The sequence below is a fragment of the Massilia sp. ST3 genome (assembly GCF_018119405.1).
GTDB lineage: Bacteria > Pseudomonadota > Gammaproteobacteria > Burkholderiales > Burkholderiaceae_D > Telluria.
This window is the reverse complement of the sequence record NZ_JAGPWC010000012.1, coordinates 1-56,535: the sequence shown is the minus strand read 5'-3', so window position 1 is coordinate 56,535 and position 56,535 is coordinate 1. Positions and strand designations below refer to the sequence as shown.

At 67.6% G+C, this 56,535-nt stretch carries 47 protein-coding genes and 5 tRNA genes (1 of these 52 only partly in view); 26 read left to right on the top strand and 26 right to left on the bottom strand.

The genetic code is table 11. The features are described from left to right. Together KBW98_RS06100 and KBW98_RS06095 are read left to right on the top strand one after the other, a co-directional pair. Positions 1 to 265 carry the 3' portion of a hypothetical protein gene (locus KBW98_RS06100; RefSeq protein WP_211519232.1) on the top strand. Its footprint begins 89 nt before the window's first position, so 265 of the gene's 354 nt are visible here — the last part of the coding sequence; the start codon falls outside the window, past its left edge; the stop codon is at positions 263 to 265. A gap of 168 nt (positions 266 to 433) precedes the next feature. Next, on the top strand, positions 434 to 1,378 hold the full coding sequence (locus KBW98_RS06095; protein WP_211519231.1) for a D-2-hydroxyacid dehydrogenase: 945 nt from the start codon (positions 434 to 436) through the stop codon (positions 1,376 to 1,378). A gap of 14 nt (positions 1,379 to 1,392) precedes the next feature. Here the strand turns inward: KBW98_RS06095 and KBW98_RS06090 are convergent, their stop codons facing one another. Continuing rightward, positions 1,393 to 1,809, bottom strand: a complete 417-nt coding sequence (locus KBW98_RS06090; protein ID WP_211519230.1) for a DUF4019 domain-containing protein — start codon at positions 1,807 to 1,809, stop codon at positions 1,393 to 1,395. A 122-nt stretch (positions 1,810 to 1,931) separates the two neighbouring features. After that, positions 1,932 to 5,858 (bottom strand): two-component regulator propeller domain-containing protein, encoded by a 3,927-nt coding sequence (locus tag KBW98_RS06085; protein WP_211519229.1) that lies wholly within the window; start codon positions 5,856 to 5,858, stop codon positions 1,932 to 1,934. Positions 5,859 to 5,968: 110 nt separating this feature from the next. On the opposite strand from KBW98_RS06085, the gene KBW98_RS06080 reads away from it, so the two are divergent. The 5 genes from KBW98_RS06080 (at position 5,969) to KBW98_RS06060 (ending at position 7,707) form a co-directional block, all read left to right on the top strand. After that, positions 5,969 to 6,045: transfer RNA gene (locus KBW98_RS06080), tRNA-Arg, on the top strand. 153 nt (positions 6,046 to 6,198) lie between these two features. Beyond that, positions 6,199 to 6,275, top strand: a tRNA-Arg gene (locus tag KBW98_RS06075). Between the two features lie 122 nt (positions 6,276 to 6,397). Next, a tRNA-Arg gene (locus KBW98_RS06070) sits at positions 6,398 to 6,474 on the top strand. Between the two features lie 153 nt (positions 6,475 to 6,627). Next, positions 6,628 to 6,704: transfer RNA gene (locus KBW98_RS06065), tRNA-Arg, on the top strand. Positions 6,705 to 7,161: 457 nt separating this feature from the next. Further along, positions 7,162 to 7,707 (top strand): FxDxF family PEP-CTERM protein, encoded by a 546-nt coding sequence (locus KBW98_RS06060; RefSeq protein ID WP_211519228.1) that lies wholly within the window; start codon positions 7,162 to 7,164, stop codon positions 7,705 to 7,707. A 268-nt stretch (positions 7,708 to 7,975) separates the two neighbouring features. Here the strand turns inward: KBW98_RS06060 and KBW98_RS06055 are convergent, their stop codons facing one another. Beyond that, positions 7,976 to 9,868, bottom strand: coding sequence for an ATP-binding protein (locus KBW98_RS06055; RefSeq protein ID WP_211519227.1), 1,893 nt, complete (start codon positions 9,866 to 9,868; stop codon positions 7,976 to 7,978). Next, the gene (locus KBW98_RS06050; RefSeq protein WP_211519226.1) at positions 9,868 to 10,491 is read right to left on the bottom strand and encodes a YfiR family protein; all 624 of its coding nucleotides are present in this window, start codon (positions 10,489 to 10,491) and stop codon (positions 9,868 to 9,870) included. Before KBW98_RS06050 ends, KBW98_RS06055 begins: the two co-directional genes overlap by 1 nt. Before the next feature lie 555 nt (positions 10,492 to 11,046). Here KBW98_RS06050 and KBW98_RS06045 point away from each other — a divergent pair. From KBW98_RS06045 to KBW98_RS06030, 4 genes are all read left to right on the top strand, one after another. After that, complete coding sequence (locus tag KBW98_RS06045; protein WP_229429013.1) at positions 11,047 to 11,883, top strand: response regulator; 837 nt, start codon at positions 11,047 to 11,049, stop codon at positions 11,881 to 11,883. A 114-nt stretch (positions 11,884 to 11,997) separates the two neighbouring features. Then, complete coding sequence (locus KBW98_RS06040) at positions 11,998 to 13,122, top strand: 5-methyltetrahydropteroyltriglutamate--homocysteine methyltransferase (protein WP_211519225.1); 1,125 nt, start codon at positions 11,998 to 12,000, stop codon at positions 13,120 to 13,122. Then, positions 13,119 to 16,232: an ATP-binding protein gene (locus KBW98_RS06035; protein WP_229429012.1), complete on the top strand. Its 3,114-nt coding sequence runs from the start codon at positions 13,119 to 13,121 to the stop codon at positions 16,230 to 16,232. Before KBW98_RS06040 ends, KBW98_RS06035 begins: the two co-directional genes overlap by 4 nt. A 132-nt stretch (positions 16,233 to 16,364) precedes the next feature. Next, a complete protein-coding gene (locus tag KBW98_RS06030; protein WP_211519224.1) occupies positions 16,365 to 17,363 on the top strand; it encodes a diguanylate cyclase domain-containing protein in 999 nt (332 codons plus the stop codon). Positions 17,364 to 17,580: 217 nt separating this feature from the next. On the opposite strand, the gene KBW98_RS06025 is transcribed toward KBW98_RS06030, so the two are convergent. Further along, positions 17,581 to 18,033, bottom strand: coding sequence for a hypothetical protein (locus KBW98_RS06025; protein WP_229429011.1), 453 nt, complete (start codon positions 18,031 to 18,033; stop codon positions 17,581 to 17,583). A 263-nt stretch (positions 18,034 to 18,296) separates the two neighbouring features. Between KBW98_RS06025 and KBW98_RS06020 the strand changes: the two genes are divergently transcribed. Further along, positions 18,297 to 19,919, top strand: coding sequence for a response regulator (locus KBW98_RS06020; RefSeq protein WP_211519223.1), 1,623 nt, complete (start codon positions 18,297 to 18,299; stop codon positions 19,917 to 19,919). A 42-nt stretch (positions 19,920 to 19,961) separates the two neighbouring features. Here the strand turns inward: KBW98_RS06020 and KBW98_RS06015 are convergent, their stop codons facing one another. After that, positions 19,962 to 20,423 (bottom strand): hemerythrin domain-containing protein, encoded by a 462-nt coding sequence (locus KBW98_RS06015; protein ID WP_211519222.1) that lies wholly within the window; start codon positions 20,421 to 20,423, stop codon positions 19,962 to 19,964. Between the two features lie 195 nt (positions 20,424 to 20,618). Between KBW98_RS06015 and KBW98_RS06010 the strand changes: the two genes are divergently transcribed. Then, positions 20,619 to 21,365 (top strand): sensor histidine kinase, encoded by a 747-nt coding sequence (locus KBW98_RS06010; RefSeq protein ID WP_211519221.1) that lies wholly within the window; start codon positions 20,619 to 20,621, stop codon positions 21,363 to 21,365. 9 nt (positions 21,366 to 21,374) lie between these two features. Here the strand turns inward: KBW98_RS06010 and KBW98_RS06005 are convergent, their stop codons facing one another. Next, positions 21,375 to 21,752, bottom strand: a complete 378-nt coding sequence (locus KBW98_RS06005) for a hypothetical protein (RefSeq protein WP_211519220.1) — start codon at positions 21,750 to 21,752, stop codon at positions 21,375 to 21,377. A 10-nt stretch (positions 21,753 to 21,762) separates the two neighbouring features. After that, the gene (locus KBW98_RS06000) at positions 21,763 to 23,079 is read right to left on the bottom strand and encodes an NAD(P)/FAD-dependent oxidoreductase (protein ID WP_211519219.1); all 1,317 of its coding nucleotides are present in this window, start codon (positions 23,077 to 23,079) and stop codon (positions 21,763 to 21,765) included. A 51-nt stretch (positions 23,080 to 23,130) separates the two neighbouring features. Between KBW98_RS06000 and KBW98_RS05995 the strand changes: the two genes are divergently transcribed. After that, a complete protein-coding gene (locus KBW98_RS05995; protein ID WP_211519218.1) occupies positions 23,131 to 23,319 on the top strand; it encodes a hypothetical protein in 189 nt (62 codons plus the stop codon). A 113-nt stretch (positions 23,320 to 23,432) separates the two neighbouring features. Here KBW98_RS05995 and KBW98_RS05990 read toward each other — a convergent pair whose 3' ends face one another. The 3 genes from KBW98_RS05990 to KBW98_RS05980 all read right to left on the bottom strand — a co-directional run bounded on the left by KBW98_RS05990 (position 23,433) and on the right by KBW98_RS05980 (position 26,054). Continuing rightward, positions 23,433 to 23,891: a hypothetical protein gene (locus tag KBW98_RS05990; RefSeq protein ID WP_211519217.1), complete on the bottom strand. Its 459-nt coding sequence runs from the start codon at positions 23,889 to 23,891 to the stop codon at positions 23,433 to 23,435. 122 nt (positions 23,892 to 24,013) lie between these two features. Next, the gene (locus tag KBW98_RS05985) at positions 24,014 to 24,796 is read right to left on the bottom strand and encodes a LytTR family DNA-binding domain-containing protein (protein ID WP_211519216.1); all 783 of its coding nucleotides are present in this window, start codon (positions 24,794 to 24,796) and stop codon (positions 24,014 to 24,016) included. Further along, positions 24,789 to 26,054 carry a sensor histidine kinase gene (locus KBW98_RS05980; protein WP_211519215.1) on the bottom strand — a complete coding sequence of 422 codons (1,266 nt, stop codon included), beginning with the start codon at positions 26,052 to 26,054 and terminating at the stop codon, positions 24,789 to 24,791. The genes KBW98_RS05985 and KBW98_RS05980 overlap by 8 nt, the downstream gene beginning before the upstream one ends. A 167-nt stretch (positions 26,055 to 26,221) precedes the next feature. Between KBW98_RS05980 and KBW98_RS05975 the strand changes: the two genes are divergently transcribed. The 3 genes from KBW98_RS05975 (at position 26,222) to KBW98_RS05970 (ending at position 28,425) form a co-directional block, all read left to right on the top strand. Beyond that, entirely contained in the window at positions 26,222 to 26,902 is a 681-nt protein-coding gene (locus KBW98_RS05975) for a hypothetical protein (RefSeq protein ID WP_211519214.1), read from the top strand. A 66-nt stretch (positions 26,903 to 26,968) separates the two neighbouring features. After that, on the top strand, positions 26,969 to 27,094 hold the full coding sequence (locus KBW98_RS24050) for a hypothetical protein (protein WP_267876128.1): 126 nt from the start codon (positions 26,969 to 26,971) through the stop codon (positions 27,092 to 27,094). 83 nt (positions 27,095 to 27,177) lie between these two features. Next, complete coding sequence (locus tag KBW98_RS05970; protein ID WP_211519213.1) at positions 27,178 to 28,425, top strand: DEAD/DEAH box helicase; 1,248 nt, start codon at positions 27,178 to 27,180, stop codon at positions 28,423 to 28,425. 3 nt (positions 28,426 to 28,428) lie between these two features. Here KBW98_RS05970 and KBW98_RS05965 read toward each other — a convergent pair whose 3' ends face one another. The 6 genes from KBW98_RS05965 to KBW98_RS05940 form a co-directional block, all read right to left on the bottom strand. Then, positions 28,429 to 29,244, bottom strand: a complete 816-nt coding sequence (locus KBW98_RS05965; RefSeq protein ID WP_373888912.1) for a DUF817 domain-containing protein — start codon at positions 29,242 to 29,244, stop codon at positions 28,429 to 28,431. A gap of 228 nt (positions 29,245 to 29,472) precedes the next feature. Then, a complete protein-coding gene (locus KBW98_RS05960; RefSeq protein ID WP_211519211.1) occupies positions 29,473 to 32,172 on the bottom strand; it encodes a bifunctional acetate--CoA ligase family protein/GNAT family N-acetyltransferase in 2,700 nt (899 codons plus the stop codon). Between the two features lie 145 nt (positions 32,173 to 32,317). Continuing rightward, positions 32,318 to 32,719, bottom strand: a complete 402-nt coding sequence (locus KBW98_RS05955; protein ID WP_211519210.1) for a hypothetical protein — start codon at positions 32,717 to 32,719, stop codon at positions 32,318 to 32,320. A gap of 113 nt (positions 32,720 to 32,832) precedes the next feature. Then, on the bottom strand, positions 32,833 to 35,592 hold the full coding sequence (locus KBW98_RS05950) for an ATP-binding protein (RefSeq protein WP_211519209.1): 2,760 nt from the start codon (positions 35,590 to 35,592) through the stop codon (positions 32,833 to 32,835). Positions 35,593 to 35,762: 170 nt separating this feature from the next. Beyond that, positions 35,763 to 38,210: a heavy metal translocating P-type ATPase gene (locus KBW98_RS05945; protein WP_211519208.1), complete on the bottom strand. Its 2,448-nt coding sequence runs from the start codon at positions 38,208 to 38,210 to the stop codon at positions 35,763 to 35,765. 54 nt (positions 38,211 to 38,264) lie between these two features. Then, positions 38,265 to 40,187: a PAS domain S-box protein gene (locus KBW98_RS05940; RefSeq protein WP_211519207.1), complete on the bottom strand. Its 1,923-nt coding sequence runs from the start codon at positions 40,185 to 40,187 to the stop codon at positions 38,265 to 38,267. A gap of 196 nt (positions 40,188 to 40,383) precedes the next feature. Here KBW98_RS05940 and KBW98_RS05935 point away from each other — a divergent pair, with 196 nt between their 5' ends. Beyond that, on the top strand, positions 40,384 to 40,899 hold the full coding sequence (locus KBW98_RS05935) for a nuclear transport factor 2 family protein (protein WP_211519206.1): 516 nt from the start codon (positions 40,384 to 40,386) through the stop codon (positions 40,897 to 40,899). A gap of 5 nt (positions 40,900 to 40,904) precedes the next feature. On the opposite strand, the gene KBW98_RS05930 is transcribed toward KBW98_RS05935, so the two are convergent. After that, positions 40,905 to 41,351 (bottom strand): DoxX family protein, encoded by a 447-nt coding sequence (locus KBW98_RS05930; RefSeq protein WP_211519205.1) that lies wholly within the window; start codon positions 41,349 to 41,351, stop codon positions 40,905 to 40,907. 176 nt (positions 41,352 to 41,527) lie between these two features. Here KBW98_RS05930 and KBW98_RS05925 point away from each other — a divergent pair, with 176 nt between their 5' ends. Next, positions 41,528 to 42,817, top strand: a complete 1,290-nt coding sequence (locus tag KBW98_RS05925; protein ID WP_211519204.1) for an aspartyl/asparaginyl beta-hydroxylase domain-containing protein — start codon at positions 41,528 to 41,530, stop codon at positions 42,815 to 42,817. Positions 42,818 to 42,888: 71 nt separating this feature from the next. Here KBW98_RS05925 and KBW98_RS05920 read toward each other — a convergent pair whose 3' ends face one another. After that, positions 42,889 to 43,455, bottom strand: coding sequence for a PEP-CTERM sorting domain-containing protein (locus KBW98_RS05920; RefSeq protein ID WP_211519203.1), 567 nt, complete (start codon positions 43,453 to 43,455; stop codon positions 42,889 to 42,891). A 378-nt stretch (positions 43,456 to 43,833) separates the two neighbouring features. Between KBW98_RS05920 and KBW98_RS05915 the strand changes: the two genes are divergently transcribed. The 4 genes from KBW98_RS05915 to KBW98_RS05900 are packed head-to-tail and all read left to right on the top strand — an operon-like array spanning position 43,834 to position 47,489. After that, a complete protein-coding gene (locus KBW98_RS05915) occupies positions 43,834 to 45,240 on the top strand; it encodes a pilus assembly protein TadE (RefSeq protein WP_211519202.1) in 1,407 nt (468 codons plus the stop codon). Then, positions 45,237 to 45,701 carry a TadE/TadG family type IV pilus assembly protein gene (locus tag KBW98_RS05910; protein WP_211519201.1) on the top strand — a complete coding sequence of 155 codons (465 nt, stop codon included), beginning with the start codon at positions 45,237 to 45,239 and terminating at the stop codon, positions 45,699 to 45,701. Before KBW98_RS05915 ends, KBW98_RS05910 begins: the two co-directional genes overlap by 4 nt. Further along, complete coding sequence (locus KBW98_RS05905; protein ID WP_211519200.1) at positions 45,688 to 46,299, top strand: TadE/TadG family type IV pilus assembly protein; 612 nt, start codon at positions 45,688 to 45,690, stop codon at positions 46,297 to 46,299. The genes KBW98_RS05910 and KBW98_RS05905 overlap by 14 nt, the downstream gene beginning before the upstream one ends. 59 nt (positions 46,300 to 46,358) lie before the next feature. Continuing rightward, on the top strand, positions 46,359 to 47,489 hold the full coding sequence (locus tag KBW98_RS05900) for a CapA family protein (protein ID WP_211519199.1): 1,131 nt from the start codon (positions 46,359 to 46,361) through the stop codon (positions 47,487 to 47,489). A 99-nt stretch (positions 47,490 to 47,588) separates the two neighbouring features. Here KBW98_RS05900 and KBW98_RS05895 read toward each other — a convergent pair. From KBW98_RS05895 to cysS, 6 genes are all read right to left on the bottom strand, one after another. Further along, positions 47,589 to 47,682: transfer RNA gene (locus tag KBW98_RS05895), tRNA-Ser, on the bottom strand. 96 nt (positions 47,683 to 47,778) lie between these two features. Next, entirely contained in the window at positions 47,779 to 49,026 is a 1,248-nt protein-coding gene (locus tag KBW98_RS05890) for an aspartate kinase (protein WP_211519198.1), read from the bottom strand. A gap of 148 nt (positions 49,027 to 49,174) precedes the next feature. Further along, the gene (gene tilS / locus KBW98_RS05885) at positions 49,175 to 50,590 is read right to left on the bottom strand and encodes a tRNA lysidine(34) synthetase TilS (protein ID WP_211519197.1); all 1,416 of its coding nucleotides are present in this window, start codon (positions 50,588 to 50,590) and stop codon (positions 49,175 to 49,177) included. Then, positions 50,587 to 51,564 carry an acetyl-CoA carboxylase carboxyltransferase subunit alpha gene (locus KBW98_RS05880; protein WP_211519196.1) on the bottom strand — a complete coding sequence of 326 codons (978 nt, stop codon included), beginning with the start codon at positions 51,562 to 51,564 and terminating at the stop codon, positions 50,587 to 50,589. The genes tilS and KBW98_RS05880 overlap by 4 nt, the downstream gene beginning before the upstream one ends. A gap of 58 nt (positions 51,565 to 51,622) precedes the next feature. After that, positions 51,623 to 52,333, bottom strand: a complete 711-nt coding sequence (locus tag KBW98_RS05875) for a DNA-3-methyladenine glycosylase (protein WP_211519195.1) — start codon at positions 52,331 to 52,333, stop codon at positions 51,623 to 51,625. Beyond that, positions 52,333 to 53,727, bottom strand: coding sequence for a cysteine--tRNA ligase (gene cysS, locus KBW98_RS05870; RefSeq protein WP_211519194.1), 1,395 nt, complete (start codon positions 53,725 to 53,727; stop codon positions 52,333 to 52,335). Before cysS ends, KBW98_RS05875 begins: the two co-directional genes overlap by 1 nt. 251 nt (positions 53,728 to 53,978) lie before the next feature. Here cysS and KBW98_RS05865 point away from each other — a divergent pair, with 251 nt between their 5' ends. Genes KBW98_RS05865 through KBW98_RS05855 form a run of 3 tightly spaced genes read left to right on the top strand, consistent with a single transcriptional unit; the run spans position 53,979 to position 55,929 of the window. Next, positions 53,979 to 54,587, top strand: a complete 609-nt coding sequence (locus tag KBW98_RS05865; protein ID WP_211519193.1) for a peptidylprolyl isomerase — start codon at positions 53,979 to 53,981, stop codon at positions 54,585 to 54,587. A 45-nt stretch (positions 54,588 to 54,632) separates the two neighbouring features. Beyond that, a complete protein-coding gene (locus KBW98_RS05860) occupies positions 54,633 to 55,124 on the top strand; it encodes a peptidylprolyl isomerase (RefSeq protein ID WP_211519192.1) in 492 nt (163 codons plus the stop codon). A 40-nt stretch (positions 55,125 to 55,164) separates the two neighbouring features. Next, a complete protein-coding gene (locus tag KBW98_RS05855) occupies positions 55,165 to 55,929 on the top strand; it encodes a UDP-2,3-diacylglucosamine diphosphatase (protein WP_211519191.1) in 765 nt (254 codons plus the stop codon). 9 nt (positions 55,930 to 55,938) lie between these two features. On the opposite strand, the gene KBW98_RS05850 is transcribed toward KBW98_RS05855, so the two are convergent. Next, positions 55,939 to 56,331, bottom strand: a complete 393-nt coding sequence (locus KBW98_RS05850; RefSeq protein WP_229429010.1) for a type II TA system antitoxin MqsA family protein — start codon at positions 56,329 to 56,331, stop codon at positions 55,939 to 55,941. Between the last annotated feature and the right edge of the window lie 204 nt (positions 56,332 to 56,535).

Genomic DNA, 56,535 nt, shown 5'->3' with positions numbered 1-56,535 from the left:
CACTCCCGAAGCCAAGGCGGAGAAGAAAGAGGCGAAGGCCGAAGCCAAGCATGACAAGAAGGTCGCGAAGGCTGATGCCAAGGCCGACAAGGCCGCGGTCAAGGCTGACAAGGCTGCCGACAAGGCCGACGCAAAGCTAGAGAAGGCCGATGCGAAGGCAGAGAAAGCCGCCGAGAAGGCGGACGCCAAGGTGGAAAAAACCACCGAGAAAGCCGAAGCGAAGGCGGACAAAGTCGCCGCCAAGGCCGAGGCCCAACACAAATAACAATCCCCGAGAGCTCAAGTCCCCCTCGCTCGGGCTCCACCATATCCTGGCGAAGGCAGGGTCCGCCCTGTCTTCGCCCCCTTTTCTGCTTCCTCTCTTCCCTCCGCGCCTGTCTGCGCACTGTGCGCCTGTTCTACAATGGGGTTTTGCCCGCCGCGAAAGGACCCCATGCACCGAATCGTCTTCCTCGACCGCGACAGCCTGATCGCCGACGTGCGCAAGCCCGCCTTCGCCCATGCCTGGGAGGACCACGCCGCCACCGCCGAACAGGACGTGGTGGAGCGCCTGCGCGGTGCGTCCGTGGCCGTCACCAACAAGGTGCCGCTGCGCGCCGCCGCCATCGCGCAGTTGCCGGAGCTGAAGATGGTCGCGATCGCCGCCACCGGCAGCGACAACGTCGACCTGGCCGCCTGCCGCGAACGCGGGATCGTGGTGTCGAATATCCGCAATTATTCGACGGTCTCGGTGCCGGAACACTGCTTCGCGCTGCTGCTGGCCCTGCGCCGCAACCTGCGCGCCTATATCGCCGACGTCGAGGCCGGCCAATGGGAGCGCTCCACGCGCTTCTGCCTGCTCGACCATCCGATCGGCGACCTGGCCGGTAGCCGGCTCGGCATCGTCGGCTACGGCGCGCTCGGCAAGCAGGTGGCGCACCTGGCGCGCGCCTTCGGCATGGAGGTGTGCGCCACTTCACGCTCGCCGATCGCCGACCCCGGCGTGCTGCAACTGGAACTCGACGAACTGCTGCGCACCGCGAGCGTGATCAGCCTGCACCTGCCGCTGACGGAACAGACGCGCCACCTGATCGGGGCGCGCGAGCTGGGACTGATGCGGCGCGACGCCCTGCTCATCAACACCGCGCGCGGCGGCCTGGTCGACGAGGCGGCGCTGGCCGAAGCCTTGCGCGAAGGACGGATCGGCGGCGCCGGGTTCGACGTATTGAGCAAGGAGCCGCCCGCGCCGGACAACCCGCTGCTGCGCCTGCGCTTGCCGAACTTCATCCTCACGCCCCATGTGGCCTGGGCCAGCGGCGGCGCCATGCAGCGGCTCGCCGACATGCTCATCGACAATATCGAAGCCTGGGAAGCGGGCCAGCCGCGCAACCTGCTCTAGCCGAGCGCCGGCATTCAGCGGTCGGTCGTGGCGTCGATGCTGTAGCCGGTGACGCGCCAGGCGCCGTCCTTGTCGCGGGCCGCGGTGACCGTTTCGCGGGCCTGCTTGTCCTTCTCGAACCGGGAGGCGTATTCCAGCGCCACCCGGCTGCCCTCGGCCTTGGGGACGGCCGACTTCAAGCTGCGCGACCTGGCCTCGCCCAGGGGCAGGCGCACGCCCCCGATCAGCGTGGTCCAGAAGAATTTCGAATGATTGGCGCGCACGTCGGCGGAACTGGTGTTCCAGGCGCCGGCATAGTCGCCCGCATCGACCAGCTTCAGCCATTTTTCGGCCGCGGCTGGGGCGGCGGCGCCGCCCCTGGCGTCTTGCGCGGCGGCGGCGCCGCAGCCCAGGAAGGACAGCGCGAGGATGGCGGACAGGATGGGTTTCACGGCGTTCTCCATTGAATGATGCTGCGAGTGTAGCCAGGCAAGTCCGCCCCCGGGCCCGCCCGGCGACAGGCCGTGCGATTCGCGGGCCGAAGTGTCGAAACCGGGGGGCGGCTGCGCCGCGTTCAGGCCTGCGCCGCATCCTCCGCCACCCGCGCATCGGGTGCGCGCAGCGGCAGGTCGAGCACGAAGGCCGTACCCTGGCCCAGCTCGCTTTCTACGCGGATCGTTCCGCCGAGCAGAGAGGTCACGATGTTGTAGACGATGTTCAGGCCCAGGCCGGTGCCGCCCTGCCCCATGCGGGTGGTGAAGAAGGGGTCGAAGATGCGCGCCAGGTGTTCCTGGGCCACCCCGCGCCCGTCGTCGCGGAAGACGATGCGCACCGTTCCCTCGCCCGCCTCCGCCGACAGGCGCATGCGGCCGCCGGGAGCGTCGAAGGCGTGCAGCATCGCGTTGTTCACGAAATTGATGATGGCCTGCCCCAGCGGCCCGGGGAAACCGTCCATCATGATGCCGGAAGGAACCTCCACGACCAGGCTGTGGCCGGCCAGGCGCACCGTGTTCATCATGGTGGCCGCGATTTCGTGGCAGGCCTGGGCCAGGTCGAAGCGGCGGCGCTGGGCGCTGGCCTGGTCCACCGAGACCTGGCGGAAGCTGCTCACCAGCTCGGCCGCGTTGTGCAGGCTGCGCACGATCAGGTCCGAGGCTTCGGTCGATGCCGCCATGTAGTCGGCCAGGTCGGAGCGTTTCAGCTGGGCCTGGTCGAAGCGGGTGGCCACCGCCAGGGTCTTTTCCTGCAGGGTGCTGGCCATCAGCAGGCTGTTGCCGATCGGGGTGTTCAGCTCGTGCGCGACGCCCGCCACCAGCGATCCGAGCGAGGCCAGCTTCTCGTGCGACGCCAGCTGGGCCTGGGTCTGCTTGAGCTGGTGGTAAGCCTGGGCATTGTCGATCGCCACCCCGACGTAGGCGGCGAGGGTCTCGAGCATGTCCAGGTGCACCTGTCCATAGGCGTGCAAGGTGGGGCTCTGCACCGTGACGGCGCCGACCACGCGTTCGCCGACCGATACCGGCACGCACAGCAGCGAACCAGGCTTTTCCCGGTTGGTCTCCATCAGCGCCTGGGTGAGGCTTTCCAGCAGCGGCTGGTCCGCGCCGCCGTCCTGGCCCAGCACGGCCGGCAGTTCGGCGGCCAGGTCGCCGACCAGGATCTCGCGCCCGCCCGCCATGCTCCAGGCCACCAGGTGGCGCCGCGGATCGTCCGCGATCTCGAAGGCCGGCACGCGCCGGCCGTCGACCACCGCGAACGGGAAGCCGATCGTCCCGCGCTCCGGCTGGCGCAGCGCCACGGCGAAGCTGCGGGTGTCCATCAGGGCCTGGACGTGCTCGTAGAGGGTGCGCATGATGGCTTCGCTGTCCAGGTTGGCCGTCAGCAGGCGGCCGATGTCGGACAGCAGCGCGATGTCGCGGTGGGCGCGCTCCACCACTTCCTTCTGGCGCTCGACCTCGCGCTTGCGCCGCTCGGCCGCTTCCTTCTGCAGCAGCAGCTCGGCGGTACGCACCCCCACCTCGCGTTCCAGCAAGCCCTTCTGCCGCACCAGCACACGCACGCGCAGCCGGTACAGCAGGTAGGACAGCGCCAGGACGATGGCCACGGCCAGGGTGCGGAACCACCAGGTCTTCCAGAACGGCGGCGTGATGGTGATGGCGAGCGTGGCCGCTTCCTGGCTCCACAGACCGTCCTTGTTGCTGGCGCGCACCCGGAACACGTAGCTGCCCGGGTCGAGATTGGTGTAGGTGGCGAAGCGCCGGCGCGCATCGGTGTCGACCCAGTTCTGGTCGAAGCCTTCCAGCTGGTAGGCGTAGCGGTTGCCCTGCGGGTCGGCGAAATGCAGCGCCGCGAACTCGAGCGCGAACACCGAATCGCGGTGGGACAGCGTGATCTCGCGCTTGCCTTCGCGCATGTCCCCGAGACTGGCGGCGCGCGAGCGGTTCAGCACCAGGAGGTCGGTGATCACCGGCACCGGCGGGAAGGGATTGTCGCGTACCGCTTCCGGCCGGAACGAGGTCATGCCGTTGATGCCGCCGAAATGCAGCTGGCCGTCCGCGCTGCGCCAGCCCGCGCCGACGAAGAAGGAGCCGTCGATCAGCCCGTCCTTGGAGGTGTAGTTCTTGATCTGGCCGCTGACCGGATCGAGGCGGGTGATGCCGGCGGTGGTGCTGACCCACAGCACCCCGCCCGCGTCCTCCAGCACGGCGCCGACCGGCAGCGCTTCCTGGCCCTGGGCGAAGGGGAAGAAACGGAAGCGCGGCCGCGCGCCGCCCGTTTCCATGCGGTGCAGGCCGCCGGCAGTGCCGATCCACAGCTCGCCGCGCGAGGATTCTTTCAGGTAGTACACGCGGCTGTGGCGCAGGCTGTGCGGGTCCTGCGGATCGTGGCGGAAGCGGGTGAAGGTGCCGGCCTGGCGGTCGAAGCGTTCGAGCCCGGTCTCGGTGCCGATCCAGACGATGCCCTGGCGGTCTTCCAGCACCGCGAAGCCGTAGTTGTCGCCCAGGCTGGTGGGGTCGTCCGGATCGTGGCGCCAGCTGCGCGACACGTCCGACCCGGGCGGCAGCGCCGACAGGCCGCCGCGCGTAATCACCCACAAGGTGCCGTCGCGCCCTTCGCGGATGGCGTTCACATAGTTGGCCGCCGGTCCCGGGCCCAGCGCCACCCGGCCGATGCGCCCTTGGTCGTTGCGCCAGACCAGCCCCATCGGGGTGCCGATCCACAGGCGGCCGCGGGCGCGCGCCAGCGAGGTCACGACTTCGCTGGGGAGGCGCGGACCGGCATACTGCCGCAGGCGGCCGCTGGCGCGGTCCAGGCGCAGCAGGCCGTTGCCGGTGGTTCCCAGCCACAGCCCGCCGGCGCCGTCGTCCATGATGGCGCGCACCCGGCTGCGGCCCAGGCCCTGGCCGTCGCCATAGCGGGTGAAACCGCCGCTGGCCAGGTCGGTGCGGTTGACGCCGCCATAGTAGGTGCCGACCCAGAGCGTGCCGGTGCGGTCGACCAGCACCGCCGGCACCTGGTTGTCCGAGAGGCTGTGCTGGTCGTTCTCGGCATGGGTCCAGGAATCGAAGCGGCCACTGGCCGGATCGCGCCACTTCAGGCCCTCGGTGTCGGTGCCGACCCACAGCTGGGCGCCGCTGTCGTGGTACAGGCTGATGATGCGCACGTCCGGCATGCCCTCGGCCAAGCCCAGGTGGCGGCGCTGGGGGCTCCCCCCGCCGGCGTCCAGGCGCCACGCCTCGAGCCCGGCCGCGGTGCCGATCCAGAGCGTGTCGCGCGGCCCCATCGACAGCGACAGTACGGTGTTGCGCTGGGCGTCGAGCGCCGGTTCGACGGCATGGTGGCTGAAGCGCCCGCTGCGCGGGTCGAGCCGGTCGAGGCCGCCTTCGGTGCCGACCCACAGCTGGCCCTGGCCGTCGACCGCCAGCGCGGTGACGCGGTTGTCGCGCAGGCTGGCCGGATCGTCCGGATCGTGCCGGTAGGCGCGGAAGCGCCGGGTGGCGGGATCGAAATGCAGCAGGCCGTCGCTGGTCGCCAGCCACAGGGCGCCGCCGGGCGCGGCGGTGATGGCGTAGACGGCGCGGTGGCCGCTGCGCCCGGCCTCGGCGTCGAGCGGGACGTAGCGCTCGAAGCGGGCGCTGGCCGGATCGAAGCGCGCCAGGCCGCCCTTGGTGCCGAACCACAGCCGGCCGCCGGCATCCTCGTAGGAGGCGGAGACGAAGTTATCCGGGAGGCTGGCGGGATCGTTGGGATCGTTGCGGTAGACCGTCATGCGGTAGCCGTCGAAGCGGTTCAGGCCGGCCTGGGTGCCGAACCACATGAAACCCTGGCGGTCCTGCAGGATGGTCAGGGCCGATTGCTGCGACAGGCCGTCTTCGATCGAGAGATGCTCGAAGCGCAGGCTGCGCTGGGCCGCTCCAGCCGGCACGGCCAGCAGCGCACACAGGGCCAGGGCCGACAGCAGGCGATGCAGGCCGCCGCGTGCGGCCCTCGTCAAATACGACATATTCTTCCGTTCCAGAAACCCGTCCGCCTAATCTACCAGAGCGCGCCCCGGCTGCGGAACAAAATGAGACTTCCGGAAACAAAGTGTCGCTGCTATAATGCGTGCCTCGGGCGGCTGTAGCTCAGCTGGATAGAGTACTTGGCTACGAACCAAGGGGTCGTGGGTTCGATTCCTGCCAGCCGCGCCAGAATATGAGGGACCAGATCGGAAGATCTGGTCCCTTTTTTCGTTGGCGCCGCCCGCCGCGAAGCTGCCGCCCCGCTCCGCAGAGGCGGCCGGCAGGGAAAATGGCGATGAGCCTTTGCAAGAAGCGTGCGCGCCGCTATAATGCGTGCATCGGGCGGCTGTAGCTCAGCTGGATAGAGTACTTGGCTACGAACCAAGGGGTCGTGGGTTCGATTCCTGCCAGCCGCGCCAGAATATGAGGGACCAGATTGAAAGATCTGGTCCCTTTTTTCGTTTCCGGGCCTGCCCTTCGGCAATACCAAGGGATACCGATTTGCCAAGAAGCGCGTACGCCGCTATAATGCGTGCATCGGGCGGCTGTAGCTCAGCTGGATAGAGTACTTGGCTACGAACCAAGGGGTCGTGGGTTCGATTCCTGCCAGCCGCGCCAGAATATGAGGGACCAGATTGAAAGATCTGGTCCCTTTTTTCGTTTCCGGGCCATTCCCAAGGTGCGGAGCGCATTCGCGGCGCCGGCGTGCCGGAACGTCCAGCGACTGGGGGTTTGCCAATCCGGCACATGCTGCTATAATGCGTGCTTCGGGCGGCTGTAGCTCAGCTGGATAGAGTACTTGGCTACGAACCAAGGGGTCGTGGGTTCGATTCCTGCCAGCCGCGCCAGTTATTCCAAAAATGGCTCAGAAGTGATTCTGGGCCATTTTTCTTTTCAGCCGCGAATATTCGTTCTCCGGCACTCTTCCGCACGGCGCGCATTGCGCCAACTCAGCAATATCGCGCATCTACCCTGCATTTCTTAGCCTTCGCTTAATAAGATGCTGTTAACTCCCAGGCGCTCGACGCCGGATTGCCTCTCCTCTTCGCGTAGGACTAGCCTGACATCATCTTCGCAACTCAGCGTTTTTTTGCTACTCATCAACCTTTAAAAGACGAGTTCTCCTATGAAGAACGGACTTTTAGCATGTCCCATTGGAAATTTGTTGATTCTCGGAATAAAGGATCTGCCTTGCGCACTGAAGCACGTGCCGGCGTGCTTTTTCATGCTCTTTTGATAGCATGGAGTTCCCCGATTCTTGAAACCCAAGCTGCAGGACGCGGCTGATTCTATGCGAGGAAAGAAATGAAAAAATCTCTGATTGCTGCAATTGTGTTGGCTTCCGCTTCGTTCGGTTCGTCGGCTGTGATGGCCCAAGAGGTCGTCGGCAATTCGCCGCAGGCACTCGACCTGATCGACAATAGCGCCTTCTTCGGTGACACCTTTGAAGCCGGCAACGAAGGCAACACCTTCGCCGACCGCTTCACCTTCACCGTGGACGGTACCGTGGGCATGAACCTCGATGCAATCATCTCGTCGATCAGCCGCACCGCCGACGTCGGCCTGGACATCACCGGCCTGGCCCTGTATGGCGAAGGCGACACCTTGATCACCAACGGCACCTCGATGATGAGCGGTGAAATGGACGTCTGGAGCATCTCCAGCGACAACCTGGCTGCTGGCGACTACTACCTGCAAGTCAGCGGCAACCTGGTCGGCGACACCGGCGCCAGCTTCGGCGGCGCAGTGATGCTGGCCCCGGTTCCGGAACCGGAAACCTACGGCATGATGCTGGGCGGCCTCGGCGTCCTGGGCTTCCTGGCACGCCGCCGCAAGGCTAAACAGGCGTAACGCAGCCTGGTTTGAGTTGGGACGGAAGCGCGTCATGCGCTTCCGTTTTTTTTCGTCCGTACGAACCGGTGCTTACCCAGGGTTGGCGGCTAGGGTCTGTCTGACTGAGTCTGCGCCGCAGTGAGTTTTTCGTAGGGTGGACGGCTTTGCCGTCCACGCGGCGATAGCTTGCATCGGGATCATCCCGCACCAGAGCGGAGCCTCTCCCTATCACCGCGCCGGCGGCGGAGCCGCCGACCCTACCGGAAGCCGTCGCGCCCTGCCCCCCTCAAGTCCGCAGCTTCTTGATGATGCTGCGGTTGCCCAGGATTTCCTCGATCTGCTCGAAGCGCACCGGCTTCACCATGTGGTGGTCGAAGCCCGCCTCGAAAGCCAGCTGGCGGTCCTTCTCCTGGCCCCAGCCGGTCACGGCGATCAGCACCGTCATGGCGCCGCAGGAGAGCTTGCGGATGCCGCGCGCCAGGTCGTAGCCCGACATGTGCGGCAAGCCGATGTCCAGGAAGGCGTAGTCCGGGCAGAAGCGCGCGGCCGCCGCCAGCGCGTCGGGACCGTTGTGCGTGATCACCACGCTGTGTCCCATCGCCGTCAGCAGCGCGCCGATGCTGTTGACGAAGTCGACGTTGTCGTCCGCCAGCAGGATACGGTAGGTCTCGGTGCTGATGAAGGCGGCCGGAGTCGGCTTGGTCAGGGGTTCGGGATCGACCACGATCGGCAGGCGCACCACGAAGCGGCTGCCGTGGCCCAGGCCTTCGCTATGCGCGCTGATGCTGCCGCCGTGCAGCTCCACCAGCTTGCGCGCCAGCGACAGGCCCACGCCCAGGCCCGCATTGCTGCGTTCCAGGGTCGAATCGACCTGCACGAACATCTCGAATACCGAGTCCAGCATGTCGGGCGCCAGGCCGATGCCGGTGTCGGCCACTTCCAGCACCAGGGTCTTGTCCTCGACCCAGCCCTTGAGCTCGACGCGCCCGCCGCGGTTGGTGTACTTGGCGGCGTTGTTCAGCAGGTTCGACAGGACCTGCGCCAGGCGCGTGGCGTCGCCGTGCAGGAAGACCGGGCGGTCCGGCAGGTCCAGCACCAGCTCGTGGCCATGCAGCTCGATATACGAGCGCACCACCTCGAGGGCGTCGTTGACCACGGCCTTCAATTCGACGCGGCCCATCTTGATGGTGAACTTGCCGGTATTGATGCGCGAGACGTCCAGCAGGTCGTCCACCAGGCGCACCATCTGGCGCAGCTGGCGTTCCATGATGTCGGTGGCGCGCTGGGTCGCCTGGGCGTCGCCGCTGCGGATGCGCAGGATGTCCAGGCCGGTGCGGATCGGCGCCAGCGGATTGCGCAGCTCGTGCGCCAGGGTGGCCAGGAATTCGTCCTTTCGGCGGTCGGCCACGATCAGGGCCTGCTCGGCGCGCTGGCGCACCTCCATCTCGTGCTCGAGCGTGCGGTTGGCCGCCTGCAGGGCTTCCGAACGGCGTCCGATCTCGGCCAGCATGTCGTTGAAGGCCTCCACCAGCACCCCGATCTCGCCCTTGTCGTTGCCCGGCACGCGCAGGCTGAAGTCGCGCCGGTGCATCACCTGGCGCGCCACGTTGGTGACCGCCTCGAGCGGACGCGTGATCGATGCCTGCAGGCGCGAGGCCACCAGGGCCGCGATCACCAGGGCACCCAGCAGCACGCCGCCGAGGATGGCGCCATAGCTCAGCATGCGGTCCAGCAGGCCGATGCGCGAACGCACGTACACGCTGCCGATGATCTCGCCGTTCTCGACGATGTTGCGGAAGATGACCAGCTGGTCCTGCTCGACGCGGTGGCCGGGCGCCTCCGGGCGCGCCGGGAAGACCGGCTCGGCGCCGGGCTGGGCGTAGGTGGCGAAGCGCGCGCCGTTCGAGGTGTACACCGCCGCGGCCACGATCTGCGGGCGCAGGCGCAGCAGGCGCAGGTTCTGGGCGGCGCCCGTGACGTCGTTGAAGGACACCGCCGGCGCGGTCACGGTGGCGACGATGTCGGCCTGGGTGGTCAGGTCGTCGATCCAGTAGCGCTGGAAGGTACGCAGGTCGAGCAGCAGCATCGCCGCGCCGGCCGACAGCAGGGCCACCACGGTGGTGGCGACGGCCATCAGGATCAGCTTGCTGCGGACGGAGCCGGTATCGTGCATGGGCATCACGGGGCTCCTTTCTGGACGCGGTTCGCCACCGTCAGCAGGCGCGAACTGAGCTTGACGTTGTTGCGCTCGGCCGCGTCGAGCGAGACGTCGAAGCGCACCCGCTCGTCGACGATGCGGAAGTTGATGACGCTGCCGCAGTGCTGCTGGTTGCCGCACTCCGTCACCGTCAGGAACATGACCGGCGCGGCGCGCATCATGCGACCGACCCGGGCCGGATCGGAGCCGGCCACGAACAGCAGGTGAACCGGGGTCTGGGCATCCTGCTCGCGGAACAGGCGTACCAGGATCGTGCGGCCGTTGATCATGCGGCCGGCCGTGATGCGCGCCAGTTCCGCCGCCATCTCGTCCGAACCGGCGACGCCGATCACCAACGGCGCAGCGCCGTCGGCAAAGGCTTGCGGCGGAAACTCGGCATAGGCCAGGAATTTATACAGGAAGGCGGCCTTGACCCGGCGCTCGAGCACGCTGGAAGGCGGCGTGTCGGCCGAGACCGTGGCGGCCGGCAACAGCAGCGCCAGCAGCGGCAGTCCGAGGGCCGCGAACGCAAGGCGGCGACCGGCCGTCCGCGGAGCACGGCGGCGCGTCCCGCGCATCACGCTTTGAAAGAAGGAAAAAATCATGAAACCCATTGTTCTGTGAGACAGGCGGCACGCCGCCCGAGCGGCGGCATGCCGGCCGGCGCCTTGCCAGCCCTGCCCTTATCCGGCCCATGATATCCCGGCGCGGGCGCATATGGCGTCCGCGCGACGTGGCGCACCTCCTGCCGCATCGGCTGGGCGCGGAACAGCGGCGCGACCTCGGCGCAGTGGGGCAGCGCGGAGTTGCGCAGCATATTGATAGACATAGTTGCCATCGTAGAACATTTTCGGATGCACACCAAGCGTGCGCTGCTGGCGAGCACCCAAATCCGCCACAAGCGCGCTCGCGGCTGTGTCGCAGCTTATTCAAAAAACTGATGACTGTCATTGAAAAGATAAATTGGATTTATTTGCCGCGTTGCAGCATCATTCTTCCTGTCTCCTCTATTCTCCTCCAAGGAAATAGATTCAGCCCGCTTCTTGGAAGCGGGCTTTTTTTTGGCCGCCCATGCTTGCGGCGCGCACGCTTGGGGCCACCGGGGCCGAAACATTTGGTGTAGGATTCGTGAATGTTTTCGTTCCTACAACACATCGCCCATGTTTGAGACCGACAAGACCGCCCGCAGCGCCGCGTCCTACGACTGGTCCGCAAGCGCCGTGGGCGACAGCGCTCACTGGCCGCTGCCCCTGCGCGTGACCGCCGACGTCCTGATGAACGCGCCGCTCCCCGGCCTGCTGGTATGGGGGCGCCAAATGGTCCTGCTGTTCAACGAAAGCTACGGCCTTCTCGCCGGCCCCGGCTACGGACGGGTACCGGGCGGCTCAGTGCCGCCGGTGATGCCCCCGCCCCTGGCGGCGGCCGGCGATGCCCTCGAGCGCGCCTGGAGCGGAGAACCGCTCGTGCTGCCCGACCTGGCGCTGTCCTTCCGCCATCCGCAGGGCACGCGCGAGGAGCGCTGCGACCTGCGCCTGACGCCCGTGCGCGGCGAAGACGGCCAGGTGGCCGGCGTGCTGCTGCTGCTGGCGCCCGCTTCGCCCGCCGCCGCCGCGCCTGACGAAAGCGGCGGCACGCTGCGCATCCTGGTGGTGGAGGACAATCTCGATTCCCAATACCTGGTGTGCGAAATGCTCAGGGCCTTCGGCCACGAGGCGGACGGCGTCGGGCACCCGGACGACGCCCTGGCCCTGCTCGGGCGCCAGCGCTACGACCTGCTGTTCTCGGATGTCAGCCTGCCCGGCATGTCGGGGGTCGACCTGGCGCGCCGCGCCGTGCACGACCAGCCCGGACTGCGCGTGATCTTCGCATCCGGCTATGGCGACACCCTGCTGCGCCACCTGGAATTCCCCTACCTGTCACTCCAGAAACCCTACGAACTGGACCAGTTGCAGGAAGCCCTGGCGACAGTGGCCGGCGCGCCGGCGGCGCGAGCGTGACAAGCGTGTGGGCCGGACTGGCTCGGCTGGAATACAATGTCCGGCGGACACATCGCGGTGCTGCACGCTTCGAGCGGAGCCGGCGCTGCGCGGCCGCCCACGCCAAGGCATTCGATGATGATTCCCACTGAGCCCATCGGTAGCATCCCCCGCCCGCCGGCCCTGATCGCGGCGCTGCGCGAGGCCGCCGGCCGTTCGCGCCGCGCCGGGGCCGCCGATGTACAAGCCGAGCCGCAGCCCGAGGCGCTCGTCGACGCGCTTCTCGACGCGCTTCTCGACGATGCCGTGCGCGCCACGATCGCCGAGTTCGAGGCGGCCGGCGCGCCCGTGATCAGCGACGGCGAACAGGCCAAGGTCGAGAACTTCTGGAGCTATCCCGTGCACGGCGCCCCCAATACGGCGCCGGACGGCTTCCGCATTCCGCTCGCGCATGGCCACGGCCAGCGCATGCCGCGCCTGGTGCGCGGCCCCTTCCGCTACCAGCGCTACGCCGACGACTACCTGCGCGCCGCGCGCCGCCACGCGACCCGGCCCGTGAAGCAGGCGGTGATCTCGCCTTCGGCGCTGTCGCTGATGTATCCGGCCGAGGGCATTCCCGGCTACCCGCGCGAGCAGTTCCTCGAGGACCTGGTGCGCGAACACGAGACCGAGGTGAGGCGCTGCCTGGAAGCGGGCGCGCACAAGGTGCAGATCGACTTCGCCGAGGCGCGCCTGGCAATGCAGCTCGATCCCGGCGGCGCGCTGCTGGCCAGCTTCATCGACCTGAACAACCTGGCCCTGGGCCGTTTCTCGTCCGCCCAGCGCGCGCTGATCGGCGTGCACGTCTCGGCCACGGGCTGGACCGGCGCGCCGCAGGACGATGCCGTCGCCAGCTACGCCGACCTGCTGCCCGCGCTGTTCGAGCTGCGCGCCGGCAACTTCTACCTGGCCCTGGCCGGCAGTCCCGAGCCCGAGCGCGTCCTGCGCACGATCCGCGCGCACGCCAGGCCGGACCAGCGCATCTTCGTCGGCGTCACCGACCCGCGCGATCCGCAGGTCGAAAGCGCGGAACTGGTGCGCGACCGCGTGCTGCGCGCCGCGGAGTACATCCCGCTCGACCGGCTCGGCACCACCGACGACGCCGGCTTCGCGCCCTTCTTCGACGACGCCGGCATCAGCCGCGCCACCGCCTTCGCCAAGATCCGCGCCCGCGTCGAAGGCACGCGCCTGGCCGCCGCCATCCTCGGAGCCGCGGCATGAGCGACGAGCGCGACGAACTCGAGGCGATGCGCGCCGTCGCCCTGGCCAACGCCAGCAGCGTGCTGGCGGCGCGCCAGCGCGCCGAGGAAGAGCTGATCGCAGCCAAGGAAGCCCTGCGCCAGGCCCACGAGCGCATGGAAAACATGCTCGAGAGCCTGACCGACGGCTTCTGCGCGGTCGACCGCGACTGGCGCATCACCTACATCAACGGCCGCGCGCTGCAGATGGTGGCCCCGCTGAACAAGAGCCGCGGCGGCCTGCTCGGCCGCAGCCTGTGGGACGAGTTCGAGGACCTGCACGGCACCTCGGTCGCCGCCGACTGCCGGCGCGCCATGGAGCAGCGCCAGACCGTCACCCGCGAGTTCTATTACCGGCGCCTGCAATGCTGGCTCGACATGCGCATCTATCCCTCGCCGGAGGGGCTGACGCTGTACTTCCAGGACATCACCCAGCGCAAGCTGGACCAGCAGGCCCTGGTCGAGAACAACAAGCGCCTGCAGGTGGCCCTGGCCGCCGGACGCCTGGGCGACTGGCGCTGGGACGCGGCCCAGGACCGCATCAGCTTCGGCGCCCGCGCCGCCGAGATCCTGGGCCTGCCGGCCGAGGTGGCCCTCGACTGGCCTGCCCTGCGCACCCGGCTCGCGCGCGACGACCGCGCGCGCCTGCGCCACGCGGTGCTGGAAGCCTTCGCCGCGCGCACTGACCTGGACATCGAATGCCGGGTGCTGGGCGCCGAAGGCGGGGCGCGCTGGATCGCCCTGGTCGGCCGCCCCGACTATGGCGACGGTCCCGGCGCCAGCGCCGGCAACGGCAGCGGCATTGGCGGCGGCATGCGCGGCATGAACGGCGTGGTGCAGGACATCAGCACCCGCAAGGAAGCCGAGGACGGCCTGCGCCAGAGCGAGGAGATGCTGCGCGCGCTGGCCAATACCATCCCCCAGCTGGCCTGGATGGCGGACGCCGACGGCGCCATCGTCTGGTTCAACGAGCGCTGGTACGAGTACACCGGCAGCACGCCCGAGGAAGCGACGGGCTGGGGCTGGCAACACATGCTCGACCCGGCGGTGCTGGAAGCGATGCTCGAGCACTGGCACGAGTCGGTGCGCACCGGCGCACCTTTCGAGATGGAATTCCCGATCCGCGGTGCGGACGGCAACTACCGCTGGTTCCTGAGCCGCGTGGAAGCGGTGCGCGACCGCGAGGGCCGCGTGGTGCGCTGGTTCGGCACCAACACCGACGTCGACCAGGTCAAGCGCGCCGAGCAGGCGCTGCGCGAGGAGTCGCACGTGCTCGAGCTGCTCAACAGCACCGGCAGCATCCTGGCCTCCACGCGCGACCTGCGCTCGCTGCTGCGCGCCGCCACCGACGCCGCCAACGGCGTCTGCGGCGCCCGCTTCGGCGCCTTCTACTACCACGGCGACGGCAAGGACACCGACACGCCCGGGAGCGGCGACGGCATCCTGTTCTCGCTCTCGACCATGGCGGGATCGACCAGCGCCGAGTTCCAGACCCTGGGCGAGCCGCGCGCGACCGCCCTGTTCGGCCCCGGCCTGCGCCAGCAGGGACTGGTGCGGGTGGACGACATCGCCAGCGATCCACGCCACGCCGGCAGCGCGCCACAGTTCGGCCTGCCTGCCGGACACCCGGCGGTGCGCAGCTACATGGCGGTGCCGGTGGTGGCGCGCTCGGGCGAGCTGCTGGGCACCATGTTCTTCGGCCATCCGGAACCCGGGGTGTTCGGCGAGCGCAGCGAACGCATCGTCAGCGGCATCGCCGCCCAGGCCGCGATCGCCCTCGACAACACCCGTTTGTACGACGCCACCCGCCGCGCCGCCGAGGAGCGCAAGGTGCTGCTCGAGAACGAGCGCGAGGCGCGCGAGGAAGCCGAGCGCACCAGCCAGATGAAGGACGAGTTCCTGGCCACCCTGTCGCACGAGCTGCGCACGCCGCTGTCGGCGATCCTGGGCTGGTCGCAGGTGCTGCGGCGCGGCAGCCGCGACCAGGCCGACCTGCAGCGCGGCCTGAGCACCATCGAGCGCAACGCGCGCGCCCAGGCCCAGCTGATCGAAGACCTGCTGGACATGAGCCGCATCACCTCGGGCAAGGTGCTGCTCGACATGCAGACCCTGGCGCCGGCCTCCTTCATCGACGCCGCCATCGAGACCGTGCGCCCCGCCCTCGACGCCAAGCACATCCGCCTCGAGCGGCGCATCGACCCCGGTGCCGGCATGGTCGCGGGCGACCCGGGCCGCCTGCAGCAGGTGGTGTGGAACCTGCTGTCGAACGCGATCAAGTTCACCCCGCGCGAGGGCGTGGTGACGGTGGAGACCGTCCGCCGCGACGACCATGTGGCGATCATGGTGCGCGACAACGGCGCCGGCATCCGTCCCGAGTTCATCACCCACGTGTTCGAGCGCTTCCGCCAGGCCGACGCCTCGATGACGCGGCGCCACGGCGGGCTGGGGCTGGGCCTGGCCATCGTCAAGCACCTGGTCGAGCAGCACGGCGGCACGGTGCGCGCCGAGAGCGCGGGCGAAGGCATGGGCGCCAGCTTTACCATCGAGCTGCCGCTGGCCAAGGCGCCGCGCTCGGCCGCCCGCGACGCCCGGCCTTCCGGCGCGGCCGGCATGGCGGCGCCCGCGCCGCTCCTCCCGCTGGAAACCGAGGCGCCGGAACCGATGATGCGCGACCTGACCGGCATGTCGGTGCTGGTGGTCGACGACGACCGCGATGCGCGCGAACTGATCGCGCGTATCCTGGGCGACTGCCACGCCGGCGTACGCATCGCCGCCAGCGCGCGCGAAGCCTTCGCCATGCTGCGCGCGCAGCCGCCCGACCTCCTGATCAGCGACCTGGGCATGCCCGAGGTCGACGGCCTGGAACTGCTGGGCTGGGTGCGCCAGCTGCCGCGCGACGCCGGCGGGCTGACCCCGGCCATTGCACTGACCGCGTTTGCCCGGTCGGAAGACCGTTTGAAGGCGCTGGAAGCCGGTTTTTCGGCCCATATTTCAAAGCCCGTGGAGCCCGGCGAGCTGATTGCTGCCATTGGAATCGTTGTCGGTCCGTCAACGCCGATGGTGGCTGCGGCGGCCCGCGGACACAGTCGCTGACCTTCCTACCTGAGGACGCGGCGCTGTCCTACAAGAAATTTTGTGGGGTTTGCTAGACTAGCTAGAGATGGGTAAAGCCCGATTCCAGCAAGAAAGGGATTCGCTCTCCAGTACCGCAAGAAGAGAAAAAGCATGCCGAGCAGACAAGACATTTTGAACGCCAAGATCCTCGTGGTGGACGACTCGCCCGACAATATCGAACTGATGGAAGAGATATTGCGCGAGGAAGGCTACACCTGCGTCAGTTCGACCATGCTGCCGGAACAGGTATGCCCGCTGCATCGCGAGCACAACTACGACCTGATCCTGCTCGACCTGCAGATGCCGGGGCTGAACGGATTCCAGGTAATGAAGGGGCTGAAGGAAATCGAGCAAGGCGGCTACCTGCCGGTGCTTGCCCTCACGGCCCAGCCCAGCTTCAAGATCGCCGCCCTGGAAGCGGGTGCGCGCGACTTCATCAGCAAGCCCTTCGACCTGCTCGAAGTGCACAAGCGCATCCACAACATGCTCGAAGTGCGCCTGCTCTACAAGGAGCTGGCCCAGTACAGCCGCGCCCAGCAGGAACTGGCGCTGCACGACGCCCTCACCGGCCTGCCCAACCGCCGCCTGCTCGAGGACCGCATCGAGACGGCCCTGCAGCACGCCAACCGCGGCCACGCCAAGGCCGCCATCATGTACCTCGACCTGGACGGCTTCAAGGCGATCAACGACACCTACGGCCACGCCTACGGCGACGAGATCCTCAAGATGGTGTCGCAGCGCCTGCTGTCCAATTCGCGCAAGGAAGACACCGTGGCGCGCCTGGGCGGCGACGAATTCATGGTGGTGCTGGGCGACATCCACAGCCTGGCCGACGCCCAGGGACCGGCGGCGAAGCTGGTCGAGGCGCTGTCCGAGCCCTTCTTCATCAACGACCTGACCCTGCGCCTGTCGACCTCGATCGGCATCAGCATCTATCCGGACGACGCCGAATCGGTGGACGCCCTGATCAGCATTGCCGACTACGCGCTGTACGAAGCCAAGCGCGCGGGCAAGAACCGCTTCTGCTCGCCGGCCGCGAACCGCCAGGCCGCCGCCGTCAAGCCGCCCGTGCCGGCTGCCGCGCCGGTGGCGGAAACTGCGCACCGCTGAACCTCGAACACCCTTGGCCTACCGTAGGGTGGACGGCTTGGCCGTCCACGCGGTGATAGGTCGAGGCTCCGCTTTCGCGCCGGATGATCTCCCTGCTTACTATCACCGCGTGGACGGGGAACCCGTCCACCGTGCATCCACGCCCCGTAAACGCAACAAGGGCCACCGAAGCAACGCCCCGTGGCCCTCTCCCTGAATGAATAGGAAAACCGCCGGCTCAGCGATTCCCCTCCCCTTCGCCGCGCTGCAGGTAGCCGGTGCGGATCGCGTTGTTGCCCAAAGCTTCCTGGTTGTGGGCCTCGATCGCGCTGGCGTTCTGGTGGTCGGTGCTGGCCTCGACTTTTTCCGGCGCCACCTCGATGCGGGTGATGCCGGCGTCGACCGAGATCGGATCACTGGCCGGGAAGGTCATCTCGACGGCGTCGTCGAGCAGGGTTTCCTCGGCCGCCTCCTTCTTGGTCAGGCCTTCGCAGCCGGCCAGCGCCTTGATCGCGATGGCGTAGTTCACGAGCTTGGAGCCGGCCAGGTCGCCGATGGTCTTGATGCCCAGCGCTTCGAGCGCCGAGGCTTCCTTGTCGCTGATGCCGTGCAGGGCCGTCAGCGGCGCATCCACCAGTTCGCGGAACGATTGACCGTGGAATGCTTGATTGACGATGGTATCGATATTCATGTGTTGTCCTCTCTTATAGGCGCCCCTGTATCCATCGATGCGGTGGAAAGGCCACGGCTTGACTATCGCATACCGCTCCCCCTGCGTATGTGCGGCAGCGTACACGCTCACCCGCGCACGATTGATTTTTTTGCTTTTTTGCACTTTATTGCGCGTGATATCATGGCTCGATTCACCATGAGTTTTGCTTTAGCGAAATAAAGCTCTCTGCTATTCTTAGTGCATACCAAGACACAATTCGAGACACCGTTTCAGGAACCATCGTGGCCACCACCGATAAACCCAAGATTCTGGTCGTGAACGACGACGCCGCCAGCCTGCTTGCGCTGACGAGCTTGCTCGACCAATGGGCTGAAGAAAGCAATTACACGGTGCTCTCCGCGCGTTCCGGCCAGGAAGCCCTGCGCCAGGTGCTGCTGCACGACTTCGCCGTCATCCTTCTGGATGTGAACATGCCGGGGATGGACGGCTTCGAGACCGCCGAGGCGATCCACCAGCGTCCGCGCTCCGCCGACATCCCGATCATCTTCGTCACCGCCTTCCTGGCCGACGAGATCGACCGCCTCAAGGCCTACCAGCGCGGCGCCGCCGACTTCCTGTTCACGCCGGTGATCCCGCAGATCCTGCACGCCAAGGTGTCGGTCTTCGTGACCCTGGCGATGAAGAACGAGCAGCTCAAGCGCCAGGCCGAGAAGCTGTCCCAGCGCACCACCGAGCTGACCGCCACCAACCGCCGCCTCGTGCGCGAGATGGAGGAACGCCGCGATGCCGAGCGCAAGAGCCACGCCAAGGACGAATTCCTGGCCATGCTCGGCCATGAGCTGCGCAATCCGCTGTCGGCGATCAGCAGCGCCTCGGCGCTGATCGGCCTGCCCGGCGCGAGCGGCGAGACGGTCGGCCGCGCCAGGCAGATCATCCAGCGCCAGAGCCAGCACCTGTCGCGCATCGTCGACGACCTGCTCGACCTGTCGCGCGCCATGTCGGGCAAGATCCTGCTGGCGCGCCAGCCGACCGACCTGGCCCACCTGGTGGGCGGCTGCCTCGAGACCTTCCGGGCCACCGGCCGCACCGCCGGCTACCGCATCAGCGTCGACCTCAGCCCGGGCTGGGTCGACGGCGACCCGACCCGCCTCGAGCAGATCATTTCCAACCTGCTCGACAACGCACTGAAGTACACCCCGAGCGGCGGCAGCATCGACATCGGCCTGGCGCGCGCCGCCAGCGACGTGGTCCTGACCGTGCGCGACTCCGGCGTCGGCATTCCCTCCGAACTGCTGCCCCATGTGTTCGATGTGTTCGTGCAGGGCGCGATCTCGATCGACCGTTCGCAGGGCGGCCTCGGCATCGGCCTGTCGCTGGTGCGGCGCCTGGTCGAACTGCACGGCGGCAGCGTCAGCGCGGACAGCGCCGGGGCCGGCAACGGCAGCACCTTCGTGATCCGCCTGCCGCATACCGAACCGGTGCTGCAGGGCATGCCCCAGGAAGATCAGCGCGGCGGCGGCGAGGGCAAGCCCTCGGTGCTGCTAATCGAAGACAATGAAGACGGGCGCGAAATGATGGCCACCATGCTGGCGGCCCATGGCTATCCGGTCTACCAGGCCGGCGACGGCCTGGCCGGCGTGGCCGCGGCCGGCGCCCACTTGCCGGACGCGGCCCTGGTCGACATCGGCCTGCCCGGCATCGACGGCTACGAAGTGGCGCGCCGCCTGCGGGCCGACCCGGCCACGCGCGGCGTCAAGCTGATCGCCCTGACCGGCTACGGCCTGGCCGAAGACCAGCGCCGGGTGTTCGAAGCCGGCTTCGACCTGCACCTGGTCAAGCCGGTCAACATCGAGCGCCTGCTCGACGCCCTCAGCCTGCCGCGCGAGCAGTCGGCGGCAGCTTGACGGCACTGCCCGGCGCCGCGGCGCCGGGCTTCAGGTGCAGGCTCAGGCCGAGGCCATGATCTCGTCGGCGCGGCTTGCCATTTCCTGGCCCAGCGCCGCCAGGTCGAGGTCCATCTTGCGGACCTTCGGGAACATCTCCTTCTCTTCCTCCTCGACGTGGTGCTCGATCATTTCGCCCAGCACCTTGACCTTGGCGTCGTACAGCTCCTCGTCCGGGTCCATTTCCTGGATCTGGGCGATCAGGTCCTTGGCGGACGCATGCTCGACGATGGCTTCCTCGACCATCTCTTCGGCTTCCTTGGAACAGCCGCGGATGGCCGGATAAAAGATCTCTTCCTCGATCATGGTGTGCATTACGAGGTTTTGGCAGATCTTATCTGCGATCTTTTTCTTGCTCGCCTTGGCGCGGTCGCCCAGGTCCTCGAATTCCTTGAACATGGCCGTGACTTCCTTGTGCTGCGAAGTCAGGAGTGCGATCGCGTCTTGCTGTTGTTTGCTCGTCATTGAAGCCCCCGTGGTGTTGTTTATTGGCACTATCAGATTGGTAGGGTGGCGCTACGGCCACGGGGATCAGCTTCGCCTACAAAGGCTCATCAGACTGTACGGGAGCGCACGCAGCACCGTGCGCACGGGACGCGCGGCCGCGCCGCCGCCCCACCAACTGTTGTATGATTTGGGAAACATTCAACCGAGCCAACGATGACCGAACCGGCCCATCCGCACTCCGACCCGGAACTCGAACGCCTGGTCGCGGCGCGCACCGCAGACCTTACTGAAATGCTGGGCTACCTGGCCGCCTGCTGGGACGACGAAAAACGCCTGCTGGCGCGCCAGCTGCACGACAGCCTGGGTTCGTCGATGACGGCCCTGACCATGCACCTGGCGCTCCTGAGCCAGCACATCCCGGCCGAGAACAAGGCGATGCGCGACCGCAGCGCGCAGATGAAGCAGCTGCTGGCGACGATCATCGAGACCAACCGCAAGATGCAGCTCGATCTCTGGAACGACAAGCTGGAGTTCCTGGGCTTGCGCGCCGCCCTGGCCGAACTGGTCCCGGAATTCGCCGCCCGCCAGGGCCTGGCGGCCCGCGCCAGCCTGCCCGACGAGGACGGCCATTACAGCCGCACCCAGGGCGTGGTGCTGCTGCGCTGCGCCGAGGAAGGCCTGCGCAATGCGGCCACCCATGGCAAGGCGAGCGAAGTCGACGTGATCCTGGATGACGACGGCGAACAGCTGATGCTTACCGTGCGCGACAACGGCGAAGGCCCGCGCGACTGCGCCGCCGCCATGAGCGCCTCCGATTGCCATGGCCTGCGCCTGCTGCGCGAGCGCGCCCGCCACCTGGGCGGCGAACTGGTCCTGCTGCGCGGCGAGGACGGCGGCGCCGTGCTGCGCATGACCCTGCCGCGCGAAGCGCCCGCCGCTAGCGCCTCTTCACTCGGCTAGGTAGGGACCCTACCAGGTGGTCTGGTCGGCCAGGCCGCCGCGCTTGGCGATGTAGGCCGTGTGCTTGTCGCAATCCAGGTACAGGATCTCGCTCGTGCCGTCCAGCCGGGACCGCAGGTCGACCGCCTGGGCGCCGACCGGCGCCAGGTGGGCGATCGGGACGGACCTGTCGTCCGGACTGGCCGGCGGCTTCGGCGCCTCGACCGCGTCGATCCCCTTCCCGATGAGCTGGAACTTTCCTGAACGGTAGGCCGCGATGGCCTCGCCGCTGTGCTCGGGGCACGCGCCGGTGGCGGTCGCATGGCCCCCGCGCCATTCCAGCTTCAGGGGCGCGGCCGCCGCGCCGGCCGTGGCCACCGCCAGGATCAGGGTCAGCGGTATGCGCATGGTGCCGCCCTCAATGCAGCTTGACCATCGGCGTGCTGCGCCGGATCAGGAAGCGCGCCAGCGCCAGCAAGCCCGTGCGCACCGATCCCAGCACGGCGCGGTGGTGCATCAGGTGCAGGCTGGCGTACATGGCGCGCGCCACGGTGCCCTGGACAAACCAGCTGGCCCCGCGCAGCGATCCCATCAGGCTGCCCACGCTCGTGGTCTGCCCCACCGATACCAGCGAGCCGTAGTCCTTGTAGACGTAGGGCTGCTCGCGCGCCGCGCCGCCCCTGGCCAGGCGCAGGAAAGCGTCCGCCAGATAGTCGGCCTGCTGGTGCGCGGCCTGGGCGCGCGGCGGCACCGCCTGGCCCTTGCCGTCCACGCAGGCGGCGCAGTCGCCCAGGGCATACACGCCCTCGGCGCCCTTCACCCGCAGCCGGTCGTCGACTTCGAGCTGGCCGCCCTTGGCGGTCGGCAGGCCCAGCGAAGCAAGCAGCTCGGGGGCGCGAATGCCGGCCGCCCACACGCACAGGTCGGCGGGATAGACGTTGCCGTTCTTGTCCGTCACGCGGTCGGCCTCGATGGTGGTGACACGACAATCGGTGATCACCTTGATGCCGCGCTGCTGCAGCAGGTCGAGCGCCGCCGTCGACACCTTCTCGGGCAGCGGCGCCAGGATGCGCGGCGCGCCTTCGAGGATGGTGATGCGCACGTCGCGCCGGCCGTCCAGCGACGAAAAGCCGTAGTGGGCGTAGGCGCCCGAGGCTTCGCGCAGTTCGGCCGCCAGCTCGACGCCGGTGGCGCCGCCGCCGATGATCACCACGTCCAGGCCCGCGTCCTTGCCCTCCTCGCGCTGCTGCTCGACCGCCAGCATCAGGCGCAGCATGCGCAGGCGGAACTGCTCCGCGTCCTCGGTGGCGTTGAGGGAAATCGTGTGTTCGCGCGCGCCCGGCACGCCGAAGTAGTTGGAGGTGCTGCCGACCGCCATCACCAGGGAACCGTATTCCAGGCGCCGGTCCGGCAGCACTTCCTGGTTGTCGCTGGCGGAGCGCACCGCGCCGATCGCGATGGTCCTGGCGGCGGCGTCCATGCCGGTCATGGGACCGAACACGAAGCTGAAGCCGTTGTCGTGCGCCAGCATCGGGTAAGACAGGCCTTCCTGGTGGATGTCGAGGGTGCCCGCCGCCACTTCGTGCAGCGAGGGCTTCCAGATATGATAAAGACGGCTGTCGACCAGCGTCACCCTGGACGGACCGAGTTTGCGCCCCAGTTTGCAGGCCAGCTCGAGTCCGCCTGCCCCGCCTCCTACGATCACGATCTCGCTGCGCAAGCTTGCCTCCGTCATGACGCCCGTTCCGGCCTTGCGCCGGACTGTGGGCAATGAGGCAATCTTACTATGCTTGCAAAATCGGCGCGGTCCGGCTGCGCCGGACGCCGGCCGGTGTCCGACTATGTTGGAAAAAACAAGGAGACGGCAAACTACAACCAGGACCTGGTGACCAATATGATCAACAAGAGAAGGGAATATCTGGAAGAGAGCAAGGAACTCGACCAAAAGCTGAAAGATCTTGTCTCGAAAATATGAGTTCCCGGGCGGTCGATTAAGCGGGTAGGCCGATGCTCCATCCCAGCTCCATCGCAGCGGGCATTCCGATGGATGAAGCGGGATTGAATGACTGCTGAGGACCTGCCGCGGAATCAGTCGTGACCGCGGCCGTGACCCTTGCCGTGGCCATGGCCGCCGCCGTGGCCCTTGCCGTGACCGTGGCCGCCGCTATGGCCGCCATGGCGCGGCTCCTCATAGCGCACCGGCGCCGCATACACATGCGTCTCGCGGTAGCGCGGCACCACGACCTGGTTATACCATTCGTCGCGCACGAACATCACGCGCTGGCCGCAGGCGCCGTAGCGGCGGCAGTGCTTCTTCCAGTTCTTGCGGTGGCCCGGCGGCACGCGCAGGTAGACCGGCTCGGCGCGGTAGTGGCGGTGCTCCTCGACGATCACCGGCTGCGCGTACACCACTTGCGGCCGGGCGTAGTCGCCGATGTCGATGCGGCCGTAGAAGCCGGGCTGGCCGATGCTGACGCTGACATTGGTCTGGGCCAGCGCAGGGAGGGTGGCGGCCAGCATGGCCGCGCCGAGGATCAGATGTTTCATAGTGGTCTCACGAGCTAGGGATGTTGTAAGACGAACTTTATCATCTGCAACCTTTTACCCTGTGTTCGCTTGGCCACATTCTTACAAGCTGTAGGGGATGTCACACTTGCTTACATCTGTCCTTACATATGGCGGAACAGCGCCATGAAGGGCTGGCTGACCGACAGCGTCTCGGGCCGGTTCTTCAGGCGGATGGTGCCGCGCCCGGTCTCGTCGCGGGTCACCGCCGCCACCGCCCGCAGGTTGACGATGGTCGAGCGGTGCACCTGCTTGAACATGGTCGGGTCCAGCACCTCGAGCAGGTCGCGGATCGGCTTGCGCAGCAAGGCCTCGCCGTCGGCCGTCATCACCACCGTGTACTTGGAATCGGCCTGGAAATAGGCGACGTCGTCGACCAGGATCAGGCGCGTCTCGACGCCGCGGCTGGCGGTCAGCCAGACCAGGGGTTCGGCGCGCGGCGCCGGCGGCGCCACCGTCGACAGGCGCGACAGCAGCTCGGCCAGCTGCCCGCTGTCCTGGCTGCCGCGCGCCAGGCGTTCGCGCACCCGGCCCACGGTGGCCGCCAGGCGCTCGCGCGCCACCGGCTTGAGCAGGTAATCGACCGCGCCGCGCTCGAAGGCGTCGATGGCGTACTGGTCGTAGGCGGTGACGAACACCACTTCGGTGCGGATCCCGGCGTCCAGCAGGCTGGAGGCCACTTCCAGCCCGCTCAGGCCCGGCATGCGGATGTCGAGGAAGGCGACCTCGGGCTGGTGGGCGGCGATCGCTTCCAGCGCGCTGCCGCCGTCCTCGCAGGCGGCCACGATCTCGAGCTCGGGCCAGGCCGTCGCCAGCTGGGCCACCAGGGATTCGCGCAGCAGGGCTTCGTCCTCGGCGATGACACACTTGATGCGCGGGTTAGGCATGTTGTGCTCCCCCACCCTGCACCGCCAGCGGCACCGTGATGGTGGCCGCGACGCCGCTCGGGAAATTCGACACGATCGAGAACGCGGCCGCCGTCCCGTAGGCCAGGCGCAGGCGCTCGCGCACATTGCGCAGGCCGATGCCGGTGCCGCCGCCCTCGGCCGTGAAACCGCGGCCGTCGTCGGCCACCGTCACCGCCACCGTGCTGTCGACGGCGCGCGCCAGGAGCCAGACCGTGCCGCCGCCCGGCTTGGGTTCGATGCCGTGCTTGATGGCGTTCTCCACCAGGGTCTGCAGCATCATGGTGGGGAACAGCACGTTCTTCAGGGCGTCCGGCACGTCGAGCTGCAGGTTCAGGCGCGGGCCCATGCGGATCTTGAGGATGTCGAGGTAGGCGCGCACCCGCTCCAGTTCCTCGCCCAGGGTCGAGGGCACGTCCTCGGTGCGCGGCAGCGAGTGGCGCAGGTAGGAGATCAGGTTGCCCAGCATCTCGTCGGCGCGCGCCGGGTCGCTCCGGGTCAGCACCTGGGCGCTGGCCAGGGTGTTGTACAGGAAGTGGGGCTCGACCTGGGCGTGCAGCAGGTTCAGGCGCGCCACGGTGAGTTCCTTCTCGGTGGCGGTCTGGCGCACCTTGGCCTGCTCGCTGCGGCGGCGCTCGGCGACGCGGCGGGTGATGGCGCGCACGATGGCCTCGGCGTTTTCCAGGTTGGTGCCGTGGTCGACCAGGAACCAGTCGGTCCAGGCAGGGCCTTCCGGCTCGCAGATCAGGGTCACGCTGCCGGCGTCGTCGCCGTTCGGGGTAACGGTGGCCAGGATCTGGTTATGGCGGGTCGACAGGTGCTCGAGCGCCCAGGCGTAGGGCGACTGGCCGCCGTAGGGATCGATGCGCTTGACCTTGGCGCGCACCTGCAGGCTGTCGCGGGCGCTGTCGGCGATGACCGAGCCGGGCAGCTCGCGGATCGCGGCGTCGATCATGTCGAAGGCTTCGCCGGCCTCGAACGGCACCTCGATCCTGCGCCGCTGGCGGTTCGACAGGGTGCTGCGGTTGAGCTGCCCGGCCACCAGGCGCACGCGGCGCACGTGCGAGAAGGCGACCGACAGCACCCAGGCGCCCAGCATGAAGGCGAACAGGACGATGTAGCCTTCGATCTGGATGCCGATATGCTCCAGCCAGGCTTCGTGCAGGGTGATGGTGACGGCCATGTAGACCGCGATCCAGGCCAGCAGCAGCCGTCCAAGGTGAAATGTACTTGAGAGCATGATTATCCTTCCATCGTGATTGGCATGGCCAGCATAGCCATGACAACCATTGCCAAGTGACATTATGCGACGGAGACGGGTATGGGCCGACGAAACCGGGCCGCCGGACGATAAAAAAAGCGCCGCAGCGGCTACAATGCCGGGCTTCAAACCACGAAAGGCCATCCATGTCGCTCAACAAGACCGTCCGCGCCGCCCTCGGCTGCGCCGTCCTGCTCACCGCCGCCTGCGCCCACGCCCAGGTCGGCCTCACCCTCGATGCCGGCACTACCGGCGCCGGCGTCCACCTGGTGGTGCCGATGGAGACCTTCCTCAACGGCCGCTTCGGCATCAACTACTTCAAGCACGACTTCGAGAAGCGCTCCGGCCTGGTCGACTACCAGCTCGACGGCAAGCTGCAGACCATCGACGCCCTGTTCGACTGGTACCTGCGTCCGGGCAGCCCTTTTCGCCTGACTGGCGGCGTGATCTACAACGGCACCCGCTTCGACGCCGTCGGCAGCGCCGACCGCGCCGGCAAGTTCAGCCTCAACGGCAAGGAATACTCGGCCGCCGACGTCGGCGTCCTGAAGGGCAGCGTCAACTTCCGCAAGGCCGCGCCCTACCTCGGCATCGGCTGGGGCAATGCGCTCAGCCAGGACAAGCGCCTGAACTTCAGCGCCGACCTCGGCGCCATCTACCAGGGCAAGGCCCACGTCAACCTGGTCAGCATCGGCTGCACCACCAGCCGCACCGTCTGCACCGCGCTGGCCAACGACGTCTCGGTGGAAGAGCTGCGCCTGGCCGAGGACGTGTCGGACTACAAGTTCTATCCGGTCCTGCGCGCCAGCATCTCCTACCGCTTCTGAATCGAACTTTTCATGCATACCTGTGGCGAAAGCGTATGATGGAGCCATTCCTCGGAGGGCACCATCATGCAAGCTCGCCATATCCTGAGCATCGTCCTGGCCGTCGTCTGCCTGTCCCTGTCCGGCTGCCGCCAGCATAACGAGCCCGTCAAGCCCATCGCCGACCTGTCGGTGCTGGTCGCCCTGCACTGAACCGCCGCCCGCAAACGTCGCGTTGCGGGGCGCGGCAGGGTAAACTACGGCTTGTTCATTTTTCAGCCGCAAGGTTTCCCTCCATGTCGTTCGCATCCCTGGGCCTGATCGACCAGATCCTCGCCACCCTCGACACCCTCGCCTACCACACTCCGACCGCCGTCCAGCAGCAAGCCATCCCCGCCGTGCTGGCCGGAAAGGACGTGATGGCGGCCGCCCAGACCGGAACCGGCAAGACCGCCGGCTTCACCCTGCCACTGCTGCAGCGCCTGGTCAAGAGTTCGGGCAAGGTGTCCAGCAACGCCGCGCGCGCCCTGATCCTGGTGCCGACCCGCGAACTGGCCGAGCAGGTGCACGAGAGCGTGCGCACCTATGCGCAAGGCCTGGAGCTGCGCTCGCTGGCCGCCTACGGCGGGGTCAGCATCAACCCGCAGATGATGGCGCTGCGCAAGGGCATCGACGTGCTGGTGGCGACCCCGGGCCGCCTGCTCGACCTGCACCGCCAGAACGCCGTGCGCTTCAACGAAGTCAAGGTGCTGGTGCTGGACGAGGCCGACCGCATGCTCGACCTCGGCTTTTCCAAGGAACTCGACCAGCTGTTCGCGGTGCTGCCCAAGAAGCGCCAGACCCTGCTGTTCTCGGCCACCTTCTCCGACCCGATCCGCGCCATGGCCAACCGCCTGCTGCGCGAACCGGTGCGCATCGAAGCCACGCCGCGCAACACCACGGCCAGCGCCGTCAAGCAGTGGCTGGTGCCGGTCGACAAGAAGCGCAAGGCCGAACTCTTCATCCACCTGCTCAAGCAGCATGCCTGGCCCCAGGTACTGGCCTTCGCCAAGACCCGCAAGGGCGTGGACGAGCTGGTCGGCCTGCTGCATGCCAAGCGCATCGACGCCGACGCCATCCACGGCGACAAGCCGCAGCCGGCGCGCCTGCGCGCGCTGGAGCGCTTCAAGGCCGGCGAAGTCAGGGTGCTGGTGGCGACCGACGTGGCCGCGCGCGGCCTCGACATCGACGACTTGCCGGCCGTGGTCAACGTCGACCTGCCGATCGTGGCCGAGGACTACGTCCACCGCACCGGGCGCACCGGCCGCGCTGGCGCCTCGGGCGAAGCGGTGTCGCTGGTCTGCGCGGACGAGGTCGAGCAGCTCGCCGCGATCGAGCTGCTCACGGGACAGCTGATCAGGCGGGTCGAGGAAGCCGGCTTCGCGCCGGACCACCGCGTGCCCGAGACGGCGGCCGGCGGCCAGATCGTCAAGAAGCCCAAGAAGCCGAAGAAACCCAAGGGCGACGCCCCCGTGGTCAGCGAGGACGTGCGCTTCCGCCGCTAGGCATCAGGCCTCGGGCACGTGGATCTTTTCCTTGATGTGCTTGAGGCTGGCCACGATGGTGAAGGTCATGATCACCAGCAGCGACCACGAGCTCCACTTGCTCAGGTGGACCACCGACCAGGCGCCCAGCTGGTTCGGGTAGCGCCACACGCCCCAGAAGGTGCCGATGTTCTCGGCCAGCCAGATGAAGAAGCCGATCAGCACGAAGGCCAGCAGCAGCGGCATCTGGCGGTCGCGGTCCAGCGGCCGGAAAGTGACCATGGTGCGCGAGTACAGGCCCAGGGCGCAGGCGGCCAGGTACCAGCGGTAGTCGCCGATGTAGTGGTGAGTGAAGAAGTTGGCGTAGATCAGGACCGCGATGGTGGCCGCCATCCAGTACGGCGGGTGGTGGCGCACGCGCAGGTCGAGCAGGCGCCAGGACTGGATCATGTAGCTGCCGATGGTCGCGTACATGAAGCCGGAGAACAGCGGCACCCCGAAGATCTTGGTATAGGCGAAGTCGGGATAGCTCCAGGACTGGATGCTGGACGAGACCTTGAAGGCTTCCAGCGCGAAGCCGACCAGGTGGAACAGGCAGACCGCCTTCAGCTCGTCCCAGGTTTCCAGCCTGGCCCAGACCATCCACAGCTGCAGGCCGATGGCCACGATCAGGAGCACGTCGTAGCGCGGGATGCCGAGCACGCCGGCGCGCGGCGTCAGCAGCATGGCGAACAGGAACACGCCGACGAACAGGCAGGCGCGCGCTTCCTTGATGCCGAAGTAGAGGAACTCCACGGCCCAGCGGCGCAGGCTTTCGATGCGCCGCGGGCGGCTGTCCATCAGGTAGTTGTCGATCGCGGTGAGCATTGGGTCGATCCGGTTGTCGAACAGGAGTCAGGATAGCATCCAGCAAGCTTGGCGCAAATAGCACCGTTACCCCCAAGACCGTCACCCCGGCGAAGGCAGGGCCCAAGTTCGTTGCGTCGCGTTAGCGCATGCAGAGCTTAGGTTCCGGCCTTCGCCGGAACGACGGTCTTGAAACTAACGGTAAATTTAGCGACGCCGACCTTACCGCAACACCAATCGCATCTGCCTGATCCCCTCCTCCCCGATCTTCACCTCGAACCCCAGCTTCTTCACCATCGCCACAATACGTGAATTCTGCGGCAGCGCCTCGCCCACGATCTCGCGGGTGCCGCGCAGGCGGCAGTAGGCGATCAGCTTTTCCATCATGATGCGCCCCAGCCCCATGCCCTTCAGGTCCGAGCGCACCGTGACCGCGAACTCGGCACTGACGTTGTCCGGGTCCGCCACCACCCGTCCCACGGCCAGCGTCTCGGCCACGCCCTCGGCATTCGGCCGCGTGGCGATGAAGGCCATCTCGCGGTCGTAGTCGATCTGGGTGAAGCGCGCCAGCTGCGAAGGCTGGAGCTCGCGGATGCGCACGAACATGCGGTAGCGGATGTCGTCCGGACTCAAGGCGTCGAAGAAGGCCAGGTGGGCGGGGCCGTCCTCGGGACGGATCGGCCGCAGCAGCAGGCGTCCGCCCTGCCAGTCTATGGTTTCCTCCAGCTCGCGCGGATAGGGCCGGATCGCCAGGCGGTCCAGGGTGCTGCCCGAGCGGTCGGCCATGGCCAGGCGCATGCGCGCGTCCAGCACTACTGCGCCCTTGCTGTCGGCCACCAGGGGATTGATGTCCAGCTCGACGATCTCGGGGATGTCGGAGACCAGGCGCGAGACCTGGATCAGGGCCGCCAGGATGGCGTCCAGGTTGGCCGGCGGGCGGTTGCGGTAGCCGGCCAGCAGGCGCGCCACCCGCGTGCGGTCGACCAGGTCGCGCGCCAGCACCAGGTTCAGGGGCGGCAGGCCGACCGAATGGTCGCCGGTCACTTCCACCGCCACCCCGCCCTGCCCGAACACGATTACCGGACCGAATACCGGGTCGAGGGCCGCGCCCACGATCAGTTCGTGCGCGTGCGAGCGGCGGCACATGGCCTGCACCGAATAGCCTTCGAAGCGCGCCCGCGGGAAGACCTCGCCCAGCCGGCGCCGCATGCGCTGGGCGGCGGCGCGCACCGCGTCCTCCGAGTCGAGGTCGAGCGCAACGCCGCCGAAGTCGGACTTGTGCATCACGTCGGGGGTGAGGATCTTGAGCGCCACCGGGAAGCCGAGGGCCCGCGCGGAAGCGGCCGCCTCGTCGGCGTCGCGCGCGGCCCGGGTCTCGACCAGCGCCATGCCGTAGGCGCGCAGGATGGCCTTGGTCTCGGGGTCGGACAGCAGGTGGCGTCCGGCGGCAATGGCTTCGCGCACCAGCGCGCGCGCCGCGCCCCGGTCCGGGGCCACGGTGCCGGTCATCGAGGGCGGCACCTGCATCAGGAGGTTCTGGTTGCGGCGGTAGTTCACCAGCTGCAGGAAGCCGCCCACGGCGTCCTCGGGGGTGCGGTAGGCCGGGATGCGGGCGCCGGCCGCGATGGCGCGCGCCTCCGCCACCGAGGCCCCGCCCAGCCAGCACGAAAGCACGGTGCGCGAGGCGCCGCGCGCCACCGAGGCGACGGCTTCGGCCACCTCGCGGCTGTCGGCGGTGGCGGTGGGCGAATGGATCACCAGCACCGCATCGGCCTGCGGATCCTGCAGCAGGACCTCGAGGGCCTGCCGGTAGCGCTCGGGCGGCGCCCCGCCCGACAGCTTGACCGGATTGCCGCCGCCCCAGCCCGCGGGCAGCAGCGCGTCGAGCCGCGCCAGCGTCTCCGGCGCCAGGCTGGCGGCCACGCCTTCGCCGTAGTCCAGCGCGTCCAGGGCCAGCACGCCCGGGCCTTCGCCGTTGCTGAGGATGGCCAGCCGCTCGCCGTGCAGCGGCCGGGCATAGGCCAGGGTCTCGACCGCCGCGAACAGCTGCTCGGTGGTGTACACGCGCAGCATGCCGGCGCGGCGGATGGCGGCGCCGAACACCTCGTCGGCGCCGGCCAGCGCCCCGCTCTCGCTGGCCGCGGGGATGGTCTCCCGGCGCCCCGCGCGCCCGCCCTCGCGGTGCGCCTTCAGCACCAGCACCGGCTTGCTGCGCGCCGCCGCGCGCGCGGCCGACATGAACTTGCGCGCATAGCGCAGGTCCTCGACATACAGCAGGATGGCGGTGGTCGCGCCGTCGCTGGCCAGGTAGTCGAGCGTGTCGCCCAGGTCGACGTCGCTCGAGTCGCCCAGGGACACGAAGCTCGAAAAGCCGATGCCGCGCGTACGCGCCCAGTCAAGCACCCCGGTCATGAGCGAGCCGGATTGCGACACGAAAGCGATGCGCCCGGGCAGCGCGCCGCTGTGGGCCACGCTGGCGTTCAGGCCCAGGCCGGGAATCAGGAGGCCGGCGCTGTCCGGTCCCAGCAGGCGCAGCAGATAAGGATGGGCGGCGTCCAGGCTGGCCTGGCGCAGGCTGCGGCCGTGCGCCTCCTTGCCGTCGGCTGCGGGCGCGGGCGTGCTGAGGACCACCGCAGCGCGGGTACCCAGCTCGCCCAGCTGGCGCACCAGCTGGGGAATGGTGGCCGGCGGCGTGCAGATCACGGCCAGGTCCGGCGCCTCCGGCAGCTCGCCGACACCGGCGTAGCAGCGCCGGCCGGCCAGCTGCTCGTATTTAGGGTTGACCGCGTAAAGCTGGCCGCGAAAGCCGCCCTCCTGCAGGTTGCGCAGCAGGGTCGCGCCCAGGCTGCCGGGGCGCTCGGAGGCACCCACCAGGGCGACCGAACGCGGCGCGAACAAACGATTCAGGTTGCGGACGCTCATCTGGCAGGGGCGCCCGGAACGGCGGGGCAAGGCGGGGCCGGCGGCATGGACGCTCCTTTCCTGGATGGCGAGAACTGGAGCTAGCATAGCGCCCCTGCGCGCGGCGACGCGCACAGGACTGGCGGACGGGTGGCGGCGCGCCGGTTCAGCGGACCGACAGGCGGCGGTCGCGCAGGGCGTCGTTGAGCGGCAGTGCGCGCAGTTCCGGGGCCCGCGCCAGGAGTTCGCGCATCAGGCCATCGGCCAGCAGCGGCGCGTGGCGGCGCACGGTGGCGGCGTCCAGGCCGGCGTCGTCGACATAGGCGCGCAGGATCAGGGCTTCCGGCAAGTCGCGCACGGCGATGGCGGCCAGGGCGCTCCCGGAGGAAGGCGGCGTGGAGGAAAAGAAGCGCAGCCGGAACTGGCGGTCGAGCAGGATCGTCCCGTTCAGGAAGCGGTCGATGCCGATGTCGGACAAGACCTGCTGGGCCACCTCCGTAGCGCGCCCAGCCACCTCTTGCCGGGTCTTGCGGCGGCGCGGCGCGAACAGGCGGGTCAGCAATTCCACGGCGGGCTTCCTGGAGGTTGGTCTGCATGGGATGCTAGCAGCAGCTTAGCAAACATGCAATCATCCGGCTCGCATGCCAGGCTCCGTGTTGCGGGCGCGCCGCACTCCTCCCGTCATCGCTCCTCGGTCGCCATCCCTCGGTTGCCATCCGTGCGGGCATGGGCGCAGGCATGGCGCAGCAGCCCGATCAGCTCCTGCGGCGCCACCGGCTTGGTCAGGTGCTCGTTGAAGCCCGCCTCGAACGAGGCCAGCCGGTCTTCCTTGCGCCCGCGGCCAGTGACCGCCAGCAGGAAGGGACGCGGGACGCGGCGCGACAGCACCTGGGCCACTTCCAGCCCGCTCATCTCGGGCATGCCCAGGTCCAGCACCACGATCGCCGCCGGGCGCGCGTTGAACAGGCGCAGGGCCTGGGCGCCGTCGTGCGCCACTTCGACGCTCGCGCCTTCCGAGCGCAGCAGCCAGGCGAGCGACTCGGCGGCGTCGACGTTGTCGTCGGCGATCAGGATGTCGCAGGCGATGGCCCCTTCCCCGTCGGTGGCCTGCTGCTCGCCGGCGGGGGCTTGCGCGCTGATGTCGAGCGGCAGCAGCACCGTGAAGCGCGATCCCTTGCCGGCCCCCTCGCTGGCGGCGGCGATGCTGCCGCCGTGCAGCTCGACCAGGCCCTTGGCCAGCGACAGGCCGATTCCCAGGCCGCCCTGGGCCAGGTGGCTGGCGCTGGCCACCTGCACGAAGGGGTCGAACACGCGCTCGATCGCGTCGGGCTCCAGCCCCACCCCATTGTCGCCCACCGTGACCTGGGCCATGCCGTCCACCGCCTTGAGTCCGATCTCGATGCAGCCGCAGGGCGGCGTATACTTGGCCGCGTTGTTGATCAGGTTGGCCAGCACCTGGGTCAGGCGCAGCGCGTCGGCGTCGACCCATTGCGGTTCCGCGCACAGGTCGAGCAGCACCTGGTGGCGCCCGGCCTCGATCAGGGGCATGCTGGTCTGCAGCGTATCGCGGATCAGGCGCCCCAGCTCCACCCGCGCGCGCCGCAGCTCGATCTTGCCGCGGCTGATGCGCGACACGTCCAGCAGGTCGTCCAGCAGGCGCGACATCTGCGCCGTCTGGCGGCTGACCATGGCCGCGATCCATTCGATGCGGTCAGGCGGCAGCTGCTTGCTGCGCAGGAGCGAGGCGGCGTTGGCGATCGGCGCCAGCGGATTGCGCAGCTCGTGCGCCAGGGTCGCGATGTAGACGTCCTTGCGCTTGTCGGCGTCCTTGAGCGCATCCATCGCCTGTTCGCGCTCGCTCACGTCGAGCACCAGCGAAAAGCCGGTGACGATGTCGCCATGCTCGTCGTGCAGGACCGAGTTGTACCACTCGCAGCACAGGGTGCGGCCGTCGCGGGTGCGGTTGCGGTTGTTCGACTTGACGTACTTGGTGGCCGAGTCGCACAGGCGCCGCACCACCGTCGAGACGCGCTCGGCGTCGTCCTCGTGCACGATGGGCAGCGCATCGATGCGCTTGCCCAGGGCCTCTTGCGCGCTCCAGCCGAACAGCTCCTCGGCGCGCCGGTTCCACAGCGTGATGGCGAACTCGCGGTTCCATTCGATCACGGCGAGCGGCGTGTTCTCGATCAGGTAGCGGGTCTGGTCGAGGGCCCGGCGCAGCGCCGCGCTGGCCTCGGTGCGCTCGGTGATGTCGTCCAGCACCACCACCGCCGCCGCCAGGTCGGCCGCGCCGTCGCGCAGCGGCGCCCCGCTCACCGCGTACACCCGGCGCCCCGACTGGTGGGTGGTCTCGAGCACCGCGTCGTGGAAGCCCTGGCCCTCGATGGCGCGCCGCACCGGCTCGCCGATCAGCGCAAGCATGGTGGCCGGCCCTTCGCTCTCGTCGGCGCCGGCCGGCAGGAAATGCCGGACCATGCCCAGCGCCTGGTCGTTGGCCATCACGCAGCGGCCGTCGCGGTCGACGATCAGGACCCCGTCCGGCAGCTGGCGCAGCACCGTGCCGAGCAGGCTTTGCCACTGGGCGCGGGCGCGGGTGTCGACCATTTCGTGGAAGGTGGCGTGCAGGCGCGCGTGCAGCGCGATGTTGTCGATCGCCAGCGCGCCCAGCACGAACAGCGAAGCCGCCAGACCGTACAGCCGGCCGGCGTAGAACCCCAGGTCGTAGCGCGCGCCGTTGAGCAGGCAGGACATCGCCACCTCGAACACCCAGGCCGCCATCGCCACCGTCAGCCAGACATCGAGCACGCTGCGGGGCCGCTTGCGCGCCGTGGTCCACAGGGTCCACAGCGACAGCGCCAGGATCGCGGCGCTGAGCCAGCGGTAGAGCGGCAGGTAGCGCTGGCCGTCCATCAGGGGCGGCAGGTAGGTGGCGCCCGAGGTCGAGACCAGCAGCAGGAAAGCCACGAACAGCGCCGTCAGCAGGCCGCCCAGGCGCATGAAGTGGCTCGGGAGCGGACTGCGGTAGGGAATGGTGTAGCCGAGCACGAACAGCGGATACAGCAGGTGCCAGGCGACCGTGAGCCAGGGCGCTGTCTGGCTGTTCGCCCCCAGCACGCCCGCGTCGGAGAACAGGCCGGGGAAGGTCAGCATGTGGGCCACCGCGATCAGCGCCGTGAACAGGTAGCCCAGGGTGAGGATGCCCAGGGCCAGCGATCGCCCGGTATGCAGGTGGCCGAGCAGCAAAATGCCGGTGATCAGGTTGCTGGCCACCAGCACCGACTGGTACATCGGAATGAATTCGGGCGCCACCGGCAGCGCCACCCGGGCCGCGGGGGCCAGCACGGAGAACAGCAGGGCCAGGATGACGAGCACGCCGACGACGTTGCGCAGCTGGGAAGCGGTAGGCGGGTGTTTCGCCAGGTCGGTCGGTTCTGCCAGCACACCGTGTCCCATTGGTCGTCCCATGAAGCCGCCGGGGGCAAGTCGGAAAATCCGGCGGAAAAGCGTAGCGGTTCAGCGCGTCATACGGCCCTGCATTGTCCAATTTCTAACAAAATATAACGTAATAGATACCATCGGTACAGATTTTTTAACCTGATATCGCTATCGCATCAGGCGCCCGAACGCGCGCTGACGGGATAGCCGGCGGCGTCGATCGCGGCGGCGATGCGTTCGAGCTCGGCCCGGCTGTCGATGCGCACCTTCTTGCTCGGCAGGTCGATGGCGACCTTGGCCTCGCTATCCACTTCCTGCACCGACTTGGTGACCCGTCCCACGCAATGCCCGCAGCTCATGCCTTCCACGGTCAGTTCATACATCATGCTTCCTCCTGGTTGATGGGGCGCGGCGGCCCCGTTGGCGATCATTGGATACGTCGGCGCGGCCGGCGCCCAGCGCCGCAGCAGCAGCGCGTTGGCGACCACGCTCACCGAGCTGAGGGCCATGGCGGCGCCGGCCAGCACGGGATTGAGCAGCCCGAGGGCGGCCAGCGGCACCCCGACCAGGTTGTAGACAAACGCCCAGCCCAGGTTCTGGCGGATCTTGCGGTAGGTGCGCTGCGACACCGCGATGGCGTCCGGCACCAGGCCGGGATCGCCCCGCATCAGGGTCAGGCCGGCGGTCTGCATGGCCACCTCGGTGCCGCCGGCCATCGCCATGCCGACGTCGGCGGCGGCCAAGGCCGGCGCATCGTTGATGCCGTCGCCCACCATGGCGACCTTGCGGCCCTCCCGGCGCAGCTGTTCCACCACGCGCGCCTTGTCCTCGGGCAGGACCTCGGCGTGGAAGCGCGCGATGCCCAGCTGCGCCGCCACCGCCTGCGCCGCGCCGTGGTTATCGCCGGTCAGCATCGCCGGTTCGACGCCCATGTCCCGCAGGCGCGCCACCGCCGCCTGCGCGCCCGGCTTGAGGCGGTCGCCGAAGGCCAGCAGCCCCTTGACCTCCACCGTACCGCCGCGGCGCGCCAGGAGCCAGGACACGGTGCGTCCGGCGCTTTCGTGCGCCCGCCCCGCCGCCACGCCTGCCTCCACGCCCAGTTCCTCCAGCAGGCGGCGGTTGCCCAGGAAGACGGTGGCGCCGTCGACCTCGGCGCGCACGCCCCGCCCTGGCAGCGCCGCCGCCTCCAGGGCCGGCGCCGGCGCCAGCCCGCGCGCCTGCGCGGCTTCGGCCACGGCGCGCGCCAGCGGGTGGGCGCTGTACTGCTGCACGGCCCAGGCCAGCCGCAGCGCCTCATCCTCGTTCCCGCCCTCGAACGCCGTCAAGGCCACCAGCGCGGGCTTGCCCTCGGTCAGGGTGCCGGTCTTGTCGAACACCACCACGTCGAGCGCGTGCGCCGTCTCCAGCGCTTCCGCGTCCTTGATCAGGATGCCGTGGCGCGCCGCCGCGCCGGTGCCGACCATGATCGCGGTCGGCGTGGCCAGGCCCAGGGCGCAGGGACAGGCGATCACCTGCACCGCCACCGCGTTCAGGAGCGCCGCCTGCCAGTCGCCGGTGGCCAGGCCCCAGCCGAGCAGGGTCAGCAGCGAAACCAGCAGCACGGCCGGCACGAACACGGCGCTGACGCGGTCGACCAGGCGCTGGATCGGCGCCTTCACGGCCTGCGCGTCCTCGACCATGCGGATGATCCGCGACAGCGTCGACGCCGCGCCCACTCTGGTTGCGCGCACCAGCAGCAGGCCTTCGCCGTTGACGGCGCCGCCGGTCGCCTTGTCGCCCGGCCGCTTCGCCACCGGCAGGCTTTCGCCGGTCAGGAGCGACTCGTCCACGTGGCTGGCGCCTTCGAGCACGTCGCCGTCGGCCGGCACCCGTTCGCCCGGCAGCACCACCATCAGGTCGCCCGCGGCCAGCTCCGCCAGCGGCACCCGCACATCGCGGCCATCGCGGCGCACCAGCGCGTCGCTGCTGCGCAGCGCCTCCAGCGCCTCGATCGCATGCACCGTCTGGCGCTTGGCCCGGCCTTCCAGCCACTTGCCGAGCAGGACCAGGGTGATCACCACCGCCGAGGATTCGAAATACAAGTGGCCGTGACCGCCCTGCGCCAGCAGCAGGTAGAGCGACAGGCCGTAGGCCGCGCTGGTGCCGAGCGCCACCAGCAGGTCCATGTTGCCGCTGAAGGCGCGCAGGGCTTTCCAGCCGGCGCGGTAGAAACGCGCGCCGAGCCAGAACTGCACCGGGGTCGCCAGCAGCAGCTGCAGCCAGCCGGGCAGCATCCAGTCCAGGCCGAAGGGCTGGGCCAGCATCGGCGCCAGCAGCGGCGCGCTCAGCAGCGCGGCGGCGGCCACCGGCCACCAGGACGGCGGTCCGACCCGCGGCGCAGGAACAGCCGCGGGCTTGCCGGCCGCTTCCTCCAGAGCCTCGTAGCCGGCCACCCGCACGGCCCCGGACAGGTCGGCGGCGGAGGCCGCGCCGTGCACGGTGGCCTTCTCGGTCGCCAGGTTGACGCTGGCCCGCTCGACGCCGGGCACCGCCAGCAGCGCCTTTTCGACGCGCGCGACGCACGAGGCGCAGGTCATGCCGCCGATGCGCAGGGTGGTTTCATGGCTGGAATGGATGCGGTCCATATGCTTGCTCCTCGATCACATATGGACAGCATAATCCTTCCCACGGTGGGAAGGTCAAGGGCTGCCGGAAGCCGGGAGCTCGGGCCGGATGCGCCCGCGCCCTGCCCGCTTGGCCTCGTACATGCGCTGGTCGGCCTCGCGGATCAGCGCCTCGGGGCCCACGCCGGCGCCGGGCGGGCACAGGGCGATGCCGATGCTGGCGCCCACCTGTACCTGCGTGGTCCACAGGGCCGCCGGCTGCGAGACCGACTCGATCAGCTTGGCGCCGACGCGGTGGGCGTCGCCCCAGGCGTCGCCCAGGTCTTCCAGCAGCACGGTGAATTCGTCGCCCGCCAGGCGGAACACGCTGTCGGTCTTGCGCACCGCGGCGCGCAGGCGGTCGGCCAGGATGCGCAGCAGCGCGTCGCCGGCGTCGTGCCCGAACTCGTCGTTGACGGCCTTGAAGCCGTCCAGGTCGATGAACAGCAGGCCCATGGTGCGTCCGCTGCGCCCCGCGCGCGACTGCACCACCGGCAGCGCTTCCATCAGGGCGCGCCGGTTCGGCAAACCGGTCAGCGCGTCGTGCCGGCTTTCGTATTCGCGCCGCGCCTCGGCTTCCTTGCGCTCGGTGATGTCGTGCAGGAAGGCGCTGAACAGCGGCTCGCCGTCGATGTCGAGCGCGCGGATGCGCAGCTCGATCATCAGGCGGCTGCCGTCGCGCCGCATGGCGGGCAGCTCCAGGCGCCGGTCGACCACGCTCGCCACGCCGGTCTCGAGGTAGCGCCGCATGCCGGCCTGGTGCGCCCCCGCCAGTTCCGGCGGAATGATCAGGCATTCGAGCGTGGTCCCGAGCGCCTCTTCCGCGCTCCAGCCGAAGGTTTCCTCGGCCTGGCGGTTCCAGGCCGTGACCAGGCCATGGCGGTCGAGGCTAATGTAGGCGTCGTTGGCGTTCTCGATCACGGTGCGCAGCTGCACTTCGCGCGCACGCAGCTCCTGCTCGGCCTGGCGCTGGCGGCCGATCGCTTCCTGCAGCTCGCGCGTGCGCTCCTCGACCCGCCGCTCGAGGTCGGCGTTCAGGGCGGCCAGCTCTTCCTCGGCGCGCTTCTGCGCATCGATGTCCTTGACCACCGCCACGTTGTACTCGTGCTCGCCCTCCGGCCCCAGCTTGCGCGAGACGTCCACCTGGATCCAGACCAGGCTCCCGTCCTTGCGCACATAGCGCTTCTGGCGCGTGAAGCGCTCGATCTCGCCGGCGTGCAGGCGCCGGATCAGCTCGGCGTCCTCGGCGCGGTCGGGCGGGTAGGTCACTTCCGGGAAGCGGATGCCCAGCAGCTCCTTTTCGCTGTAGCCGAGGATCTGGCACAGGGCCGGGTTGACGCTGACCCAGGTGCCGTCGGGCAGCACCAGGGCGATGCCGACCACGGCGGCGTCGAACACCGAGCGGAAGCGCGCCTCGCTGGCGCCCAGCACCGCGCCGGTCCGTTCGAGCTGGACGCGCGCCACCGCCAGCCGCTCGCGGTAGCGGATTTCCTCGGTGATGATCGCGGCCAGGTCGCTCAGCACGGCCTGGTCCTGCGCGCTCAGCTCGCGCGGGCGGGTGTCGATCGCGCACAGGGTGCCGATCGCCAGGCCGGCGCTGGTGCGGATCGGCACGCCCGCATAGAAGCGGATGTTGGGGTCACCTGTGACCAGGGGATTGCTGCGGAAGCGCTCGTCCTCGGTGGCGTCCTTCACCACCAACGGCGGACCCTGGCAGATCGCATGGGCGCAAAAGGCTTGTTCGCGCGGGGTTTCGGCGACCTCGAGCCCGACCCGCGACTTGAACCACTGGCGCTCGGTGTCGACCAGGGAGAACAGCGCGATCGGCACCTGCAGCAGCTGGCTGGCGAGGCGGGTGACGCGATCGAACAGGGGCTCGGACGGCGTGTCGAGCAGGGACAGCGCATGCAGCAGCGCCAGGCGTTCGGCTTCGTCGGACGGCAAAGGAGCTGCTGGCATAGCCTGGTCTCGCTAAGATGGTCGAAGGGGTCGAAGGTGAGCGGCGCCGCCGCTGCACAAGACAGACTGTAGCAGATGAATCCCGACATTCGGGCACGGGATCATGTCGGATTGTGACGTGGACTGCAATACTTCGTTACAATCTTACCCATAAGAATTTATATACTAGGGAGAACAACGACTCTTCCTGTACCGCATGCGCCATTTGCCCTTCTTCCTCTTCGCAGCTGCCCTCGCCTGCTCACCGGCGCGGGCCTTCGACGCCGCGCGCGCGGGCGTGGCCGCCACCGCCTCGCCGCTGGACAGCAGCGCCGTCCGCGACGCCGAACGCAAGCGCGCGGCCGCGGTGTCGAACCGCGACATCGGTACCCTGCGCCTTCTCATCGGCGGCGAGTACTACCATGTCGAAAGCAATGGCCGGGCGCGCACCAAGACCGAATTCCTGCAAGCGCTCGCGCGCGACGACTTCAAGCTTTCGGGCTACGGCGTGGACGACATGGAGATCACCCTGCTCGGCAGCGGCCGGGCCGCGGTCGTGACCGGGCGCTTCCATGCCAGGATGCAGGTGACCGACACGGTGCGCCAGTTCCGCGGCCGCTATGTACGGGTCTGGACCCTGTATCCCGAAGGCTGGCGCAACACCCTGCACCAGAGCACCGAGATCCGTCCGGCCGGAACGGCGCCGGACAAGCGCGCGTTGCCGCTGCAGTAAGCCCTTCAGACACGCGGCCGGCGCCACGCCTGCAGGTCGAGCCAGGCCACCAGCAGGAAGGCGCCCGCGAGGCCGAGGTGTTCGTAGAAACCGTTCTCCGCCATCCGGCGCGCCGGTCCCGCCAGTTCCCACCAGCGGTTGGCCACCCCGTTCGCGGCCAGCGTGAACAGCGCCAGCCAGGCCGCCCCGGCCCAGCGCCACCAGCCGCCCACCACCAGCACCGAGGCCCCCAGCTCCCCGGCGATCGTCAGCAGCGCCACCGGCGCCGCGGGACGCAGCCCGAAATGCGCCATCTCGGCCACCGCGGCCGGAAAATCGAGCGCCTTCTCGAGGCCGCCCTGCAAGTAGGCCGCGCACAGCAACAGCAGGCATAGCCGGACGACCAGCGCGGTGCCGGCCGGCCCAGCTTGCAGGAAAATCCGTTGTGGGGAAGCGTCATGGTGGACCGCCATGGTGTCATCCATTGTGAAGTGAGCCGCGCACATGGTAGGCGCTTTTGTGCGCGCCGGACAGACACGAAGGTGTGGTCTCCGGCCACCCGGAAGGATGGCCCGGCGTAAATATAACTTGCCAATATGCATACGTATGTACAAAATCCACAGTACATACTGATAAGAGGCAGGGGCTCATGCAGACGGCAGACATCAAGGAAATCGCGGCGCTCGAACAGCAGGCGCTGCAGGCGGACGCGCGCGGGGACATGCGGCGCGCGGTGCAATGCTGGGAAGCGCTCCTGGCGCGTGCGCCGGACCATCCGCGCGCTCTGCGTTCGCTGTCGCACGAGGCTTTCAGTGCCGGGCGCCTGGACCGGGCGCGCGCCCTGCTCCAGCGCCTGGTCGAAGTCGACGGCCGCGACAAGCAGCAATGGCTCAACCTGTCCGTGGTCTGCCTGGCGCAGAAGGACGAGGACGGCGAGGAAGCGGCCCTGCGCGGCGCGCTCACGGTCGACCCTTACGACCTGGTGGCGCTGGTGCTGCGCAGCCGCCTGTACATCCGCCAGGGCCGGCGCCAGGCCGCGGCCGGCGCCTGCGCCGCGGTGGCGGCGGTGGCGCCGCCGCTGCACACCCTGCCGCCGGACCTGCAGCCGGTGGTGCGCGAAGCGCTGGACTGGCACGATGCCTACAACCGCGACTTCGGCGCCCACCTGGACAGCTTCCTGGCGCCCTACCTGCGCGAGCTGCAAGGCGAAAACCTGGCGCGCTTCCGCGAGTCGGTCGACATCATGACCGGCCGCAAGCGGCGCTACGACTCCCAGCCCGCCCTGTTCCACTACCAGGGCCTGCTGCCGACCAGCTTCTTCCCGCGCAGCGAGTTTCCCTGGCTGGACGCGCTGGAAGCGTCGACCGTCGCCATCCGCGAGGAATTCCTCGCGGTGCTGGCGGCGGAACAAGGCTTCACGCCCTACATCAATTATTCCGAAGACCAGCCGCTCAACCAGTGGGCCGAGCTGAACAAGTCGCTCAGCTGGAGCGCCTTCCGCCTGATCGACAATGGCGCACCGGTCGAAGAGAATGCCGCGCGCTGCCCGCGCACCATGGCGGCCCTGCGCGGCGCCCCCCAGCCCGACCAGCCGGGACGTACGCCGAGCGCCATGTTCTCGGTACTGAAGCCCAAGACCCGGATTCCGCCGCATACGGGCGTGAGCAACGTGCGCCTGGTCACCCACCTGCCCCTGATCGTTCCGCCGGGCTGCGGCTTCCGGGTCGGCAACGACACGCGCGAATGGGAGGTGGGCAAGGCCTGGGTCTTCGACGACACCATCGAGCACGAGGCCTGGAACGACAGCGGGCAGCTGCGCGTGGTCCTGATCTTCGACATCTGGCATCCGCAGCTGTCGCAGGCGGAACGCGCGATGATCACGGCGATGACGGCCGGGATCAACCAGTTCACCCAGGCCGCCGGAGGATTCGCGCTCTAGCCCGGCGCCCAGGCCGGGATCCTTTGCGGTCGCGCCGGGCGGCGTGCCGCTCCTGGCGGGAACTTGGCCGGTCAGCCGCGCTTGGCCGAACGGGCGCGGGCGCCGCCGAGCGCCGCGAGGGCCAGGCCGACCAGCGCCAGCGAGCCGGGTTCCGGCACGTCCTGGCTGGTTTCCACGACGCCGATCGCCACCACGGAATTGTAGGCGGTATAACGCGCGCCATTGGTGCGGTTCATGGTTTCGCCGACGCCCATGCCGGCGCAGCCGCTGTTCACGCCTTCCAGGCACCACCAGTCCTTGCCGCTGCCCGGATTCGGACTCTGGAACAGGGCAAAGCCGCCCGCAGCACCGAAATTGAAATCAAGCGAATCCGCATCGCCCGACAGCAGGCCGCCGGTGAGCAGCAGGTTGGCGTTGACGCCCTTGGTGATCTGCAGCGGGCCCGCGCCGATGCCGTCGTCGAGGGTGAAGCTCCAGGAAAGAATGTTGCTGGAGGCGAGGACGCCGATGGTGCCGTCGGTCGTCAGGCTGCCGACGACCGATCCGGTGCCGATACTGCGCTTGACCTGGTAGGCGATCGGTGCGGCCTGGGCGGCGCAAGCGGCGCTAAAGGCAAGTGCGAAAAGGATCTTTTTCATGGGAAATCCGCTAGTTTGGAAATATTATGATTTTTGATACGACCCATGGCTATCAGCAACAACCATGCCTGTTGCCAATACTCTAAGAAAACACCATCGGATCAAGCACTTGGCGCAGCTCGTCTTTTCAGTCTGGAAAAACATCCCTCCTGTTGCAAATATTCTCGCCATGAACGGCGCCTCCGTTTATCGCATTGTTGGTAATCAAGGTCTCGCTTACATCTTTTCCTAGAATGGCCTGGGGACGGTTCCGACGCCGGCCCGGCAATGCAGAGGGGAAAAAGAATGCGAGTTGGTTCAAGGTGGAGCGCCCCATCCAGACAGCGCCCGCGGTCACTGCTCCTCCCGCGCAGGCGGGAACGCGGCGCCTTCGCCGTCATGGCGGTGCCGGCCGTCATCGTGATGCTGGGGGTGTGCGGCCTGGCGATCGACCTGGGCCTGGTCTACAACCGGAAGGCCGAGCTGCATGGCCTGGCCAAGACGGTGGCGCTGGCCGCGGCCCGCGAATTGAACGGAACGCCGGCCGGCATCACCGCCGCGCTGGCCAAGGGCGGGGACGCCGCGCGCCGCATCAAGTTCAAGTACGGGATCGCGGTGCCCTGGACCGACGATGCAATCAGGTTCGGCAGCTCGCCGTCCGCCGACGGCGGCTGGGTCGATGCGGCCAGCGCGAGGAGCAGTCCCGCAGCCCGTTTCTACGTGAAGGTCGACACCTCGGTGCTGGGCGTGGATCTCGGCGCCATCCAGGCCACCTTGATGCCCATCCTGACCGGGTCCGACGCGCCGGTCGTCATCAGCGAGGTCGCGATCGCCGGCCGCTCGGCCATCAACGTCGACCCGCTCGCCATTTGCGCGATGTCCCCGCTGCCGGGTGCGGCCCGCGCCAACACCTCCAGCTCGGACGAGCTGGTGGAATACGGATTCCGGCGCGGCGTCACCTACGACCTGATGCAATTGAACCCGAACGGCATCGCACCCGTGCATTACGTGGTCGATCCGGTCTCGCCGCCCGGAGGGCTGGGCGCGGCCGGCAATACCAGCGCCGGCACGGTGTCGCCCTTCGTGTGTGCCGGCCGCATGTGGATTCCGCGGGTCACCGGCGGCCCGATCCGGGTGAGCTCGCCCTTTCCGATCGGCTCGCTGTACCGCCAGCTCAACTCGCGCTTCGACCAGTATGACGGCGCCGTGTGCGATCCTGGGGGCGCGCCCCCGGACTTCAACGTCAAGGCCTATACCCACGATACGGGTAACGGGGTCACGTGGATGACGCCGCGGCCTGCCATGAACAGCGCGGCGGGCCACCCCTCCGGCAACCGCCTGCAGACGATTGTCGACCCGGTCTCGCCGCCTTCCGGTCTCGACGCCACGATGTACGGGCCGCTATGGGCGTACGCGCGGGCCGTCAAGTTCTCGGGCTATACGGAAGGCGTGCCCGAACCGGCCGACGGCTATCCGCGCTTCGCGCCTTCGGACTGGCCCAAGCTGTATGCCTCGGGGCCCGCCGCCACGAGCTTCCCATCCAAGACGCCCTACTTTTCGACCTTCGGCAACAATTACCGGGCGCCCTCGGGCGAGCACCTGCCCACCGCCCGCATCAACCGGCGCCTGCTGCATGTGCCCCTGCTCAGCTGCCCGGTGGCGCCGGGCACCAACGTGGGCGCCACCGCCGTGGCGATCGGCAAATTCTTCATGACCTCGCCGGCAACCTCGAGCAGCGTATTCGCGGAGTTCGCCGGCATCGCACACGAATCCACGATCCCAGGCCAAGTCATCCTCTACCCATGAAGATCTTCCATTCGAAGCCCTCCCGGCAACGCGGCGCCGCCGCGGTCGAACTCGCATTGATCCTGCCCATCCTGTTCATCATGCTGATGATGCCCCTGTTTATCAGCCGCTTCCTCTGGCATTACACGGTCGCCCAGAAGGCCGCCCAGGATGCGGCGCGCTACCTGTCGACCATCTCCGAACAGGAGATGCGCGAGGCCACGCTGGCATCCTGGGCCACCGGGGTGGCGACCCAGATCGCGCGCGCCGAGCTCGAGGAGATCGTGTCCGACCAGTCCACGCCCACCATCATCGTCACCTGCGGCGACGAACCCTGCAGCGGCTACCGGAACCTGGCCTTGCCGGAGACCGTCAGCGTCACGGTGCGCATGGGCTTCTTCGACATCCTCGGCTTCGCCGACACGGGCCGCTACGGCATTCCGATCAACGTGACCTACGAGATGAACTATGTCGGGGGCTGACAGGCAAGCGCGGCCCTGGCGGCCCAGGACCCGCGAGTCGGGCGTGGCCGCGGTCGAGGTCGCCCTGCTGGCGGGCGTCTTCCTGCTGTTCGTGTTCGGTGTGATCGAGATCGCCCGCATGATGTACATCGTCAACACGTTGCAGGAATCGACGCGCCGGGCCGCCGCCGCCGCGTCGTTCGTCAGCCACCGCGACACGGGGGCCCTCGACCGCATTCGCCAGAAGGCGGTGTTCCGCGATTCGCCCGGCTACCTGATCTTCGGCGCGCCCGTCACCGACCGCAACATCCGCATCGATTACCTGGCGCTGCCCTCGAATGGCGGTGCGGCGCCGCTGCTCACCCCGATTCCCACGGCCTTGCTGCCCACCTGTCCGCGCGAGAACCGCAGGGTATGCCTGCTGAATCCGAATGCCGCCAACTGCATCCGCTTCGTGCGGGTGCAAGTGTGCGAAAACAATGAGGAGATCGCATGCAACCCGGTCGATTACCTGTCGATGGTGCCTTTCGTCGCCCTGCCGGTCGGTCTGCCCAAGGCCACCACGATCACCATGGTGGAGTCGCTGGGTTCGCAGCCTGAAGGAACGCCCTGCCTGTAGCGATGGATTTCGCTCCGGGAGGGCCTATGCTGAGAGCATTCCCGCGCAGGAGCACGCTCATGCAAACGCCAGCGGCGCCAGGCGGCGTCACCTTGTTCTTATGCGGCGACGTGATGACCGGCCGCGGCATCGACCAGATCCTTCCCCATCCTGGCAAGCCGGGACTGCATGAAGCCTGCGTGCATACGGCGCGCGCCTACGTGAAGCTGGCGGAAGCGAAGCACGGCCCGATTCCACGTCCGGTCGGCTTCGCCACCATCTGGGGCGCTGCGCTGGATGGCCTACGGCGCGCGGCGCCGGACCTGCGCATCGTCAACCTGGAAACCGCGGTGACCACCAGCGATCATGCATGGGCCGGCAAGGGCATCCATTACCGCATGCATCCCGCCAACCTCCCCTGCCTTGCCGCCGCCGGCATCGATTGCTGCGTACTCGCCAATAACCACGTGCTGGACTGGGGCTACCAGGGCCTGAAGGAGACCCTCGACACGCTGCATCGCGCCGGCATCGCCACCGCGGGCGCCGGACGCGACATGGATGAGGCGGCCGCACCCGCGGTGCTGGATGTGCCGGGAAAAGGCCGGGTACTGGTGTTCGCCTGGGCCACCGAAGACAGCGGCGTGCCGCCGGCATGGAGGGCGGGCCCTTCCCGGCCTGGCGTGAATCTCCTGGCCGGGCTGAATGCCAGCGAGCTGCAAGCCGTCGCAGGCCAGGTGCGCGCCGCGAAACGGCCGGAAGACCTGATGGTGGCGTCCTTTCACTGGGGCGGGAACTGGGGTTTCGGCATCCCTGCGCAACAGCGGGAATTTGCGCACGGCTTGATTGAGTTCGCCGAAGTCGACGTGGTGTACGGGCACTCGTCGCACCATGTGAAAGGCATCGAGGTTTATCGCGACAAACCCATTTTGTACGGCTGCGGCGATTTCCTCAATGATTACGAAGGGATCGGCGGCCATGAAGAGTTTCGTGGCGACCTGGCTTTAATGTACTTTCCGACCTTCGAGGCTGGCAGGCTCAGCAGCTTAGTCATGACACCCATCCAAATCCAACGGCTTCGTGCGAACACTGCGCCTGAGCCCGGAGTATGGTGGCTAATGGCGACACTGAACCGTGACGGACGCCAGTTCGGAACGGGCGCTACCCGACTGGCCGAGCAGGATCTGCAGTTGGACTGGCGAGCGCGTGGATGACTTCGGTACATCTCGTGTAGAGCGCGCAGGCGCTCTGCTCGCCTGATCCTCCGCGGAAAAGAAAAAAGCGACCTTGCGGTCGCTTGTTTCTCTGAAACTTGGCGGAGGCGGTGGGATTCGAACCCACGATACAGGTTTAAGCCCATATGCTTCCTTAGCAGGGAAGTGCCTTCGGCCACTCGGCCACGCCTCCAATCAGTTCCGACTTGTCAGTCAGCGCTGAGTGCACGCATCTTAAGGTCTGGCGCGCAGTGCGTCAAGGACGCACACCCTAAAATTTTGAAAATTGTTAAGCTTGCTCGAGGTTAAAAGCTTTATGGAGGGCACGAACCGCCAGTTCCATGTACTTTTCGTCGATCAGCACCGAGATCTTGATTTCCGAGGTCGAGATCATCAGGATGTTGATGCCCTCTTCCGACAGAGTGCGGAACATCTGCGACGCCACGCCGACGTGGCTGCGCATGCCCACGCCCACGGCCGAGACCTTGGACACCTTGGCGTCGCCGATCACCTTGGTCGCGCCCAGGGCTTCCTGCTGGCCTTCCAGCACGTGCATCGCCTTGACGTAGTCGTTGCGCGAGACCGTGAAGGTGAAGTCGGTCTTACCGTCGACCGACTGGTTCTGTATGATCATGTCGACTTCGATGTTGGCGTCGGCGATCGGGCCCAGGATGTGGAAGGCGACGCCCGGTTTGTCCGGCACGCCCAGGACGGTGATCTTTGCTTCATCGCGATTGAAGGCGATGCCGGAGATGACGGCTTGTTCCATGTTGCTTTCTTCCTCAAACGAAATCAGGGTACCGGAGCTGGCTTCCTCCGCCAGGTCCATCAGGGGATCGGTCAGCGACGACAGCACGCGCGTCGGCACCTGGTAGTTGCCTGCGAATTCGACCGAACGGGTTTGCAGCACTTTCGAGCCCAGCGAGGCCAGCTCGAGCATTTCTTCGAAGGTGATCTTCTGCAGGCGGCGCGCTTCGTGCACCACGCGCGGGTCGGTCGTGTAGACGCCGTCCACGTCGGTGTAGATCAGGCACTCGTCCGCCTTCAGCGCGGCCGCGATCGCCACCGCCGAGGTGTCCGAGCCGCCGCGGCCCAGGGTCGAGATGTTGCCGTCCTCGTCCATGCCCTGGAAACCCGTGATGATGACGATCTTGCCCGCCGCCAGGTCCGCACGCACGCGGGTGTCGTCGATCGACTGGATGCGCGCCTTGGTGAACGATGAGTCGGTGCGGATGCCCGCCTGCCAGCCGGTGTACGAGACCGCATCCTTGCCGATCGCCAGCAGCGCCATCGCCAGCAGGCCCACCGAGACCTGTTCGCCGGTCGAAGCAATCATGTCCAGTTCGCGCGGATCAGGTTGCGCCATGATTTCCTTGGCCAGGCCAATCAGGCGGTTGGTTTCGCCCGACATGGCGGACGGAACGACAACGATTTGGTGACCTGCGTCATGCCACTTGGCCACGCGGGCCGCGACATTCTTGATGCGTTCCGTCGAGCCCATCGACGTTCCGCCATATTTGTGGACAATTAAAGCCATATCGGGAAGGGTTCCAGCTTGTAGAAAGATCAAAGGGGACCTTTACTCTAGCATGCTGCAACGCGTCATCACAAGGCTGGGCAAGCCAAAAGCTATACGAAAAGAAAATAAAGTAATACCTTTTGCGCATAGAACTTGCATAGACAATTCAAGCGGGACTCGGCTCCCAGCGCAGGGCGACCAGTTGCGCCCCTTCCCTGCCGAAATGCTTGCAGTCCATGCCGATCCCGGCGGCGAACAGCAGGTCCAGTCCGCGCTTGACCACGGGCAGGCGCTCGCGCTCCCAGGCCGGCACGCCCAGGTGCTGGAAGTGGGCCTTGAGGCTGCGGGTGGGGCGGTTGACGGCCGGCTTGAGGCGCTCGCCTCCCTGGCGGAAGTCGATCGTCAGTTCCTGGCTGCGCAGCCAGGCGGCGTCGAAGCCCTGCGCGGCAGGCTCGATATGGAGCACGCCGCCGTAGGCCGGGAAGGCGGTCGCCGCGCTGCCGTCCCAGCGGAAGGTCGCGCCCGCACGGTGCAGCACGCCGATGTCGTCCGGATCGCGCATGCCCTCCAGGTCGGGCAGGCGCGGCGTGATGTGGAGCTTGCCGCGGTGGCGGCGGATGTGACAGCCCGGATGGGTCACCTTGAGCTGGGCGTCTTCGCGCGCGCACAAGAGCTGGGCCACCATCTCGCCCAGCCAGGCGGTCGAGGGCATGGCCAGGCCGCGCACCGTGAACAGGTGGCGCAGCAGATTGTGGATGCGGTCCCGGCTCAGCCCTTTGAGGCGCGCCAGGTCGAGTGCGTCGCCGTCGAGGCTGGCCGCCAGGTCCTGTTCGGCCAGCTCGTCGAGCAGGCGCTGGGCCGAGGCCGCGTGCGCGGCGCTGCGGGCGATGCGTTCCTGGAAGCCCGGAAAGCTCGATGCCAGCGCCGGCATGACCCCGTGGCGCAGGGCATTGCGGGCGTAGCGCGGATCTTCGTTCGATTCGTCCTCGACCCAGGCGACGCCCTGGCCCTCCGCCCAGGCTTCGAGCGCCGCGCGCGATTGTGCCAGCAGCGGACGCCCCATCACGAGCTCCTCGCTGCCGAGCAGGCCGGGCGCGCGGTTGGCGGTGTCCATGCCCGACAGGCCGGCCGGGCCTGAACCGCGCAGCAACTGCAGCAGCACGGTCTCGGCCTGGTCGTCGAGGTGGTGGGCGGTCAGCAGGACGCCGGCGCCGTGCGCCCGGCACAGCTCGCCCAGCGCCGCATAGCGCAGGCGGCGCGCGGCCGCCTCGACGCCGGATTTATCCTTCGGGATGCTGACGCGGCGAACATCGAAAGCGATGCCGAGCTCGCCACAGGCACGCTCGCAATGGGCGAGCCAGGCGTCGGCGTTCGGGCTGAGCCCGTGATGGACATGGAAGGCGTGGATGGCGACGCCCTCTTCCTTCGCCCACGCATGGGCAAGGCGCAGCAGGACCATGGAGTCGAGTCCGCCGCTGAGGGCAACAGCCAGGGAAGCAAAGGGGTACTGCGCGCGCAGGCCTTCTATCGCCTGCGCAAAAGCCGCCGGCAAGGCGCCGGCAGCGGTCTTGGAACGGCTCACTCTTCGCGCGGCAGCGTTTCCTTGAACTTGCCGTAGGCCATCAGCTTTTCGTGACGGGCTTCAAGCAGGTCCTTGGTCTTCATGCCCTGGAACTGGCGCAGGGTGTCGGCCAGGGCGCGCTTGAGCAGCTGGGCCATCTGGGCCGGGTCGCGGTGGGCGCCGCCCAGCGGTTCGTTGACGATCTTGTCGATCAGGCCGATGGCCTTGAGGCGGTGCGCGGTCAGGCCCAGGGCGTCGGCCGCGTCCGAGGCGCGTTCCGAGGTCTTCCACAGGATCGAGGCGCAGCCTTCCGGCGAGATCACCGAATAGGTCGAGTACTGCAGCATCAGCACTGCGTCGCCGACGGCGATCGCCAGCGCGCCGCCCGAGCCGCCTTCGCCGATGATGGTGGCGATCAGCGGCACTTTCAGCTCGGCCATGACGTACAGGTTGTGGCCGATCGCTTCCGACTGGCCACGCTCTTCGGCGTCGATGCCCGGGAACGCGCCCGGGGTGTCGACGAAGGTGAAGATCGGCAGACCGAATTTCTCGGCCAGCTTCATCAGGCGCATGGCCTTGCGGTAGCCTTCAGGACGCGGCATGCCGAAGTTGCGCATCGCGCGCTCCTTGGTGTCGCGGCCCTTCTGGTGGCCGATCACCATGCAGGGCTGGCCATTGAAGCGGGCCAGGCCGCCCACGATCGACTGGTCGTCGGCGAAGGTGCGGTCGCCGTGCAGTTCGTGGAAGTCGGTGAAGATCGCGTTCACATAGTCCATGGTGTACGGACGCTGAGGGTGGCGCGCGATCTGGGAAACCTGCCAGGGAGTCAGCTTGGCGTAGATGTCTTTGGTCAGTTGCTGGCTCTTCTTGGCCAGGCGGTCGATCTCTTCGGAGATGTCGACGGCGGAATCGTCCTGCACGAACCGCAGCTCTTCAATCTTGGAATCCAGCTCGGCGATCGGCTGCTCAAAATTGAGGAAAGTTGTTTTAGTCATTGTACCTCCGGATTATTTCGTGGCCGCTGCGTTTCCGTGCGCGCGGCGCGTCAGGGCGTTATTTTACCGTACCGGACGCCGCTATCGGGTCCAGGCTGCGCCATAAATACCAAGTAGCAACTGTCCGCCAGGGCTCCCAATTGGCCGATACCTCGCGCGCATCACTGCGCGACACTGGTTCGCCCGAGAAATAATTCTGGCTGATGCCCTGGATCAGGCCGGGGTCGTCCAGGGGCAGGACGTTCGGCCGGAGCAGATTAAATATCAAAAACATCTCCGCTGTCCAGCGCGTAATGCCCCGGATCTGGACCAGCTCGGCGATGACGGCCTCGTCATCCATCTGGGACCACAGGTCGGCGTGGACCCGCCTGGCCTTGAAATGGTCGGCCAGGTCGAGGATGTATTCGGTCTTGCGCTTGGACAGGCCGCAGCCGGCCAGCTGGGCGGCGCCGACCTTGATCACCTGGCTGGGGGCCAGTTTCGGACACAGGGCGAGCAGCTTGTCCCAGGCCGCGTCGGCGGCCTTGGGCGTCACCTGCTGGCCCACGATCGAGCGCGCGAGGGTGGTGAAGGGATCGGGATGGCCGCGCAAATGCAGGTCGCCGAACTGGGGGATCAGCTTGTTCATGATGCGGTCGCGCTGCATCAGTTCCAGCTTGGCCTCGGCCCAGTAGGCGGGCACCGACAGCATGTCGGAATTTGCTGACCCCTGGTCGGCAACAGATGCCCCTGGCGTCGCCGCGCCCGCCTTGTCCTTGTTCGCTGCCATTACGCGCGGCGCCAGCCCGTTCCGTCCGGCTTGTCTTCCAGGACGATCCCGGCAGCAGTCAGTTCGGCGCGGATCTTGTCCGCTTCGGCAAAGTTGCGCGCCTTCTTGGCGTCGGCGCGGCGGGCGATGGCGTCCAGGATCGCAGCTTCATCCATGCCGCCCTCTTCCTGGCCGCCGGATTGCAGGAAAGCCTGGGGCGAGCGCTCGAGCAGGCCCAGCACGCCGGCCAGGGCTTTCAGCTGGCGCGCAGCGTCGACCGATTTGGTGCGGTTGACTTCGCTCGCGAGGTCGAACAGCTCGGCCACCGCCAGCGGGGTGTTGAAGTCGTCGTCCATGGCTTCGCGGAAGCGCTTGGCGTGTTCATCGTCCCAGTTCACGGTCAGGGCTTCGCTTCCCAGGTCGATGTCGGACAGCGCCGTGTACAGGCGGCTCAGGGCGCCCTTGGCGTCGTCGATGTGGACGTCGGAATAGTTCAGCGGGCTGCGGTAGTGGGCGCGCAGGATGAAGAAGCGCACCACTTCGGCGTCGTATTTCTTGAGCACGTCGCGGATGGTGAAGAAGTTGCCCAGCGATTTGGACATCTTCTCGTTATCGACGCGCACGAAGCCGTTGTGGATCCAGTAGTTGACCATCGGGCCGCCGAAGGCGCCTTCGGACTGGGCGATCTCGTTCTCGTGATGGGGGAACTGCAGGTCGGCGCCGCCGCCGTGGATGTCGAAGTGTTCGCCCAGGGTCGCGCAGGACATGGCCGAGCACTCGATGTGCCAGCCCGGACGGCCCTTGCCCCATTTCGAGTCCCACTTGGCTTCGTCGGGCTCGGATTCCTTGCCGGCCTTCCACAGCACGAAGTCGAGCGGGTCGCGCTTGGTGCTGCTGACGTCCACGCGCTCGCCGGCGCGCAGGTCGTCGAGCGACTTGCCGGACAGCTTGCCGTAGCCTTCGAAGCCGCGCACGGCGTAGTTGACGTCGCCGTCCTCGCTCTTGTAGGCCAGGCCCTTCTGCTCGAGCTTGTCGATGATGTCCAGCATCTGCGGCACGTAGGCGGTGGCGTGCGGCACCACGGTCGGCGGCAGGATGCCCAGCGCGGCCGTGTCCTCGTCCATGTACTTCTCGAAGCGCGCGGTCAGGGAGCCAATGGTTTCCTTGTTCTCGACGGCGCGCTTGATGATCTTGTCATCGATGTCAGTGATGTTGCGAACATAGTTGACCTCGTAGCCGGAAGCCCGCAGCCAGCGGTATACGACGTCGAAAGCCATCATCATCCGCGCGTGGCCCACATGGCAGTAATCGTAGATGGTCATGCCGCACACATACATGCCGACCTTGCCTGCGACCTTGGGCACGAAAACCTGCTTGTCACGCGCGAGCGTGTTGTAAATCTTGAGTTGGCTCATTGAATACCGTATCGGAGAGGTGGACGGACCGGCAATGCAAAAGCCGGGCGGAAGCGCTCAATGCGCGGTGCCGCCGGGCGGAGCCTGCGTCGGGTGCGTCTGTGTCCTCGGTGTTGTTCTTATTTGATAGAATGGGTCGTTCTGCGCAAAGTATAGCATTGATAAAATCCTGTCTGGCCGCATATGGTCCAGCTTTATTTTCAGCGAAACCCTTGACAGCGCCTTGCGCCATGTCCACCAGAGGAGGCCTGATGCCCATGCCCAGCTTGACCCGCCGTTCCCTCCTGACCCGCCTCGCGGCCGCCGCAGGCGCCTTGCTTCTGAGCGGCGCGGCCCTGGCCGCCGACCTGCCCCAGGTCTCGATCAAGACCAGCATGGGCGAGATCGTCGTCGAGCTCGACCAGGAAAAAGCGCCCAAGAACGTCGCCAATTTCCTGGCCTATGTGAAGTCCGGATTCTACAAGGGCACGATCTTCCACCGCGTGATCGACGGCTTCATGATCCAGGGCGGCGGCATGAACGAGAAGTTCGAAGGACGCAAGACCCTCAAGCCGGTCAAGAACGAGTCGGACAACGGCTTGTCGAACCAGCCGTACACGATTTCGATGGCGCGCGAGAACCATCCGGACAGCGCCACCTCGCAGTTCTTCATCAACGTGGCCGACAATTCCGGCATCGATTTCCCGAACGTGAACGGCTCGGGCTACACCGTGTTCGGCAAGGTCGTGAAGGGCCAGGAAGTGGTCGACAAGATCAAGGCGGTCGTCGTGGACGACGTGCGCGGGATGGAAAACGTGCCGGTCACGCCGATCTTCATTCAATCCGCCACCCTCCTCAAGGGCAACAAGCTTGTAAAATAGCGCCCGCTGAACACTTCAACAATAACCAACTCACAGGACACTCCCATGACCACCTTACTCATGACCACGAACAAGGGCAACATCACCATCGAACTGGACGCCGAGAAAGCGCCGAAGACGGTTGCCAATTTCCTGGACTACGTGAACAAGGGCCACTTCACCAACACCATCTTCCACCGTGTGATCAAGGACTTCATGATCCAGGGCGGCGGCTTCGAACCGGGCATGAAGCAGAAGAGCACCGACGCCACCGTCGAGAACGAAGCCAAGAACGGCCTGAAGAACGACAAGTACACCATCGCCATGGCCCGCACCTCGGCGCCGCACTCGGCATCGGCCCAGTTCTTCATCAACACCAAGGACAACGCCTTCCTGAACTACCCGGGCCAGGACGGCTGGGGCTATGCCGTGTTCGGCAAGGTCACCTCGGGCCAGGACATCGTCGACGCGATCAACAACGTCAAGACCACCCGCAGCGGCATGCACTCGGACGTGCCGGTCGACCCGGTCGTCATCGAAAAAGTCGAAGTCGTCTAAGCACGGGAGCGCGCCGGCACATGCTGCACCCGTCGATCTCATGACAATGCCCGCGCGCCCGACGGCAGCACTGCGCGCGCTGTTCATCTCCGACCTGCACCTGCAGGAATCGCACCGGCGCACGGCCGAAGCCTTCTACCGCTTCATGGCCGGGCCGGCGCTGCGCGCCGAGCGGCTCTACCTGCTCGGCGACATCTTCGAATACTGGGCCGGCGACGACGATCTCGCCGCGCCTTTCCACCAGCAAGTGATTGCCGCCATCCGCGCCGTGTCGGATGCGGGCGTGACCGTCTATTGGCTGGCCGGCAACCGGGACTTCCTGGTCGGCAGCGGCTTCGCGGAGGCAGCAGGCTTGACGCTGGCGCAGGAGCCCCACCTGATCGAGGCCGGCGGTCGCCGCATCGCCCTGGTGCACGGCGACGCCCAGTGCACCCTCGACACCAGGTACATGGCCTTCCGCGCCCAGGTGCGCGATCCGGCCTGGCAGCGCCAGTTCCTGGACATGCCGCTGGCCCAGCGCAAGGCCATCATCGCGGGCCTGCGCGAAGGCAGCCGCGAGGCGCATGCGGGCAAGTCCTACGAGATCATGGATGTCACGCCTGACGCGGTGCAGGACTTGTTCGCGCAGGCCGAGGCGTCGGTGATCATCCACGGCCATACCCACCGCCCCGCCGTCCACGAGACGGACGGCAGGCTGCGCTACGTGCTGCCGGACTGGGAGCTGGACGCCGAGCCGGCGCGCGGCGGCTGGATCGCGCTGGATGCGGACGGGGCCATCACGCGCCACGAATTGTCCGAGCTGTAAGCCCTCTTCCTAGCGCACCTCGTCCAGCAAGTGCGGATGCCGGCCCACCAGCCGCAGCAGCTTGAGCAGCGCCGCCGGTGCATCCGCCTGCCCGCTCTCAAGGCGCGAGAACTCGCCCGGCCCGTCGGCGAACAGTTCGTCGGCCTTCTGCTGGGTCAGGCCCAGCTTCTTGCGCAGGTTGCGGATGTCCTGACCCGCTTCCAGGTCGACCTGCTTGCGGAAGGCGCGGATCAATTCGCCGTAATGCTCTTCCTCGCCGCGGGTGCAGACCACCTCGCGGCATCCCGAGCAGTAGTCCGCGATCACGTCCGGGATCATGGTGCTCTTTCCCTTGTAGGTATAGACCATGTCCCGCGTCGCGTGCACCAGGGGCGATACGCCGCAGTTCGGGCATTTCAGCATGTCGGGTTCTCCTTCGAAGTTCTAGCCGAATCCTACCAAAGCCGACGAATCCGGCGCGGACCGTAGGGTCGGCGGCTTCGCCGCCGACGCGGTGATCTTTTCGGGCTCCGATATCGCACCGGATGATCTTGCTGCCAACCATCACCGCGTGGGGGGGGGGCCCCCCCCCCCCCAAAAAAAGCCGAATCAAGGTTTCAAATAAAA

Coding starts and splice junctions, on each gene's coding strand:
- KBW98_RS06095 (WP_211519231.1), top strand. CDS start 434: ATGCACCGAATCGTCTTCCTCGACCGCGACAGCCTGATCGCCGACGTG.
- KBW98_RS06085 (WP_211519229.1), bottom strand. CDS start 5,858: ATGTCGTATTTGACGAGGGCCGCACGCGGCGGCCTGCATCGCCTGCTG.
- KBW98_RS06060 (WP_211519228.1), top strand. CDS start 7,162: ATGAAAAAATCTCTGATTGCTGCAATTGTGTTGGCTTCCGCTTCGTTC.
- KBW98_RS06055 (WP_211519227.1), bottom strand. CDS start 9,868: ATGCCCATGCACGATACCGGCTCCGTCCGCAGCAAGCTGATCCTGATG.
- KBW98_RS06050 (WP_211519226.1), bottom strand. CDS start 10,491: ATGATTTTTTCCTTCTTTCAAAGCGTGATGCGCGGGACGCGCCGCCGT.
- KBW98_RS06045 (WP_229429013.1), top strand. CDS start 11,047: ATGTTTGAGACCGACAAGACCGCCCGCAGCGCCGCGTCCTACGACTGG.
- KBW98_RS06040 (WP_211519225.1), top strand. CDS start 11,998: ATGATGATTCCCACTGAGCCCATCGGTAGCATCCCCCGCCCGCCGGCC.
- KBW98_RS06035 (WP_229429012.1), top strand. CDS start 13,119: ATGAGCGACGAGCGCGACGAACTCGAGGCGATGCGCGCCGTCGCCCTG.
- KBW98_RS06030 (WP_211519224.1), top strand. CDS start 16,365: ATGCCGAGCAGACAAGACATTTTGAACGCCAAGATCCTCGTGGTGGAC.
- KBW98_RS06025 (WP_229429011.1), bottom strand. CDS start 18,033: ATGAATATCGATACCATCGTCAATCAAGCATTCCACGGTCAATCGTTC.
- KBW98_RS06015 (WP_211519222.1), bottom strand. CDS start 20,423: ATGACGAGCAAACAACAGCAAGACGCGATCGCACTCCTGACTTCGCAG.
- KBW98_RS06010 (WP_211519221.1), top strand. CDS start 20,619: ATGACCGAACCGGCCCATCCGCACTCCGACCCGGAACTCGAACGCCTG.
- KBW98_RS06005 (WP_211519220.1), bottom strand. CDS start 21,752: ATGCGCATACCGCTGACCCTGATCCTGGCGGTGGCCACGGCCGGCGCG.
- KBW98_RS06000 (WP_211519219.1), bottom strand. CDS start 23,079: ATGACGGAGGCAAGCTTGCGCAGCGAGATCGTGATCGTAGGAGGCGGG.
- KBW98_RS05995 (WP_211519218.1), top strand. CDS start 23,131: ATGCTTGCAAAATCGGCGCGGTCCGGCTGCGCCGGACGCCGGCCGGTG.
- KBW98_RS05990 (WP_211519217.1), bottom strand. CDS start 23,891: ATGAAACATCTGATCCTCGGCGCGGCCATGCTGGCCGCCACCCTCCCT.
- KBW98_RS05985 (WP_211519216.1), bottom strand. CDS start 24,796: ATGCCTAACCCGCGCATCAAGTGTGTCATCGCCGAGGACGAAGCCCTG.
- KBW98_RS05980 (WP_211519215.1), bottom strand. CDS start 26,054: ATGCTCTCAAGTACATTTCACCTTGGACGGCTGCTGCTGGCCTGGATC.
- KBW98_RS05975 (WP_211519214.1), top strand. CDS start 26,222: ATGTCGCTCAACAAGACCGTCCGCGCCGCCCTCGGCTGCGCCGTCCTG.
- KBW98_RS24050 (WP_267876128.1), top strand. CDS start 26,969: ATGCAAGCTCGCCATATCCTGAGCATCGTCCTGGCCGTCGTCTGCCTG.
- KBW98_RS05970 (WP_211519213.1), top strand. CDS start 27,178: ATGTCGTTCGCATCCCTGGGCCTGATCGACCAGATCCTCGCCACCCTC.
- KBW98_RS05965 (WP_373888912.1), bottom strand. CDS start 29,244: ATGGACAGCCGCCCGCGGCGCATCGAAAGCCTGCGCCGCTGGGCCGTG.
- KBW98_RS05960 (WP_211519211.1), bottom strand. CDS start 32,172: ATGAGCGTCCGCAACCTGAATCGTTTGTTCGCGCCGCGTTCGGTCGCC.
- KBW98_RS05945 (WP_211519208.1), bottom strand. CDS start 38,210: ATGGACCGCATCCATTCCAGCCATGAAACCACCCTGCGCATCGGCGGC.
- KBW98_RS05940 (WP_211519207.1), bottom strand. CDS start 40,187: ATGCCAGCAGCTCCTTTGCCGTCCGACGAAGCCGAACGCCTGGCGCTG.
- KBW98_RS05935 (WP_211519206.1), top strand. CDS start 40,384: ATGCGCCATTTGCCCTTCTTCCTCTTCGCAGCTGCCCTCGCCTGCTCA.
- KBW98_RS05930 (WP_211519205.1), bottom strand. CDS start 41,351: ATGGCGGTCCACCATGACGCTTCCCCACAACGGATTTTCCTGCAAGCT.
- KBW98_RS05925 (WP_211519204.1), top strand. CDS start 41,528: ATGCAGACGGCAGACATCAAGGAAATCGCGGCGCTCGAACAGCAGGCG.
- KBW98_RS05920 (WP_211519203.1), bottom strand. CDS start 43,455: ATGAAAAAGATCCTTTTCGCACTTGCCTTTAGCGCCGCTTGCGCCGCC.
- KBW98_RS05915 (WP_211519202.1), top strand. CDS start 43,834: ATGGCGGTGCCGGCCGTCATCGTGATGCTGGGGGTGTGCGGCCTGGCG.
- KBW98_RS05910 (WP_211519201.1), top strand. CDS start 45,237: ATGAAGATCTTCCATTCGAAGCCCTCCCGGCAACGCGGCGCCGCCGCG.
- KBW98_RS05905 (WP_211519200.1), top strand. CDS start 45,688: ATGTCGGGGGCTGACAGGCAAGCGCGGCCCTGGCGGCCCAGGACCCGC.
- KBW98_RS05900 (WP_211519199.1), top strand. CDS start 46,359: ATGCAAACGCCAGCGGCGCCAGGCGGCGTCACCTTGTTCTTATGCGGC.
- KBW98_RS05890 (WP_211519198.1), bottom strand. CDS start 49,026: ATGGCTTTAATTGTCCACAAATATGGCGGAACGTCGATGGGCTCGACG.
- KBW98_RS05880 (WP_211519196.1), bottom strand. CDS start 51,564: ATGACTAAAACAACTTTCCTCAATTTTGAGCAGCCGATCGCCGAGCTG.
- KBW98_RS05875 (WP_211519195.1), bottom strand. CDS start 52,333: ATGGCAGCGAACAAGGACAAGGCGGGCGCGGCGACGCCAGGGGCATCT.
- cysS (WP_211519194.1), bottom strand. CDS start 53,727: ATGAGCCAACTCAAGATTTACAACACGCTCGCGCGTGACAAGCAGGTT.
- KBW98_RS05865 (WP_211519193.1), top strand. CDS start 53,979: ATGCCCATGCCCAGCTTGACCCGCCGTTCCCTCCTGACCCGCCTCGCG.
- KBW98_RS05860 (WP_211519192.1), top strand. CDS start 54,633: ATGACCACCTTACTCATGACCACGAACAAGGGCAACATCACCATCGAA.
- KBW98_RS05855 (WP_211519191.1), top strand. CDS start 55,165: ATGACAATGCCCGCGCGCCCGACGGCAGCACTGCGCGCGCTGTTCATC.
- KBW98_RS05850 (WP_229429010.1), bottom strand. CDS start 56,331: ATGCTGAAATGCCCGAACTGCGGCGTATCGCCCCTGGTGCACGCGACG.